Annotated in this window: 51 protein-coding genes, 1 rRNA gene, 1 other RNA gene and 1 pseudogene (1 of these 54 running past the window's edge); 15 read left to right on the top strand and 39 right to left on the bottom strand. The window is 39.3% G+C overall.

The genetic code is table 11. The features are described 5' to 3' along the window. The 8 genes from H625_RS0105595 to H625_RS0105565 all read right to left on the bottom strand — a co-directional run. Nucleotides 1-187: ribosomal RNA gene (locus tag H625_RS0105595) — 16S ribosomal RNA — on the bottom strand; the annotation flags it as partial. 394 nt (nt 188-581) lie between these two features. Then, nucleotides 582-1,178, bottom strand: coding sequence for a recombination mediator RecR (recR, locus tag H625_RS0105590; RefSeq protein WP_026859039.1), 597 nt, complete (start codon nt 1,176-1,178; stop codon nt 582-584). Next, entirely contained in the window at nt 1,179-1,502 is a 324-nt protein-coding gene (locus tag H625_RS0105585) for a YbaB/EbfC family nucleoid-associated protein (protein WP_026859038.1), read from the bottom strand. 69 nt (nt 1,503-1,571) lie between these two features. Then, nucleotides 1,572-3,206: a DNA polymerase III subunit gamma/tau gene (gene dnaX, locus H625_RS0105580; protein ID WP_026859037.1), complete on the bottom strand. Its 1,635-nt coding sequence runs from the start codon at nt 3,204-3,206 to the stop codon at nt 1,572-1,574. A 116-nt stretch (nt 3,207-3,322) separates the two neighbouring features. Continuing rightward, an RNA gene (gene ffs / locus H625_RS13430) (signal recognition particle sRNA large type) lies at nt 3,323-3,589 on the bottom strand. A 45-nt stretch (nt 3,590-3,634) separates the two neighbouring features. Next, nucleotides 3,635-4,588 carry a carboxypeptidase-like regulatory domain-containing protein gene (locus H625_RS0105575; protein WP_026859036.1) on the bottom strand — a complete coding sequence of 318 codons (954 nt, stop codon included), beginning with the start codon at nt 4,586-4,588 and terminating at the stop codon, nt 3,635-3,637. Continuing rightward, entirely contained in the window at nt 4,581-5,381 is an 801-nt protein-coding gene (locus H625_RS0105570; protein ID WP_026859035.1) for an ABC transporter ATP-binding protein, read from the bottom strand. The genes H625_RS0105575 and H625_RS0105570 overlap by 8 nt, the downstream gene beginning before the upstream one ends. A 121-nt stretch (nt 5,382-5,502) precedes the next feature. Further along, nucleotides 5,503-5,952: a YehR family lipoprotein gene (locus H625_RS0105565; protein WP_035785254.1), complete on the bottom strand. Its 450-nt coding sequence runs from the start codon at nt 5,950-5,952 to the stop codon at nt 5,503-5,505. Between the two features lie 240 nt (nt 5,953-6,192). Between H625_RS0105565 and H625_RS13220 the strand changes: the two genes are divergently transcribed. Both H625_RS13220 and H625_RS0105555 read left to right on the top strand, forming a co-directional pair. Beyond that, nucleotides 6,193-7,047: a DUF2382 domain-containing protein gene (locus H625_RS13220; protein ID WP_051238992.1), complete on the top strand. Its 855-nt coding sequence runs from the start codon at nt 6,193-6,195 to the stop codon at nt 7,045-7,047. A 101-nt stretch (nt 7,048-7,148) separates the two neighbouring features. After that, nucleotides 7,149-7,598, top strand: coding sequence for a DUF1801 domain-containing protein (locus tag H625_RS0105555; RefSeq protein WP_342664938.1), 450 nt, complete (start codon nt 7,149-7,151; stop codon nt 7,596-7,598). Between the two features lie 42 nt (nt 7,599-7,640). Here H625_RS0105555 and H625_RS0105550 read toward each other — a convergent pair whose 3' ends face one another. The 5 genes and pseudogenes from H625_RS0105550 to H625_RS13425 form a co-directional block, all read right to left on the bottom strand. Continuing rightward, entirely contained in the window at nt 7,641-8,990 is a 1,350-nt protein-coding gene (locus H625_RS0105550; protein WP_026859032.1) for an ABC transporter substrate-binding protein, read from the bottom strand. 40 nt (nt 8,991-9,030) lie between these two features. After that, entirely contained in the window at nt 9,031-9,846 is an 816-nt protein-coding gene (locus H625_RS0105545) for a carbohydrate ABC transporter permease (protein WP_026859031.1), read from the bottom strand. Further along, entirely contained in the window at nt 9,843-10,769 is a 927-nt protein-coding gene (locus H625_RS0105540) for a carbohydrate ABC transporter permease (protein WP_026859030.1), read from the bottom strand. Before H625_RS0105540 ends, H625_RS0105545 begins: the two co-directional genes overlap by 4 nt. Further along, on the bottom strand, nt 10,750-11,886 hold the full coding sequence (locus tag H625_RS0105535; protein ID WP_026859029.1) for an ABC transporter ATP-binding protein: 1,137 nt from the start codon (nt 11,884-11,886) through the stop codon (nt 10,750-10,752). Before H625_RS0105535 ends, H625_RS0105540 begins: the two co-directional genes overlap by 20 nt. A 278-nt stretch (nt 11,887-12,164) precedes the next feature. Next, nucleotides 12,165-12,359 (bottom strand): annotated as a pseudogene (locus tag H625_RS13425) (GMC oxidoreductase); the annotation flags it as partial. Between the two features lie 19 nt (nt 12,360-12,378). Between H625_RS13425 and H625_RS0105525 the strand changes: the two are divergent. From H625_RS0105525 to H625_RS0105515, 3 genes are all read left to right on the top strand, one after another. Further along, nucleotides 12,379-12,753 (top strand): hypothetical protein, encoded by a 375-nt coding sequence (locus H625_RS0105525; protein WP_169516115.1) that lies wholly within the window; start codon nt 12,379-12,381, stop codon nt 12,751-12,753. 85 nt (nt 12,754-12,838) lie between these two features. Further along, nucleotides 12,839-13,255: a general stress protein gene (locus H625_RS0105520; protein ID WP_026859027.1), complete on the top strand. Its 417-nt coding sequence runs from the start codon at nt 12,839-12,841 to the stop codon at nt 13,253-13,255. Nucleotides 13,256-13,327: 72 nt separating this feature from the next. After that, nucleotides 13,328-14,614 carry a D-serine ammonia-lyase gene (locus H625_RS0105515; RefSeq protein ID WP_026859026.1) on the top strand — a complete coding sequence of 429 codons (1,287 nt, stop codon included), beginning with the start codon at nt 13,328-13,330 and terminating at the stop codon, nt 14,612-14,614. A gap of 43 nt (nt 14,615-14,657) precedes the next feature. Here H625_RS0105515 and H625_RS0105510 read toward each other — a convergent pair whose 3' ends face one another. The 3 genes from H625_RS0105510 to H625_RS0105500 form a co-directional block, all read right to left on the bottom strand. Beyond that, complete coding sequence (locus H625_RS0105510; RefSeq protein WP_026859025.1) at nt 14,658-15,449, bottom strand: VLRF1 family aeRF1-type release factor; 792 nt, start codon at nt 15,447-15,449, stop codon at nt 14,658-14,660. Nucleotides 15,450-15,555: 106 nt separating this feature from the next. Then, nucleotides 15,556-16,752 carry an MFS transporter gene (locus H625_RS0105505; protein WP_035785251.1) on the bottom strand — a complete coding sequence of 399 codons (1,197 nt, stop codon included), beginning with the start codon at nt 16,750-16,752 and terminating at the stop codon, nt 15,556-15,558. A 100-nt stretch (nt 16,753-16,852) separates the two neighbouring features. After that, nucleotides 16,853-18,271: an FAD/NAD(P)-binding protein gene (locus tag H625_RS0105500; protein ID WP_026859023.1), complete on the bottom strand. Its 1,419-nt coding sequence runs from the start codon at nt 18,269-18,271 to the stop codon at nt 16,853-16,855. 52 nt (nt 18,272-18,323) lie between these two features. On the opposite strand from H625_RS0105500, the gene H625_RS13215 reads away from it, so the two are divergent. The 3 genes from H625_RS13215 to H625_RS0105485 all read left to right on the top strand — a co-directional run bounded on the left by H625_RS13215 (nt 18,324) and on the right by H625_RS0105485 (nt 20,769). After that, a complete protein-coding gene (locus H625_RS13215) occupies nt 18,324-18,929 on the top strand; it encodes a pyridoxamine 5'-phosphate oxidase family protein (RefSeq protein ID WP_051238990.1) in 606 nt (201 codons plus the stop codon). Between the two features lie 94 nt (nt 18,930-19,023). After that, nucleotides 19,024-19,548 carry a GNAT family N-acetyltransferase gene (locus H625_RS0105490; protein ID WP_026859022.1) on the top strand — a complete coding sequence of 175 codons (525 nt, stop codon included), beginning with the start codon at nt 19,024-19,026 and terminating at the stop codon, nt 19,546-19,548. A 15-nt stretch (nt 19,549-19,563) separates the two neighbouring features. Then, a complete protein-coding gene (locus H625_RS0105485; RefSeq protein WP_035785248.1) occupies nt 19,564-20,769 on the top strand; it encodes a CynX/NimT family MFS transporter in 1,206 nt (401 codons plus the stop codon). A 29-nt stretch (nt 20,770-20,798) separates the two neighbouring features. Here the strand turns inward: H625_RS0105485 and H625_RS0105480 are convergent, their stop codons facing one another. Together H625_RS0105480 and H625_RS12645 are read right to left on the bottom strand one after the other, a co-directional pair. Then, nucleotides 20,799-21,029 carry a DUF896 domain-containing protein gene (locus H625_RS0105480; RefSeq protein ID WP_026859020.1) on the bottom strand — a complete coding sequence of 77 codons (231 nt, stop codon included), beginning with the start codon at nt 21,027-21,029 and terminating at the stop codon, nt 20,799-20,801. Between the two features lie 18 nt (nt 21,030-21,047). Beyond that, nucleotides 21,048-21,983: an LLM class oxidoreductase gene (locus H625_RS12645; protein WP_425402153.1), complete on the bottom strand. Its 936-nt coding sequence runs from the start codon at nt 21,981-21,983 to the stop codon at nt 21,048-21,050. Between the two features lie 198 nt (nt 21,984-22,181). On the opposite strand from H625_RS12645, the gene H625_RS0105470 reads away from it, so the two are divergent. Further along, nucleotides 22,182-22,727, top strand: a complete 546-nt coding sequence (locus tag H625_RS0105470; protein ID WP_211222576.1) for a VOC family protein — start codon at nt 22,182-22,184, stop codon at nt 22,725-22,727. A gap of 16 nt (nt 22,728-22,743) precedes the next feature. Here the strand turns inward: H625_RS0105470 and H625_RS0105465 are convergent, their stop codons facing one another. The 8 genes from H625_RS0105465 to H625_RS0105430 form a co-directional block, all read right to left on the bottom strand. Then, entirely contained in the window at nt 22,744-23,343 is a 600-nt protein-coding gene (locus tag H625_RS0105465) for a response regulator transcription factor (protein WP_026859018.1), read from the bottom strand. Between the two features lies 1 nt (nt 23,344). After that, on the bottom strand, nt 23,345-24,466 hold the full coding sequence (locus H625_RS0105460) for a sensor histidine kinase (RefSeq protein ID WP_026859017.1): 1,122 nt from the start codon (nt 24,464-24,466) through the stop codon (nt 23,345-23,347). Between the two features lie 104 nt (nt 24,467-24,570). Beyond that, the gene (gene desA, locus H625_RS0105455) at nt 24,571-25,596 is read right to left on the bottom strand and encodes a Delta(5) desaturase DesA (RefSeq protein ID WP_026859016.1); all 1,026 of its coding nucleotides are present in this window, start codon (nt 25,594-25,596) and stop codon (nt 24,571-24,573) included. Nucleotides 25,597-25,697: 101 nt separating this feature from the next. Further along, on the bottom strand, nt 25,698-26,468 hold the full coding sequence (locus tag H625_RS0105450) for an aspartate dehydrogenase domain-containing protein (protein ID WP_026859015.1): 771 nt from the start codon (nt 26,466-26,468) through the stop codon (nt 25,698-25,700). A 111-nt stretch (nt 26,469-26,579) separates the two neighbouring features. Beyond that, nucleotides 26,580-27,800, bottom strand: coding sequence for an Nramp family divalent metal transporter (locus H625_RS0105445; RefSeq protein ID WP_035785242.1), 1,221 nt, complete (start codon nt 27,798-27,800; stop codon nt 26,580-26,582). 22 nt (nt 27,801-27,822) lie between these two features. Continuing rightward, nucleotides 27,823-28,764, bottom strand: a complete 942-nt coding sequence (locus H625_RS0105440) for an agmatinase family protein (RefSeq protein ID WP_026859013.1) — start codon at nt 28,762-28,764, stop codon at nt 27,823-27,825. Nucleotides 28,765-28,859: 95 nt separating this feature from the next. Next, complete coding sequence (locus tag H625_RS12640; protein ID WP_051238989.1) at nt 28,860-29,699, bottom strand: NAD(P)H-hydrate dehydratase; 840 nt, start codon at nt 29,697-29,699, stop codon at nt 28,860-28,862. 130 nt (nt 29,700-29,829) lie between these two features. Beyond that, nucleotides 29,830-31,107, bottom strand: a complete 1,278-nt coding sequence (locus H625_RS0105430) for an O-acetylhomoserine aminocarboxypropyltransferase/cysteine synthase family protein (protein WP_026859012.1) — start codon at nt 31,105-31,107, stop codon at nt 29,830-29,832. Nucleotides 31,108-31,270: 163 nt separating this feature from the next. Here H625_RS0105430 and H625_RS0105425 point away from each other — a divergent pair, with 163 nt between their 5' ends. Continuing rightward, nucleotides 31,271-32,068: a carbon-nitrogen family hydrolase gene (locus H625_RS0105425; protein WP_026859011.1), complete on the top strand. Its 798-nt coding sequence runs from the start codon at nt 31,271-31,273 to the stop codon at nt 32,066-32,068. 47 nt (nt 32,069-32,115) lie between these two features. Here the strand turns inward: H625_RS0105425 and H625_RS0105420 are convergent, their stop codons facing one another. From H625_RS0105420 to H625_RS0105385, 8 genes are all read right to left on the bottom strand, one after another. Beyond that, a complete protein-coding gene (locus H625_RS0105420; protein WP_026859010.1) occupies nt 32,116-32,442 on the bottom strand; it encodes a branched-chain amino acid transporter permease in 327 nt (108 codons plus the stop codon). Beyond that, nucleotides 32,442-33,149, bottom strand: a complete 708-nt coding sequence (locus tag H625_RS0105415; RefSeq protein ID WP_026859009.1) for an AzlC family ABC transporter permease — start codon at nt 33,147-33,149, stop codon at nt 32,442-32,444. The genes H625_RS0105420 and H625_RS0105415 overlap by 1 nt, the downstream gene beginning before the upstream one ends. A gap of 25 nt (nt 33,150-33,174) precedes the next feature. Then, nucleotides 33,175-33,729 carry a helix-turn-helix domain-containing protein gene (locus H625_RS0105410; protein ID WP_026859008.1) on the bottom strand — a complete coding sequence of 185 codons (555 nt, stop codon included), beginning with the start codon at nt 33,727-33,729 and terminating at the stop codon, nt 33,175-33,177. Between the two features lie 111 nt (nt 33,730-33,840). Then, a complete protein-coding gene (locus H625_RS12635) occupies nt 33,841-34,311 on the bottom strand; it encodes a nucleoside 2-deoxyribosyltransferase (RefSeq protein ID WP_035785239.1) in 471 nt (156 codons plus the stop codon). 45 nt (nt 34,312-34,356) lie between these two features. Continuing rightward, the gene (nhaC, locus tag H625_RS0105400) at nt 34,357-35,793 is read right to left on the bottom strand and encodes a Na+/H+ antiporter NhaC (protein ID WP_026859007.1); all 1,437 of its coding nucleotides are present in this window, start codon (nt 35,791-35,793) and stop codon (nt 34,357-34,359) included. Nucleotides 35,794-35,811: 18 nt separating this feature from the next. Then, entirely contained in the window at nt 35,812-36,558 is a 747-nt protein-coding gene (locus tag H625_RS0105395) for a hypothetical protein (protein ID WP_026859006.1), read from the bottom strand. An 11-nt stretch (nt 36,559-36,569) separates the two neighbouring features. Further along, on the bottom strand, nt 36,570-37,571 hold the full coding sequence (locus H625_RS0105390; RefSeq protein ID WP_026859005.1) for a proline racemase family protein: 1,002 nt from the start codon (nt 37,569-37,571) through the stop codon (nt 36,570-36,572). Then, nucleotides 37,568-38,746, bottom strand: coding sequence for an NAD(P)/FAD-dependent oxidoreductase (locus H625_RS0105385; RefSeq protein ID WP_026859004.1), 1,179 nt, complete (start codon nt 38,744-38,746; stop codon nt 37,568-37,570). Before H625_RS0105385 ends, H625_RS0105390 begins: the two co-directional genes overlap by 4 nt. A 150-nt stretch (nt 38,747-38,896) precedes the next feature. Here H625_RS0105385 and H625_RS0105380 point away from each other — a divergent pair, with 150 nt between their 5' ends. The 5 genes from H625_RS0105380 (at nt 38,897) to H625_RS0105360 (ending at nt 43,415) form a co-directional block, all read left to right on the top strand. Then, nucleotides 38,897-40,261, top strand: a complete 1,365-nt coding sequence (locus tag H625_RS0105380) for a sigma-54 interaction domain-containing protein (protein WP_026859003.1) — start codon at nt 38,897-38,899, stop codon at nt 40,259-40,261. A 57-nt stretch (nt 40,262-40,318) separates the two neighbouring features. Beyond that, entirely contained in the window at nt 40,319-40,597 is a 279-nt protein-coding gene (locus H625_RS0105375; protein WP_026859002.1) for a (2Fe-2S)-binding protein, read from the top strand. Next, nucleotides 40,590-40,922: a (2Fe-2S)-binding protein gene (locus tag H625_RS0105370; protein ID WP_026859001.1), complete on the top strand. Its 333-nt coding sequence runs from the start codon at nt 40,590-40,592 to the stop codon at nt 40,920-40,922. Before H625_RS0105375 ends, H625_RS0105370 begins: the two co-directional genes overlap by 8 nt. After that, nucleotides 40,915-42,081, top strand: a complete 1,167-nt coding sequence (locus H625_RS0105365; RefSeq protein ID WP_026859000.1) for an NAD(P)/FAD-dependent oxidoreductase — start codon at nt 40,915-40,917, stop codon at nt 42,079-42,081. The genes H625_RS0105370 and H625_RS0105365 overlap by 8 nt, the downstream gene beginning before the upstream one ends. Before the next feature lie 134 nt (nt 42,082-42,215). Continuing rightward, on the top strand, nt 42,216-43,415 hold the full coding sequence (locus tag H625_RS0105360) for an RNA polymerase factor sigma-54 (protein WP_026858999.1): 1,200 nt from the start codon (nt 42,216-42,218) through the stop codon (nt 43,413-43,415). Nucleotides 43,416-43,467: 52 nt separating this feature from the next. Here the strand turns inward: H625_RS0105360 and H625_RS0105355 are convergent, their stop codons facing one another. The 5 genes from H625_RS0105355 to H625_RS0105335 form a co-directional block, all read right to left on the bottom strand. Next, nucleotides 43,468-44,349, bottom strand: a complete 882-nt coding sequence (locus H625_RS0105355) for a dihydrodipicolinate synthase family protein (RefSeq protein WP_026858998.1) — start codon at nt 44,347-44,349, stop codon at nt 43,468-43,470. 92 nt (nt 44,350-44,441) lie between these two features. Beyond that, nucleotides 44,442-44,972 (bottom strand): helix-turn-helix domain-containing protein, encoded by a 531-nt coding sequence (locus H625_RS0105350; protein WP_026858997.1) that lies wholly within the window; start codon nt 44,970-44,972, stop codon nt 44,442-44,444. Between the two features lie 24 nt (nt 44,973-44,996). Continuing rightward, on the bottom strand, nt 44,997-46,484 hold the full coding sequence (locus H625_RS0105345; protein ID WP_026858996.1) for an aldehyde dehydrogenase family protein: 1,488 nt from the start codon (nt 46,482-46,484) through the stop codon (nt 44,997-44,999). A gap of 153 nt (nt 46,485-46,637) precedes the next feature. Then, nucleotides 46,638-46,907, bottom strand: a complete 270-nt coding sequence (rpsN, locus tag H625_RS0105340; protein WP_026858995.1) for a 30S ribosomal protein S14 — start codon at nt 46,905-46,907, stop codon at nt 46,638-46,640. A gap of 81 nt (nt 46,908-46,988) precedes the next feature. Next, a protein-coding gene (locus tag H625_RS0105335; RefSeq protein WP_026858994.1) for a DUF2200 domain-containing protein crosses the window boundary here: on the bottom strand, nt 46,989-47,047 show its end. 289 nt of this gene lie beyond the right edge of the window; the window shows 59 of its 348 coding nt (coding positions 290-348); its start codon lies beyond the right edge, outside the window; it ends in the stop codon at nt 46,989-46,991.

The following is a 47,047-nucleotide window of genomic DNA, read 5'->3' as shown; positions in this document are numbered from 1 at the left end:
AAGGTCGTATCCGGTATTAGCTACCGTTTCCGGTAGTTATCCCAATCTCAAGGGTAGGTTGCCTACGTGTTACTCACCCGTCCGCCGCTCAAATCACAGGAGCAAGCTCCTGATCTTTGCGCTCGACTTGCATGTATTAGGCACGCCGCCAGCGTTCATCCTGAGCCAGGATCAAACTCTCCATGATTGGAGAACTTAAACTTAAGCTCTTTGTGATACTGCTGACAGTATCTCGTTTGCGTTTGAATTGTTCGCCTCAATGTGTGCTTCTATATAATAGAAGACTTTTTCATTCGGAATTAAAACGTTGACATATTGTCATTCAGTTTTCAATGTTCTCTTGTAAAGTTTTGTTTTCTTTGTGTGTTTGTTTTGTTAAGCTCTTGTTGACTGCTTAATTAGTATAGCATGTGAGGTTTTCAATTGCAAGCACTAATTTGTTTCTTTTTGTTAATTAGTTTGTTGTGTTTTGTTGTGTACTTGTTTCGAACCTGACAAGAGATAACTATACAGGACAATGCCAGCTAGTGCAACCCTTTATTTAAAATTCTTTTAAAAAGATTATAAGAGCCTTTCGGCTCTTATATTTCCGTTCTATATTCAATTGCTTTAGAGAGTGTTACTTCGTCTGCATACTCAAGGTCGCCGCCTATAGGAAGGCCGTGCGCAAGCCTCGTCGTCTTGATTCCAATCGGTTTTATCAGACGCGTTAAATACATCGCGGTACTTTCTCCTTCTATATTAGGGTTCGTTGCCAGAATCAGTTCTTTTACTTCCTCATCTTTTAAGCGTTCCAATAATGAAGGGATATTTATATCTTCAGGGCCTATGCCGTCCATCGGACTGATCGCACCTTGCAGTACATGATAGAGTCCGTTGTATTCGCGCATTTTTTCCATAGCGATAACATCCTTCGCATCCTGCACGACACAAATTGTTGTGCGGTCTCTGTTTTTATCCTCACAGATATAACATGGATCCACATCGGTAATGTGCCCGCATATACTGCAGAATGTCAGCTCCCGCTTCACCTGCATTAAACTTTTCGAAAAGTCGACCACATCGTCTTCTTTCATATTAAGTACATAAAATGCCAGGCGCTGGGCTGTCTTCGGCCCAATACCCGGCAATTTCATGAAGCTGTCTATCAGCTTCGATATCGGTTCAGGGTAATGCATTTACATCATCCCTGGGATATTTAAGCCTTTAGTGTGCTTGCCTAAACGGTCGCTCGACAATTCGTCTGCTTTATTTAAAGCTTCATTCGTCGCAGCAACTATTAAGTCCTGCAGCATTTCAACATCTTCCGGGTCTACAACTTCTTCTTTTACGATGACATCTAATACTACTTTATGACCGGATACTACTACTGTGACCATACCGCCGCCAGCTGTACCTTCAATTTTTTCTTCTTTCAGTTTTTCCTGCTCTTTTTCCATTTCCTTTTGCATTTTCTGCATCTGTTTCATCATGCCTTGCATATTATTCATACCACCGCGCATGTTTTCATCCTCCGATACATTATTTTATCACTTATATATTATATATGATTACACTCGTTTTACAAACTATCAATCATTAACTTCGACGATATCCCCGAACATCTTCTTTGCCACATCCGAAGATTTCTCTGTCGGCTGCTTTTGCTGCATATCATTACGATGGCTGTCGATATAATTTTGACGGACTTGCTGCCAGCTTGAATCAGGTACTCCGACAACTTGCACTTTTTTACCAATAATAGTAGGAATTAGATTTTCGAGTTCTTCTTTCTTCTCGGCATTTTGATTTATCAGCTCAGAATGCACATCGTTATCAAATTTAATCAGCACATGAGTATCACTTGCTGCGACCGGCACCGAGTCTTTGATTAACGCGCGGAGAGACTGAAGACCTTTTTCTTCTATATACTGATACACTCCAGGCCAGCCGTCTTTAAGCTTAACCAAATCTTCCTTGTTAGCAGTATTCAGTACACGTTCTATTTTTTCTACAGAAAAACCTTGTCTGCTTCTTGAGGGTGCCGGTCTTTTCATTTTTTCTTTTACGGCTGCACCCGCAGCAATTTTCTGCTCGAGATGTTTAAGCTGCGCTTTCAATTCTGCAATTTCTTCCGATGATGCACCGCCCCCAGCTGCTGCAGGTACGGGTGCATCCAGCACACGGATAAGTTTAACGATAACAATTTCCAAATGAACGCTGACGTTCACAGAAAAACGCATACTGACCATCGCATCGTTCAATACGTCGACCATCTTATACAGAAGTTCATCTTCAACATGAACAAACGCAGTCTCTTCCAGAATTTCTCCTGAATGCTTCATTAGTATAATATCTCTTATAAAGTAAACCAGTTCATGTACGAGACGCGTCGGATCTTTTCCTTCATCAATCAGCTGATGAAACTTCTTAAACGCCGCTTCAGAATCTTTCTGTTCGATAAACTTCATCCACTCGTTCAATTCATCTCTTTCGATACCGCCCGTAATCATCACGGCATCCTGCATCGTAATTTCATCACCGCTGAACGCAATGACCTGATCCATTATCGATAACGCATCACGCATACCGCCTTCTGCGATACGTGCGATATACGACAATGCGTCTTTATCGTAAGCAGTGTTTTCCTTTTCTGCAACAAATTCAAGCCTCTCAGTAATTTCTTCTATATCAAGAGATTTAAAATCAAAGCGCTGAGTGCGGGAAATAATTGTTGCAGGTATTTTATGCGGCTCTGTTGTAGCCAGGATGAAAATAGCATGAGCCGGCGGCTCTTCCAATGTTTTTAACAAGGCGTTAAACGCACCCGTTGTTAACATGTGCACTTCATCTATTATATATACTTTAAACTCCGCTTCTGCCGGAGCATATTTTACTTTATCTCTTATATTACGTATTTCATCAACACCATTATTACTCGCAGCATCAATTTCAATTACATCATTGGCACTGCCATCTGTAATAGACATGCACAACTCGCATTCATTACAAGGTTCCCCGCCCGTCTCATACTGACAGTTCAATGCTTTAGCGAAGACCTTGGCAATACTCGTTTTTCCGGTGCCGCGCGGCCCGCTGAATAAATAAGCATGGGATTCCTTATTACGCATAATAGCATTTTGCAAAGTTTTTGTGACGTGATGCTGGCCAACTACATCGCTGAACTTTTGAGGCCGAAAAGCTCTGTATAACGCCTGGTACTCCATTAGTATGGCACCTCAACTCTTCATAAATTCTAGCTATAATTATAACATACAGGATTCTTATACTCCTGTTTTTAGGCATAAAAAAAGACCTCATCATTATGAAGTCAAAATAAAAACCGTGCACCACTTTGTCGAGTATGATGAACAAGCGTTACTCGGGAGTCCAGCTCAACCACGGCAACCCTACGGCACATAGAATGGGCCACTTAATGCTGCTTCCTTCCGGACCTGACATGATTCGTGACGTTCTATTGCATAGGACCGCGATCTCAACACTGGAGCTTCCGAGGCAGTCCTCACACTTCAAACCCTCAAAAGTGGAATTCAGCCTTGCTAGAGCGGATTGCAAGTACAGGGCACCGCTACCTCCCCGCTTAGCACGGTATGTTTTATAATAACAAACTAGCTCTCGTGATGCAAGAATTCTTTTATCTGGCTGATATTTTCCTGAATAAAGCAATTCCGATTGTAGCAAGGAGCAGTATTGTCCCGCCTGCAATAAGTATCAATTCAAAAGGAGACATACCATCTGATGCATCAGAGGACTGCTGATCAGTTTCCGCTTCTTCAACCGGCAGTTCTTCTTCCGGTTCGTTTGTTTCTTCTGTTTCTTCAGGAGCTTCCTCTATTTCCGTTTCAATTGGTGTCACTGCAATGTCATAACCGAGCTTATTACGGTTCTCGACTGTAACTTCCACAGGCTCTGCTGAAGCTTCATAAGTCTCGCTGTCAGCCGCACTCAATGTATAAATACCGTTCGCTACATCTTCAAAAGTAAACTCACCGTTATCATTAGATACCGTTTCTATTGAATCATTCTCTGTTGATAGTAAGAGTTTGACGTTTTCAGCCGGCTGATTATCTCCTGTCACCACACCGCTGACAGTATAGCCTTCTCCCTTAACTGTATTAATAGAAAGTTCTTCTTCAGGCTCCGGTTCAGCCACAGGTTCCGTATAAGGTTCTTCATATACTTCAGGTTCTGTGTAAACTTCTGGCTCAGTATATGGTTCTTCATAAGTTTCGGGTTCTGTGTAAACTTCAGGTTCTGTATACGGCTCTTCATACGTTTCTGTTTCGGGTTCTGTGTATGGTTCCTCATATACTTCAGGCTCTGTATACTGATCGTTATAAGTGTTGTCTTCCGCACTATTGTAACCGTCGTTCCACGCACCTTCTTCTACTGTACCGTTATTTTGATAATTCTCTCCATAGACTGGTTCTTCATACGAATTATCATACGGTGCTTCTTCCTGCCAAGGTTCTCCATAATATGTACCTGTTCCGTCATCAACAGTATTATCCTGCTCAACTGCAAATGCCCGGGCAGGGGCAAATATTAGTAAGACTGCAATTAATGTCACTATGTATTTCTTAATCATTGTCACCCTCCATATTATCAATAACAAGCCATGGTCTTTCATTTTCAAAATAAACTTTAACAGGCGTTTTATAAGTGTCACTCAGGAGTTCACTGGTCAGCACTTCTTTTTTCGGTCCTGCAGCCACAATCCCGCCGTCTTTAATTAACAGGACGTGAGTAATAGCACTTGTCAGCTCTTCTATATGATGCGTAACGTATAAAAGATGGCGCGCTTCAAGCGAAATACGATTTACTATTTTAAGAACATCTTCCCTTGCCCGGATATCGAGGCCGCTGCACGGTTCGTCGAGTATTAACAGTTCCGGTTCCCCCATCAGCGCACGTCCGATTAATATTCTGCGCCGTTCCCCCTGTGAAAAGGTGTTATACGTTCTGTCTGACAAATGCTCCAGGTTCAATTCTTTCAGTATACTTGCCGCTCTCTCCCCGGATACTCTATCGATATCCTGATAAATACCGAATGATGAGAATTTACCACTCAGTACTATATTGAGACCTGTCTCTCTGTTCAATGTTTCATGAAATTTATCGAGACTTGAACTGACAAATCCGATTCTCTTCCGCATCTCAGGCAGACTCGCTTTGCCGAACTCTGTACCGATAACTTCTGCGCTGCCGTCTGTAGGATAATTATATCCCATAATGATATCGAGTATTGAAGTTTTTCCTGCCCCGTTCAATCCAAGAACCGCCCACTGTTCACCGTCGTTTACTTCAAATGATATATCGTTCAATATCGTTTCGCCATTACGACGCCAAATAATATTATTTAATGAAAGAACTTTTTGCACAGCCGTCACTCCCAACAATATATTCTTTACTAGTATAACCGGAAACTATCGTTTACAGCACTAAAAATCCCAGGATATTTACAGGTGTATAAGAACCGATAAATTGTCCCGGGAAATCACTTTACTCTTCAACTTCAGTATAACCTTGATCAATCAGCATTTCCGCAGAACGTTCCATGCTGATACCTTCAGACGGGTCCCCTTCAAACTCTATACCTTCCACACCTTCAAGCTGTTCAGCATCGATTTCCTCATAAACGATGGAAATGTTTTCTGTAGCTTCATCATCGCCAAACTCAAAGCTGTGTTCCACTCCCGCTAAATCCTGATACTGATCTGAATAGCCGGCAAAAATTTCTTCAGCCTGCGCTTTATCAATACCAAGCTCTTCATAATTAATGATGTTCTCCGTCGACTGGCTGATAACCTCGTCATCGCTATGGGTATAAACCAGCGTACTCTGGACACCCTGGTCGCTTAACTCAAAGGTCCTTGTTTCTTCATTATTGCCGCATGCAGTTAAAACAATCATCACGGCTGCAAATAAGAATAACGCCCATGCCTTTCTCATAATAATCTTCCCCTTTTTAATTCTTTACTATTATACATACCTTATAATGCAGTCGATAAACTACTTATTTATATCTATACTTATTCGGAATTATTCTGCCGACCTTTTAAAATTTTATCGGGAAAAATATTTCATTTATGTTTTAGAACAAGTAAGCTGGGTAAATTACATACTGTGACAGAGAAAACTGATTTCAAAATTAAAATCAAAAAATAATTATCTCTATGGAGGGGAATATTTATGAGTAGAATTGAAAATTATGTTACAGAAAATGATGCCTTAACACGCGTTGAAGAATTAAGAGCAGAAGGTGTTGCAGACAATAACATTACGGTTTTATCACAGCAGCCGATTAACAAAGAAGCTTTTGGAAATACCGAAGTTAACTTCCAAGATGCAGAAGGTTCAGCATGGGATAAGTTTGTTTCATTCTTCTCACCTGATAATCCTGAAGAGAAAGTATTAAATGATTTAGGATTAAGTCAGTCAGAACAGGTCCAGTATAGAAATTCATTAAATGCGGGCGAAGTATTAGTTTACGTTGATTCACCGGATAATAGCTCAGACAGCGCTATGAATTACGGGGAAACACGTGACACTTACGATTATGATAACAAAGCTAATGCTACAGGTGCCGGCCTCGCAGGCGGTGCTGTAAACAATAACTATAATGCGGATCCTGAACTCGATGCACGTGCAGTTGACCGTGACAATGGTCTTACTGAAGAAGAAAGAATTCAGCTGCGTGAAGAACGTGTAAACGTTGATAAAGAAAACGTTCAGACTGGTGAAGTGAAAGTCGACAAACATGTCGAAACAGACCGACAGGAATTTGATATCCCTGTAGAACGCGAAGAAGTTGTTATTGAACGGAATCCAGTTGACGATGTACCGGCTAGAGGCGGCTTTAATGACGCTGATGATGTGGACGAAGTCCGTATCCCGGTTAACGAAGAACGCGTCAACGTTGAAAAAGAGAATGTAGTAAATGAAGAAGTTAGAATTAGAAAAGAAAAACACGAAGACGTTGAACATGTATCTGAAGAAGTTCGCCGTGAAGAGTTAGATGTAGACGAGAACGATTACAGAAAATAAGCACTAAATAATGATAATGCCCGGGAAATATCCCGGGTATTTTTATGTTTCATTTGAACTTTAGTGACTATAATAGAAGTAATTAATAAAAGGCGGGGATAATGATGACTTTTGATGAGTACGTTCAAAATATTGATGAGAAATGGAAAGCATCTTTTTTAAAAACATGGGCAACAATTGAAACGCATCTGCCACAGGGTTTTGAAGTCGGTATTTCACATGGCATGCCGGGTTTTGAAGTCCCTCTTGAACAATACCCGGAAGGGTATCACGTCGATAATGAGCCGCTGCCGTTTATCGGTATTGCCGTTCAGAAAAAACACCTCGCTGTATATCATATGGGAATGTACCGTGAACCCAAAATCTACAACTGGTTTACAGAGGAATATCCGAAGCACATGACAACTAAGTTAAACATGGGCAAGAGCTGTATCCGATTTACCAATCCGAAAAAGATTCCTTATGAACTGCTCGCGGAACTCGCTGAGAAAATGACTGTGGATAAGTGGATTGAACTGTATGAAAGCCGTCCTACCGGACCAAAATCATAAAAAGATGTCTGCCTCAGTAAATGAGGCAGACATCTTTTTATTTTAATTCCCTTGAGCTGCGTTAGATTGTTCGATGACCTGATTGTAATTTTCTACAATCGTTTCATGTGCTGCTTCAATATCTTCACCGTTATAGACTGATTCAAGCCCTGATTCAACGACCTGACGTCCTTCAGGAAGGAAGTTTCCTAATGCACCCTGTGTTGCATTTGATGGTGTTGTAGATTGCAACTGATCAATCGTTACTTGAAGCTGCGGTGTTTCTTCATGTGCCTGAACCGCAATTTCTTCTTCGTATGCTGCCGGGTTAATTGCAAAATATCCTGTGTTTACATGCCATTCAGCCTGCACTTCCGGCTGCTGCAGATACTTCATGAACTCCCATGCTGCCTGCTGTTCTTCTTCTGGTGCGCCGTTCATCATCCAAAGGCTCGCTCCGCCGATAACAACACCTTCACGTTTCGTGCCTTCCGGATGAGGAATAAATGCAACACCTACTTCGAAGTCCGCATTGTCCACTACTTCTCTTACACTTGCAGAAGACTGCATGTACATTGCAACATCACCAGCTAAGAATCCAGCTGCCATGTTATCGCCGTTAGTTCCGTAGTTCGCAAATGTACCGTCGTTAACCATGTTTTCAACCCACTGTAAAATTGACAGACCCTGTTCGTCAGACCAGCCAATTTCAGTCGCTGCTGATTCACGTCCATTTTCATTATTTAATAACTGTGCGCCCTGATTTGCTAAAAGCTGCTCCCATAACCAGCCGTATGCCTGTAATGAGAAACCTTTCATATCCGGATTGCTTTCAGTAATTGCTCTGCCCGCTTCTTCTACTGCTTCATAAGTTTCTGGCGGAGTTTCTGCATCCAGTCCTGCTTCTTCAAATGCATCTTTGTTATAGTACATTACCGGTGTTGAACTGTTGAATGGCATAGAGTAAAACATGTCATCCTCTGAATAGTATGTAGTAATGTTTTCTTCCAGATTGCTCATATCGTAATCTTCAGCATCGATAAACTCCTGAATTGGTGTAATCTGTCCGCCGTCAATCATCGTCTGTGTTCCAATTTCAAATACCTGCATCATTGTTGGTGCGCTGTCAGTGCCTGCAACCGAGTTAAACATTGTTAATGCTTCGTCGTAAGAGCCCTGATATTCAGCAACGACTTCAACTTTATCTTGAGATTCATTGTAACCTGCAACGATATCATCCAAAGCTGTCTGAGCCTGGCCGCCCATTGCATGCCAGAATGTTACTGTCTGTTTCCCCTCGGATGCCGCCTCACCTTCAGCTTCCGCTTCATTACCTTCTTGTGAACCTCCACATGCTGCGAGAATTAGTGTAACCGCTAAAGCCATGTACAATAATATGCTGTTTTTCTTCATTTAAGAACACTCCTAATCTATATTTTAAAATATTGAAGCTTTATTTAACTGCACCATCTGTTAAACCTTTTTGTAAATGTTTCTGTCCAAAGAACAGCAGCAGCAACGTTGGGATAACAACGATGACCGAACCTGCCATCAGTACACCCCACTGGTTTAATTGTTCCTGGCTGCTCATCTGCTTCAGTCCAATCTGCACCGTTCTCACTTTATCGTTTGTTGTTGCGAGGAGCGGCCACAGATACATATTCCATGAGGTGAGGAAGCCGTAGACTCCGAGAGTAATTAAACTCGTCTTTGCCACAGGCAGCACGACTGTCAGATAGAATTTGAAATCACCAATCCCCTCAATCAGACTCGCCTCGCGTAATTCCTTCGGAATCATTTTAAAGTTCTGTCTCAACAGGAATGTTCCGAATGCCATCGCAAAAAATGGAAACGTTAATCCCTGGTATGTATCCAGCCAGCCAAGATCTCTAATTGTCTGGAAGTTCGGAATGACAGAAGCTTCAAATGGAATCATCATCGTCGCGATAAAAATATAGAATATAATATCTCGTCCTTTAAATTCCAAAAACACAAATGCATATGCTGCCAGACTCGACAGCAAAAGCTGGCCAATCATAATTACAATTGACACAACAAAACTGTTAATCAGATATTGAAGCATCGGAAAATTTTCAAATACATACTTATAATTATCCAGTGTAAAACTCTGCGGCAGATTTCCTGCCAGAATGTCCTGATTGGTCATAAAACTCATGATAAAAGCTAATGCTGTAGGCAGAAACACCATGAGTGATGTGACGATAAGAAGAACGTATAATATAATTTTCTGAGGCAGCGGTATACTCATTGATAGTGCACCTTCCTTTCAGCAAACTTGAACTGAACTACAGTCATAATTAATATAATGACGAATAATACGACTGCCTGAGCACTGGCCGGACCGAACTGTCTGTTGACGAAAGCTTCTCTGTAAATTGAATAAACAATCAGGTTAGTCTCGTACTGCGGACCGCCTTTCGTTAAAATATCAATTTGTCCGAACGTCTGGAAGGCATTAATAATCGTTACAACAAGTACGAAAAACAGTGTTGGTGAAAGCATCGGTACAGTAATCTGAAACAGTTTCCTGAAATAGCCGGCGCCTTCAATATTCGCATTTTCGTACAGACTCTGATCGATAGACTGTAATCCGCCGAGCAGTATTAAAAATGTAAAACCAATATTCATCCAGATTGTCGTTAAGGAAATAGCAATCAATGCCCAATCCGGATCAGTCAGCCATCCGATACTGTCGATACCAATAACTCCGAGTGCTTCATTCAGAAGACCCATCGAAGGATTGAATAAATACATCCAGAATATTGAGCCTGCAGCGACTGATATTCCCATTGTTGATGAGTACATCGTTCTGAATAAGCCGACACCTTTCAGCTTTTCATTGGCAAGCACTGCTAAAAACAGCGCAATAATTATAGATGTCGGCACGATATAAAGAACGAAAAGAAATGTAGAGATAAAACTTTTCCTGAATATATCTGATGTATACAGCTGAATATAGTTATCCAGACCAACAAATACAGTTGGTGTCCCGGCCATATCAGTCAGAAAGAAGCTTAAGTACAATGTTTTTATCATTGGATAGAATAGAAAGAGTGAAAATAAAATAATCGACGGCAGCAGAAACATAATACCTTTAATGAAATTTTTACGCCGTGTCTTTCTTTTCTGTTTCATAAACACATCTTGTAATTCACTTCTGCTGGACTGCATCAATTTCATCTCCTTCTTTCAAAGCACTTCTCGAAGAGCGGATTAATTGAGTAGTATCTGAATCAAAATATGCAAAATCTTCATGCGAAATATTAACCGGGAGAGCTTCTCCTACTTTGATATCCCACTGCCCCGGCCATTTTGCCGTCCAGATTTCTTTGCCAACATCGAACGCTATGGAAGTTTCATTGCCCAAGTTTTCGACATTCATGACTTCCAGTGTATGTATTTCTTTGCCCTCTTCAGGCGGGGTAATATGTTCGGCACGAATTCCGACCGTGATATTCGGTATATCTTTCAAACTTTCAATTACTCTGTCCGGAACGTCTACAGCGAGTTCACCTTCAATAATAAATTTTTTACTGCCAATATCTTTTTGTACCGTTCCAATATTCATTTTTGGCGATCCGATAAATGATGCTACAAATAGGTTTGCCGGTTCGTTGTATAAATCAATCGGGCGTCCGACCTGCTGAATCTTACCGCTGTCCAGTACCATAATACGGTCACCCATCGTCATCGCTTCGACTTGATCATGTGTAACATAGACCATCGTCAGACCAAACTGTCTTTGCAGACGTCGGATTTCAATTCTCATATTGGCACGGAGCTTCGCATCGAGGTTCGACAGCGGTTCATCCATTAAACAAATCGGTGCCTGGCTGACAATTGCTCTGGCAAGCGCAACACGCTGTCTCTGCCCTCCGGAAAGCTGTCTTGGTTTACGGTCAAGATAATCACTTAAACCGATCATCTCCGCCGTTTCATGCAGCCTTTTCTGCTGCTCTTCTTTATTTACTTTACGCGCTTTCAAACCGAATAATATATTATCCCTCACAGTCATGTGGGGATATAAAGCGTAGCTTTGAAACACCATAGAAAGATTCCGTTTTTTCGGAGGCAGATGATTAATGACATTGTCATCTATCTTCATCACACCGTCAGTAATATCCTCCAGTCCCGCAATCATCCTTAAGAGAGTACTTTTACCAGAACCCGACGGGCCGACCATTACAAAGAATTCACCTTCATTTATTGTTAAATCTATATCGTCCAGTACAGTAACTTCTTTATCGTATCGTTTGACGATGTTGTTCATTGTTATTTTTTCAGTCATGTGAAAATCCCTCCACGTAGTGTTATACCAAATTAAACGGCGGTCTCACAGACGATTTACACTTTGATTACATTAATTAACATAAGAAACATTAATCCACATATTTTTAACAATTAGAATTTATTACAGCAAAATTAAGATTAGTCTGTTAATTTAATGTAAATTCTTGAATAAGTTAACGAAATCACATGATATGAAAACGGTTACTTAATCTGCTATTGTAAATATGTAATCTCGACAAAAAAAGACTGCCTCAAAAGAGACAGTCTTTGTTTATATTAGTTAGCGCCGGCTACTTCTCCTGCTTCAGCTAATTGTCTATTATCTTCTAAATACATTTCAATACCTTCTGCCGCGCGATAAGCAAAAGCACCAACTGTACCAGTCGGATTATAACCTCCATTATGCGGGAAGTTTGAACCTCCGATAACAAATACATTATCTTCATCCCACATCTGCAGATAGTTATTTAGGCACAATCCAAATGTTGATGTGAAGTACAGAGAAGAACGTTACAGCGGAGATATTAAAGTGACAGATTTCCTCTCTAGAGATATTACCGGCACTTTAGCAGCTCGGAACGATACTGCTTACAATAACTTTATGGATGACATTAATACCCAGGTTCGCGATCAGCTGCGCCAATCCAATCTTTACCGTTTCGTTGCAATTATCGGACTGTTGTTTGCAGTACTTGGTTTAAGTATGATTTTATATTTTTCTTCAGGTAACACATGGGTAATTTTAGGCGGCGCTTATTATTCATTCTTCGCTTATCTGCTGGTAGAAGCTTACATCCAGGCAAATCGTAATTATTTTGAAGATCAGCTGTATAAACGCCTAATGAAAAATTATTTTAAAAATTAAATTTAAAGTGGACAAAGTTTTGTTTCATTCCAAACAGACAGGGTAAATATTTTATATATATGAATCTCTGCAGGAGGGGATAATTTTGGCCAGATTAGAAACATATCTTAACGAAGATGATTTATTGAACCGCATTCATTTTTTACGTAGAGAAAAGAACGTAAGGAACAATCAGCTGACTATTTTTTCAAATGCATCTTTTGAAAGTGTAGAGCTGAATGAAGATATTGAAACGAAGACAATTGACGGCACTGCCGGTGATAAGATTGTCACATATTTCTCTGCAGGCGATCCTGAAGACCGCCGTATTGATAATCTCAATCTCACACATGAGCAGGAGGAGGCTTATCATTACGCACTTGAACATCATCAGTTTATTTTGTATATCAATCATCCGGATGCAGATGGTGTTTACAAAGCTGAGCTGAAAGATATGCCATATGATAATGATACTGAAGTCGTCGATATGAACAAAGTGAATGATGACGGTACAAGATTATAATATTCACCAGCAGGTTCCAATCTGGACCTGCTTATTTTTTATAATAAAATTTATATGTAAGGAGATGGTGCTGTGATACTTAATAAAACAATTGAACAATGGCAGAATGAATTTCCACAGCTCGGGGATATGATGGAATATCGTGAAATCCTTTGGCTGAATGACAATCAGGCTGCTGCAGACAGTGTCCTGCCGGAGTTGATACTTAGTGAAGATGATATTTTAAGTGCAGAAGCACGCCTGAAACGTTTTGCACCTTACATTGCACATGTTTTTCCTGAAACTGCTGATAGCGCAGGAATTATAGAATCTCCTTTGACTGAACTGACACGCATTCAGGAAAGTTTTAAAGAGATAGTCGGCAAAAAAATCAACGGTTCTTTTTATTTAAAAGAAGATAACAAACTGCCGATTTCCGGTTCTGTTAAAGCGCGCGGCGGCATTTATGAAGTCCTTGCTTTTGCAGAGTCGCTTGCACTCGCAGCCGGGCTTATTACTGAAGATGATGATTATAAAAAATTCGCCGGTCCGGATTTAAAAAATCACTTCTCGCAATACTCGCTGGTCTGCGGTTCCACTGGTAACCTTGGACTCAGTATCGGTATTATTGGAGCCGAGCTTGGCTTTAAAGTTATTATTCATATGTCTGACGATGCGAGGCAGTGGAAGAAAGATATGCTCCGTTCTAAAGGCGTTACAGTCGTTGAGCACAGCGATGATTACTCGAAAGCAGTCGAACAAGGGCGCGCAGACAGCCTTAAGGATGCTAAGAGTTATTTTATCGATGATGAAAACTCGAAAACACTGTTTTTAGGATATGCGGTCGCTGCTATCCGGTTAAAAGCACAGCTGCAGGAGCAGAATATAGATGTGGATAAAAATCATCCGCTGAATGTCTACCTGCCGTGCGGTGTCGGCGGCGGTCCCGGCGGCATTGCATTCGGGCTTAAAGTTGTTTTCGGTGATAACGTAAACTGTTACTTTGCAGAACCCACGCACTCACCGTGTATGACTCTCGGCATGATGACTGATTATCACGATAAAATTTCCGTACAGGATTTCGGTATCGATAACGTCACTGCTGCGGATGGACTCGCTGTCGGCAGAGCTTCCGGCTTTGTCGGTCAGTTGCTGGCTAAGCTCATCAGCGGTTCATATACTGTCAGTGATGAAAACTTATTTAAAATGCTCGCTATAATGCAAGACGAAGAAAATATTAAACTGGAACCCTCGGCACTTGCAGGTGTCATGGGTCCTGCTGCAGCAAACTCTAAAGGTACGCATATTGCATGGAGTACGGGCGGTGATATGGTTCCTGAGGATGTTTATAAAGATTATTATCTCAAAGGAAAAATTTAATTTAACAAAAAAAAGAGAAGCCTCAGCTTCTCTTTTTTCATAACTATATTAATGTGTCGAACACTTCATTTAAAATTTCATGATCCGGTTTTGAACCGAGATTTTTTGTAACGATGCCTTTAACGTTTTTCGGGCTCATGTTCGCTTCGATTTCAGCTACCGATTCTTTACTGCCGACAAGGTATGCGCCTTCCAGACCGCGTTCTTTAATTTCTTTTTCAAGCTGGACAGCTAAACTCTTATACCAGCGATGCTGATTTTCTTCAAAGCGGTGCTGGAATTCATCTTTCCCGCCCCCTCTTGCTAACGGCTGAGCCGCCTCTTCATAGTCGACCCAGTTTTCACTGTCGACATCCCAGCTGTATTTCTTCGTGTCTCTAATAATCCCAAGTGATGTTTCGATAAATGTTACATCAGCCTGCTGCACTACTACCAATGCTGTTTCAGGGAAACGCTGTTCTAGTTCTTCAATCTGCCGGGTTTCAGCAGTCTCACCCCAATGGAATGATGTTGTTACCGGAACCTGCAGTACTCTTGCTCTCCAGAGCTCACCATCAGCCGATGCGACTAATATAAATCCTTTACGCATTTCACGCTGATGCACCGCAATTTCTTTCTCGACTTTATCCTGCAGTTTTTTCAAGGCTTTCAGCTCTGCTTGATTATCTTTTGCTTTCACTTCTTCTTTAAGTTCTTTCAAACCGTTTTTTAAGTGTATCTTCCATTCTCCGTTTGAAAGATTCCCTGCGCTGGCATCTGTGTTTAAGTGAATTGTCAGTACACCGGTATTATCATGTTTCCCTTTGATTTCCTCAATAATCTTTGCTAATGACATTCTTATCTTACTCCCCTTTCAGAATTACATAATTCCAATACATTACCCTTATAAATTTCCCTCAAAACAAAAATATCACCTGCCAAAATAATGACAGGTGATATTTCTATACTCCGCTGTTATTCATTAGTTCTTTATCCCGTCTGCCATGCAGGAAATAATACACTGCGATTCCCGACAGTACTACGAAAGCGAGCGTTAAATACATTCCGCCATAGCCGAATGATGCTGCAATTGGCCCTAAAAGAAACGGCCCAAAGCCAAGTCCTAAATCCAGCGCAATAAAGTATGTGGTATTCGCAAGACCTAGACGTTCTCTCGGTGTCACTTTAATGGACAGTGCCTGTGTAATCGACTGCACATTGCCGTAGCCGAAACCGATCAGCACTGCTGCAATCAGAAATGCCATCGTCGCTGTCGCCTGGCTGATTAGCGCCAGACCCAGTGCAAACATAATAATTGCGGGATACATTACAATGTTCGCGCCTTTACGGTCAAGGAGCGGCCCTGTAATCGGACGCGACAGCAGCACTGTCACACCGTACACCGTAAAGTACAGACTGCCCGCCTGTATCAGACTGATGCTTTCTGCATAAGCCGTAACGTACGATAAAATTCCCGAATACGCGAATGCCATTACAAACATCACGGCTGAAATCGGTATTGCCCGTTTTTCGAAGAAATCCATAATCTTAAATTTCCCGCCGGCTGTTGCTTTAATCGGTCTCATAGGCGACGCTTTAACTGTCAGTCCGATAATCAGACTGATTACTGCCATCGTAAATGAAAAGATAAAAATACTGGTAAATCCGTATGCTGCGATTAAAGCAACACCTATCAATGGACCGACAGCCGTCGCCAATACTACTGACATACTGAAGTAGCCGATGCCTTCGCCGTTTCTGCTCGGCGGTATAATCTGTGCAATGATTGTACCTGTTGCCGTCATTGCGTAACCCATGGCTATACCGTGTAAAATACGCAGTATAATAAGAGGGTATATACTCATTGGGATTAAATAAGATGCCGTCAGCACCACGATGAGTGCCGAACCGATCATCAGCATCTTTTTACCACCCATCGCAGTAATATGCTTGCCGCCGAACACCCTTCCAATCAGCGAGCCGATAATAAATGAACTGGATACAAGTCCTGCCATACCGACCGAAGCGCCGTATTCCTCTGTCGCGTACAACGCCATTGTCACTAGGAGGAGATATTGCGACATCATCAGCGCAAAGTTCACAATTGATGTATTGATAAAATCTTTCGTCCACAATCTGTCTTTATATACTTCCGACAATATAATTGCACTTCCTTAGTAATTTATTGAATCTCTCTATTTTCCATTAAATAACAGACCTTGTCTATAGACGAAGTGTATAAAAAAGGTAAAACTGTTTTTAACATTCATTTGTCTCAAAGAAATGATTCACCAGATCTTCAGTTTCCGTCGACAGCATACCGACACCTCTTATTAAATAATCCGAACCTGCTGACAGTGCTCCAATCGTGTAGAAATTATTCATAGTACCGAATCTTGGGCTGATAATCTCATGATTTTTACTCAGCAGCACACCGCCGAATTCGTCCGCTTCAAGTAACAATGCATCAAACATATTCTGCAGTAATTCCGTATTATCTTTTTCAATATTTTTAACCGGCCCTGTAGCATTGATCAATATATCAAAATGTTCTGTCTCACCGTCTTCAAAAGTTACAGTAAATCCCTTGTCTACTACTGCGGATTCCATGCCGTGCATAAAGACAAGCTTGCCTTCATCAATCCATTTAAGAATCTGTTCTGCCCCATAAGGCGGCATCGGTGAATGATTACCGTCGACATAAGGATGATATTTTTCTAAAAACGTCCGTTTATCACTTCGCGATAAATATTTAAATAATATTTTAAAAGTAGCCTCCAAATGCACTATTAAATACTGCAGCCGGCCGACATTGTCCTTATGCTCAAGATCGTATTTCAAATCAATTTCAGGACGATCTGTCTTACGCTTAAACAGTGAACCATCCACCTGCTGTGCTTCCATTTCCTTTTTAAACAGCTCGAGTAATTTATCGAGTGGAATCAGACCGTTTTTTTCGTATTGAAGTGCTGCATCCAAAGTGAAATGCTCTGGTTTGAAATGAAAATTTGTCCCTCTGACAGCAGGCATCTCTCCGCTTCTCGATAGAACATACACTTTTTCATGGCCGTTCAGGAGTAAATATCTGAAACTGTCGATGGCAGACAAGCCGCTCCCGATAATTCCAATTTTGCCTTCCAGCTTATTTAACTTCTCCTCTATCGGGTACGGATTATAAAAATAATTGCTGACGCCCTTTAGCTCATAAGGGTCACTGTATGACAATTCACCTGTCGTTAAATATACCGCATCGTAATCTTGTTCATTTCCGCCTGCACACAGAGTATATGTGTTTTTATCTTCATTAAATATAATATTGTCTGCATATTTTTTTATAATATTAATATTGGAATGTGCATCTGCAAACGACATTAATGAGCTGTGCATATACTCCCCATAAACTCTGCGGCTCGGAAAACTCAAAGCCTCATGTTCTGAGTTTTCCAGCCACTTCATAAAATCTTCAGAGTCAGCAGTCAGAGACATCTCTTCTGCCGGCAGATTAATAATTAAATTTTCATTGTCACCCTGGTAAGCATAACCTCGTCCCAGGGTTTCAGGTGCATCATATATATCGATATTTAAATTTTCATTGAATCTTTCATCGTTTACAAAAAACTTAACGATTGAAATACCGGCCACTCCGGCACCTGCAATTGCTATTCTTTTAGCTTTCATCGCTTCATCACTGTCCTCTAAGAAAATTTGCTGATTTAAGTATATTAATAAAATGACTATACTGCCAATGCTTAAGCTGCCGTTCTCTGATATGTATGATAAAATTCATTTAATCATTAAATACCGGGGTGTACATATGGATATTAACGAAGTTTTAAAAGCTACAGAAATTATGACAGGACCGTTTCCTGAACTGGATAAAAAAGAGCACAACAATCCTTTCAGCCACTTCTCCCAGTGGTACGTACATGCACTGAAGAATGGAACAGCCGAGCCCAACAGTATGGTGCTCAGCACTATCACTCAGAACAATACACCGGACTCGCGTGTTGTCCTGTTAAAAGCGATGGATGATGAGGCCCTTTATTTTGAGACGGGAAGATTTCGTGAAAAAGTTATCCAGCTTACACATAACAGCAGCGTTGCTTTAAACTTTTACTGGCGTGAACAAGGCAGACAGGTCCGCCTCAAAGGTACTGCTGAGCTGACAACGGACATTTCACATATTGCAGATAATTTAGATGCAGCAGTGCGTGATTTAAATGCATATAAAACTGTGCCTTTGGAAGTTGAATTTTATCAGGCGTTAAATGAAGGCGGATATGCCCGTCTCCTTTATAAGTTAACTGATGGAAAATGGGAGTGTAACTGGCTGTAGCCGGATGCACTCTTTTTCTAATTAATATTCTATCTGTGATTAAATCTTAAATTTCATGTATAGTAGGTAAATAAATTAATACAGAGGTGATTTCATGACTTCATACATCACACGGTGCACTATAAATGATACTGAGGCGCTGTTAAAATTGAGCTATGATACTTTTTATGAAGCTTTCGAGGCTCAAAACACTAAAGAGAACATGAAAGCTTATTCTAATGATGCTTTCACAGCTGAAAAAATCAGGGATGAACTTAATAATCCTGATTCACAGTTTTATTTTATATACAGCAATGATGAACCTGCAGGATACTTAAAAGTGAATGTCGATTCAGCTCAATCCGAACCGATGGGACATAGTTCTCTTGAAGTGCAAAGAATTTATATTCTCCATAAATATCACAAACAGGGATTCGGTAAAGAACTGCTGAATCTTTCCTATGATATTGCACGCAAACTCAATAAAAATAAAATCTGGCTTGGTGTCTGGGAGAAAAATGAGAATGCGATTGGCTTTTATAAAAAGCAGGGCTTTAAAAAAACCGGTTCTCATTCCTTTTTTATGGGAGATGATGAACAGACAGATATTATAGCGGAGAGGATTTTATCGTTAGAATAATGGAGGAGAAAGTTATTGAGCAACCAAATAGATCAACCTTTTTTCAGCAATAAAAATTTAAGCTGGCTGCTGATTATCGGCGTTATTTTAGTCGGTGCAAACTTAAGGGTGCCACTGACTTCTGCAGGTGCTCTCGTATCATTTATCAGAGATGATTTTGGCATCAGCAACGCGCTTGCAGGTGTTATTACTACGCTTCCGCTCATTGCATTCGCACTGTTGTCACCGTTTGCACCGAAAATTGCAAACAAAATCGGCATGGAACGGACGATTGCTATTTCACTTATTCTGCTGATTGCAGGTATTTTAATCAGATCTGCAAGCGGCATCGGTCTGTTATTTACCGGAACATTGCTGGTTGGTTTAGCAATTGCCGTCGGCAACGTGCTCATACCCGGCATTATTAAAATGAATTTCCCCTATAAAATCGGCTTAATGACCGGCCTCTATGCGATTGTTATGAACGTATTCGGCGCACTCGGTTCAGGTTTAAGTATACCGATTGCAACGTCCGGAAATTTAGGCTGGCGCGGCTCACTCGTTATCTGGGGCGGACTTGCGTTTATCACACTGATAATCTGGCTGCCGCAGCTAGCGAAAAAGTATGGTGCTAAAAAGAAAATTAACAATCAGCAGATTGGCGGATTATTGCGTTCTCCGCTCGCATGGAAAATCACCGTATTTATGGGTGCTCAGTCTTTAATCTTCTATACGCTGATTACTTGGCTGCCGACTATATTAATGGCTAACGGCTACGATATTCATCTCGCCGGCTGGGGTGTATTTATATTCCAGTTCGCAAGTATTCCATTTACATTTATCATTCCGGTTATCGCAGACAAGATGAAAAATCAGGTGATGATTGCATTGATCAGCAGTGGATTGATACTCACAGGAATTGCCGGTCTTCTCGCAGGATTTTCAGAACTCTCAATCCTCTGGATAATAATGCTCGGTATCGGCAACGGCAGCGCATTTTCACTGTCCATGATGTTTTTTACACTGAGAACAAAAGATGGCTACGAAGCCGCTGAACTCTCGGGTATGGCTCAATCGTTCGGTTACCTGCTGGCAGCACTCGGACCGGTGATGGTCGGAGGTCTTCAGGATATGACGGGAAGCTGGACACTCCCGCTGATACTGCTTGCCTGCGTCTCAGTACTGATGCTTATTATGGGTATCGCATCCGGTAAAAATAAACAGATTTCCGGGAATGTATAACAAAAAAAGCAGCGGAGATCCGCTGCTTTTTATTTATCTTGTCTTTTTTTAGCTTGTTCTTCTTTTAATTTTTCTGGTGTAACATCATTTCCAAGCGGATCCACAACTGTCAGTCCTGAAAAGGAATCCAGTACCTGTCCTCTGATTTGACGAAGGTAATCTTCTCTTAAGACTTTCTGCTCCCGCTTTTCTTCTTCAGTCAGACCCACCGTTTTTTGTATTTTTGCTAATTCATTTATTCTATCTAATCCTGCAATCATATTTGATCCTGCTTTCTTTTATTGATTAAAAAATGTAAATTTCTGTTCTCTGTTAACAGGAAACTTCGGTACAACAAATTCTCCAAGTTCCTGAATTACTTCTGCCGCCGGACGACTGCTGTCTTTAAGCGCGACAGTCATATGATTAACGCCCGCTTCCTGATATGCGTTTAAATAATCTATTAAAAAATTTCGTCCCGCTCTGAATCCTGTTTCCAACGTTTTCGGCGCTTCATTTGCACGCTCAGACAAATCAATCATCAGAGGCTGGGTAAATGGTTTAAATTCTTCAGTTAAACCGCGCCATTTATTTATTAGTGCTTTTTGTTTTTTTAACTCCTGCGGATAAAACATCCAGCCGTCTGTATGTTCCGCAAGCCACTCTATCGTCTGGCTGCTGTAACCTGTACCGAATACAGGAATACTCCCCATTTCAGGTTTAGGAACAACATCGCCTTCAGTTAAGTTTGTACGTTCTGTTTGTATGCTCGGGAATTCTTCCTGCCACAGCTGTTTCATTACAGTAATGGACTCTCTGAACAGCTCACCTTTATTTTCACGGTCTACTTTGAATACCGGAAATTCTATCTGCCGGTCACCTGTTGCTACGCCCATTACAAAGCGCTGCCCTGAAATACTGTCAAGCGTTGCAGCAGATTTTGCCGTATGAAAAGGATGCCTCAATGTAGTTACTATGCTGCCGGTCGTCAGCGCGATACTTTTAGTATGTGCTGCTGCATATGTTAAAAACATAAACGGGTCATAAAGCCCGCCGACATCACCGAAGTTCGGATCATACAGCGGTGCATCCCGAACCGTTAAAGCAGCAAAACCGTAATCTTCAGCCTGCTTTGCAAGCATCATCTGCTCCTCGAGATTCATCTTCGGAAAACTGCCTTTGTAAGCTTCCAGAGGAAAACCTAAACCCAGTGTCAGCTTGTCTTCTTTAAACATTCGTTTGAAACCTTTATGTTCTTGAAATTGTGCCACGTATAATCACCTCCCTTAAGTTTTTCTGTCTGCAGCATACAGACAAATGTAGATGTATTATATTATCATAACCGGTGACTGGCAAGATATGTGCCTCATACAGGTTTAAAAGCTTGTCAAAGAAGGGAATACATAAGTAAGACATTTTTCGATGAAGGAGTGATGAGCGTGGGTTTAATACGAGGTATGAATCATATTGGAATGACTGTTCCCGATATTGAAACAGCAACTGAGTTTTTTAAAAAAGGACTTGGTGCAAAAATTGCTTATGATTCACAAACACTTAAAGACCGCCCGAGAGGCGGACCTTTAGTTGAAAAGCTGCTCGGTATTCCCGAAGAGTCATATATAGTCAAAAAGAGAATGCTGACTATCGGCAAGGGTCCGAACATAGAAATGTTCCAGTTCTTTAATGTGAGCTCAAGAACACCGTTAAGCTTGGAAGATTACGGCTATACACATCTTTCCTTTTACACAGATGATATTAAAAAATCATATGAGCAAATGAAGGAAGCTGGCGGCCAGCCGCTGTCGAATATTCACGCAAATACCCGCTATGAGGATACAGAGGGTAACGGCACAGTTTACTTTAAGACTCCATGGGGCAGTTTAATCGAACTGCAGACATTGCCGGAAGGCTATTATTACCCCGAATACAGTGAGGCAGAAGTATTTATACCAGATGAAAAGCAGTCTCCTGAAATTTAATCAGAGAGACTGCTTTTCATTTTAACCAGCCTTTATCCAGCGCTTTCCTGATGGCTTCAATTCTGTTCGTTACATGCAGCTTATCCAGTACAATTGATACGTAATTCCTGATCGTACCATTCGATAAATGCAGTTCTTCTGCAATGGATTTCGTCGTTTTTCCATCCGCAAGCAGCTGGACAATTTCAATCTCTCTCGATGATAAAGGATTTTCGGTTTCAAAAGCGATGTCGATGAGTTCAGGAGAGTAAATACGTTTCCCGGTCATAATCTGTCTGATGGACTCTGCCAATGTCTCACTCGGCGTATCTTTCAGCAGATAGCCGCTGACCTGTGCTTTTTTGGCACGCTCAAAATATCCCGGTCTCGCATAGGTTGTCAGTATAATCACTTTGCAGTCTGTCTCTGTCAGCTCTTCTGCCGCGTCCAGTCCTGTCATTACCGGCATTTCAATATCCATTAAACAAATATCAGGCTGCTCTTCTTCAACAAGTTTAAGTGCATCTCTGCCATTCCCTGCCATACCTACCACTGAAATATCTTCTTCCAGATTAAGCAGCGAGCTGAGCGCACTTAATAATAAATTTTGATCTTCAGCCAGCACAATTCTAATCATCCTATCCCTCCTCTATTTGTCTTAGCACTTTCGGCACTGTCATATTTACTTCAAACCCGCTATCCGAGTTGTGGATATGAGACTCGCCGTTAACAAACTCCAGACGTTCTTTCATGCCCTGCAGACCGTTGCCGTAATTAAAACCGGCTGTGCCGGTTCCATTATCGGATATTTTTAAAAATATATCTTTTTCAGATTCTGTCAGAATAATCATGCATTCTGTTGCATTACTGTGTTTTAAAATATTTGTCACCGATTCTTTTAAACACATGCTGAGGACGTTTTCTATTAATACAGGTATATTTTTAAAGTCTGCTTCTATCGTTTCTGCATGCTTAATTTCAACTGTGTCCAAAATCAGCTGCGTATGTTTCAGCTCTTCCGTAAAACTGACCCGTTTCATATCACTGATCATTTCACGAACTTCTTTCAACGCATGACGTGCAGTATCCTGAATATCCTGCAGTTCTTTTTTCGCCTGCTCAGGATTTTTATCGATAAGCTTGCGTGACAGGTCACTTTTAAGACCAATCATCGACAGCCTCTGACCTAGAGTATCATGCAGATCCCTTGCAATACGGTGACGTTCCTCTTTAATTGCAAGTTCTGCTATTTGCTGATTAGCATCTTCCAGCTGATTTTCCAGTTCATCCTGCTTTATCCGGCTGCGCTTATTCAGAGGAATCAGTATAATTCCAAGTATAGTCATAATCAGAAAAGGAAGATGGGTTAATAAAATCATATAGTTAAAGAACGATGCGTATACTATCGCCAAAACTGTTGTGACCAGTAACAGTACATACATCGTAATGAAGCCCGCTTTATTTCTAATATTGCCGATATAAATTGCAATGAACAATGCAAAATACACGTAGCTGAATAATATCGTCATTATTATATTAATAATAATTTGGATACTGACACCGATATATACTAGTGCACCTTTTGAATTAAATGTCAGCCAATATACCGCAAAGAATATTAATGTCGTTACAATACCGGTTATTATTTCACTGAGCGAGGTCGCACGAAAGATAAAATAAAATGGCAGCACACAAAAAATAATCCATATATAAAGACTTAACCCCGTATTTGACGGGAAAATATGATACCAATCTTTCATCTTCATTCGCCCCTTCACTCTGCTGTTCAGCCCATTATATCAAATACGGTCTCTAGAGATGAAACATCCCCCTATTATACATAGGAGGATGCTGATATTTCTTATTATGCAGTAGTGTTCTCTGCAGTCTTAACTGCCAGACGTTCCTTCATCTTTTTAAACGTAATGAACGTATTGCTCTCTTCGTCGTAAAGACGGAACTTTATCGATTCTAAACTTGTTTTTAATGTAATTGTCGTCGCTTGGTGAAGAGGCGGCGTGTTTTCATGTGCTTCTTCTAAATGATAGTTCGGTACACGCGGCGCTAAGTGATGCACGTGATGGTAACCGATACTGCCTGTCATCCATTCAAGCCATGCTGGAAGTTTGTAATAAGAACTGCCGTCTACCGCAGCTTTTACGAAATCCCATTCTGATTCATTTTCAAAATATGAATCTTCAAACTGATGCTGAACGTAGAATAACCAGATCCCTGCCATACCTGCGATGTAAATAATCGGCAGCTGCACCATAAGCAATACGTGCCAGCCTAAAGTAAATCCGATAAGTAAGTAAATCGAAACAATAATTAATGTAAGAACGTGTGTGTTAATACGTTCCTGGCGTTTCGCTGCTTTACGGTTAACACGATTTGCAATTAAGAATAAGTAAAGCGGGCCGAAACCGAATAAAACAACCGGATTACGGTATAAACGGTATTGGAATCTTTCCCATTTGCTTGCTTCTTCATATTCTTTTACTGTCATAACCCAAATATCACCAACACCGCGTTTATCTAAGTTACCGCTTGTTGCGTGGTGAATCGCATGTTCTTTTTTCCATTTTTCATAAGCGAAATGTGTAATAACTCCGGTTACATTTCCGAAGAAATTATTTAATTTTTTGTTTTTAAAGAATGATCCGTGCGTGCAGTCGTGGAAAATAATAAATGAACGAATCATAAATCCTGCTGCCAGGATTGAAAATGGTAAGCTCAGCCAGAATGAAACACTTAGTGACTGATAAGCTAAAAACCATAGTATAAAGAATGGCAATATCGTGTTCAGCAGCTGTATGACACTCGTCTTAGTTTGTGATTTTGCATAGGGCATTACACTTTTTCTCAGTGCCGCCTGTTTTTCTTTAGTCATATGCATTCCTCTTTTCCCTATCTATTCACTTAATATTATGAGCGATAAAGACTTTTGGATATAGACTAAACTGTCAGTAAATTAACATGACATTTGTCATGTTAATTGCCGATTTTAACGTTTCCAGACATTCTTTCAAGTGTGGCGTAGACACTCAACGCTGCCAGAGCACTTGTTTTCGGATTTTCCGGCAGCGGATTGTTGCTGATTGTCAGCTCTGCATCACCAAATCCGCCTGATATATTAATAGTATGCGTATTTTTATCAGCTGCTGGGTCTGCAATCAGCACGACGTTTGTCTTATCAATACCTAATCCTGCCAGTGATAAAATAATCGAGATATTCATGTTCTTCGGAAATTTATCGATTGCATCTCCAGCTTTTCCTTCAAAGACTACTGTTTCAACAGCAACCGCTTCATCAATAAGTGAAGCTGCCGGCTTACGCGTCGTTAAAGTGACTTTGTCCAGATTGCCGAGCGCTCTCGCATTTTGAACTAGATCAAGGCCGCCAATCCCGCCTGAGGGCAGATGCAGTGTTTTGCTGTCTTTTGCTGATACTGTTTTAAGTAAAGCTTCATCAGCAAGTGCACCGATACTAATGAGCATCGTGTCTTTTATTTTGATAATGTCAGGCAGCAGTTCTTTACTTGTCTCAACGTTAGCCGCTTCAACAACAATATCCATGTCTGCTGCAAGAAATTCACTTAAATCTGTGAATAGTTCTACATTATATTGTTCCTCAAGGTGTTTATATTTATCGTAATTTCTTACGAATACGCTCGTTATATTTAAATCACCATTGCTGTTTTTATTAATGTTTTTTAACAAATATTGTCCTATTGTACCTGAACCTACTAACCCAATATTCATATCTGTCTCTCTCCTTATTTATATGTATAATTCTATCCATTTTAAACAGGATACTTAATGAAAGCAATTTTATAAAAAATGACCCCGTCACCGGAGTCATTGATAATTTATTTATCCGAAAAAGGCTGTGACTGCGTCAACCATACTGTAAATTCCTAAGAATGAGACGACTGCGACAACAAGAAATCCGATAACGTTAAAAATAGGACCGTTTTTATGTTTGCCCATAAGTCCTTTTTTATTAACGATAATATAAATCAGAATCGCAATCAGCGGCAGAATAACACCGTTTAATGCCTGAGCGAGCAGAATGACTTCAAGCGGCTCAAAACCGATTGCTGATGTAACTACACCAATCAAAATAACCAGACCGAAGATCATTTTAAATTTCTTATTCTTCATGCCGCCTTCCCATTTAAAGAAAGAGCTGACTGTTGCTGCCGCACCCATCGGTGAGGCCAGTGCAGATGAGAAACCTGCAGCAAACAAACCAATACTAATAAATATTGGCGCCCATACATCGCCAAGTATTGGGACAAGCGGTCCTGCAAGTGCAACGACATTATCAACTTCCTGGCCGTAAATTAACGTTCCTGCAGAAATTAGAATCGCACCTGAAATAATACCTCCGATAGTAATCGAGATAATTGTATCCCAGCGTGCCAGAGTTAAATCTTTTAATCCGTCAAAACGTTCGTGCACAGCCGTTGCATGCAGGAAGAAGTTATACGGAACAACCGTCGTACCGATTAACGCAATTACCATAATAATCGAACCGTCCGGAATAGACGGAATGAATGCACCGCCGAACACTTCACTCCAGTCCGGTTTAACGAGGAACATAGTCGTAATAAATGTCGCTCCCATAATTATCATTAAACCGAGCATAATTTTTTCAATAACTTTGTAACTTCCGAGTAAACCAATTGTTAATATTATTACACCGACAATCGGTGCAAGTATATTTGTAGGGATACCGAGCAGATAACCAAGACCAAGTGATGTCCCAAGTAAATCCCCGCTCATGTATGCCGCACAGCCGATTGCAACTGCAATCATAGAAATCCACACGACAAGAAATTTCCCTAGTGTATTATTAAATAAATCGTAAATTGCTTCCCCTAGACCGCGTCTTGTAACGAGAGCCAGTCGGATAATCATTTCCTGCAGCACGATTGTGGCAATCACTGAAAATATAACCGCCCATAATATACTGTAGCCAAATCCGGCTCCGGCACGCGTCATTGTTGTCACTGTTCCCGGACCGATAAAAGAAGCTGTAATAACCATTCCGGGCCCTAAAGCTTTTAATATTTCTTTAAATCTGTTCATCAAGATCCCATCCCTTGTTTAGTCAGATTTTTCCTATGTGCTTTAAATGCCCTGCCAGAACGTAAAGTACTGCATAGCTGACAAAATGAGCCGAGTGCTGGTTAGCATCCATCATCGGGTATACTTCAACGTAATCCATACCGACGAGCCCCTGCTTGCCAAATTCGTGTATTAATGTGAGTAACTCATAAGATGTTAAACCGTTGCCATCTACAGGACCGCCTGGATTATATGCGAAATCCAGCACGTCACTGCAAATTGATAAGTAAACTACATCGACATCTTTCGCAGCCATATCATAGATCTCTTTTGCGTACGCACGTAAATCTTTTGCTTCTCTTATATCATTAATTGTCAGTGTGACCGCACGGTTCTCCTGTGCATAACGCCCTGTTTCAGGTTTGTTGCGCGGCCCGTGAATTCCCGTGTGAATAATCGACTCGTTGCGGACGCCTTCTGTTTCATACAAACGCATAAACGGTGTGTTGCGGGCGTAAATCTCACCTTCATAATCCGGCATATTATCGTAATGTGCATCTAAATGAATAATCCCAACTTTTTTGCCGCTGTCAGCAAGTGATTTCAATATCGGATAAGTCACACCGTGTTCTCCGCCGAAACCAACGAGAAATTTACCTGTTTTCCATAGTTCAGCAGAAAAATCTTCGATGTTCTGGTAAGACTGTTCGTTATCATGTGCTACAAACGGGATATCCCCGGCATCCCCGAAAGTCAGATGTTCATTTACATCAACATGATCGAGTTCCGGTAAGTAACCGCTGTAACGGGCTGAAGAAGAACGAATCTGTTTCGGTCCAAGTTCAACACCGGTATAGTCCCCCCACGTACTTTCACCTTCAAAAGGCGCGCCGTAGAAAATTACATCTGTATCATAAGTTCCTTTTTTAACGAGATTTTCTGCACCTAAAAAGCATGGTACGTTGCCATAAATATTTTCCTTCATATATAAATCCCCTTTGTATTTATTCTGGATACAACTGTATTATAAATGTAATTAATGCCTTATTTCAATTCAATTTTTATAATAGTTAGATTATTCTAACTTATTATCGATTGAAATGATGTACTTAAAGCGTTAGTTACTTTTGAAGCTGTTACTGCTTCAATCGCTTCACCGTGTTCAATTAAATAATCAGCAGCATAACCATGCATGTACACCGCATTTGAAACTGCGGGTTGAATGTCTATACTCTGGCCGATAAAAGCAAGAATCATGCCGGTTAAAACATCACCTGTTCCGCCTTTGGCAAGCCCTGAATTACCCGTCTGATTTACCCATAATATACCGTCCGGTTCTGCAACTATCGTCTTTGGACCTTTCAGCACAACATATATACCGTAATCCATCGCCAGATTCTTCGCCGCTTCATAGCGATTATCATTAACATAATCAATATCTTTATTAATAATCCGTGCCATCTCTCCCACATGGGGTGTAATGATTAACGGGCTGTCACGTTTTCTGATCAGCATCTCGTGGCTGTTCAGCTCATATAACCCATCCGCATCAATAACTAACGGCCCGTTAAAGTTAGTAATTAAATCTTCGATAATATCATCCGATAAACGTCCAAGACCAGGCCCCGCTGCGACTGCATCTTTACCCTCAAGAAAACCATTCAGCTCATCATGCCGGTGGTAAAATGTCGCTTCAGGAACATGTGATGCAACAATCGGAATCACAGACCTGACAGTATTAACAGTCGTTAAACCCGCACCGCTTTCCACAGCCGCACCCGCAGAAAGCGCTGCAGCTCCCGGCATTAAATCACTGCCTGCAATAATCCCGACTTTGCCGTGACTGCTTTTGTGAGAATTAGAATCGCGTTTTGGCCAATGTTCCATCACAAGGTTTTTCGACCAGCTGTTTATACTCATTCACCATACCTCCAAAATTTATACTCACAGCCTCTATACCCTGTTTTTGAAATCAGACCGGGAATTCCCGCATTTTCCTTATTATTTAAATAAAAATACCGCGAGATATCCTTCTCGCGGCTTCATCTTATTATACTTCTTTCAGTCCCTGTTCCAGATCACTGATAATATCATCAATGTTTTCTGTTCCAATAGACAGACGTACTAATTCCGGCAATACTCCTGAAGCGATTTGTTCCTCTTCAGATAACTGCTGGTGAGTTGTTGATGCCGGGTGAATGACTAATGATTTTGAATCCCCAACGTTTGCGACTAACGAGAACAGCCCAAGTCCGTCGACGAATTTCGCAATTTCATCTACTGAGCCGTCGATACCGAATGTCAGTATTGCTCCCTGTCCTTTAGGCAGATATTTTTTACCGAGGTCATGATATTTATTACTTTCAAGTCCCGGATAATTTACCCATTTCACTTTAGGGTGCTGTTCTAAAAACTCCGCTACTTTTTGTGCGTTTTCTGAATGACGCTCCATGCGGAGGTGCAATGTTTCAAGTCCTAAAAGGAACTGCTGCACATTAAATGGTGATACTGCAGATCCCAAGTCACGTAATAATTGAACACGGGCTTTAGTAATATATGCCGCCGGTCCAATATCCTTCGCATAAGATACACCGTGGTAGCTTTCATCCGGTTCAACTAACCCTGGGAATTTACCGTTATCCCAATTGAACTTGCCGCTATCTACGATAATACCGCCGATTGAAGTTCCGTGTCCGCCGATAAACTTCGTCGCTGAATGAACGATAATATCTGCACCATGTTCAAACGGACGCAGTAAGTACGGCGTTGCGAACGTACTGTCGACAATTAATGGAAGATCGTTACTGTGAGCAACTTCAGCCACTGCTTCAATATCTAAAACATCAATACGCGGGTTACCAATGGTTTCAGCAAATACAGCGCGTGTTTTATCGTTAATTGCTGCTCTAAAGTTTGCAGGGTCTGATGGATCAACGAAATGAGTTTTAATTCCCATTTTCTTAAACGTTACATTTAAAAGGTTGTATGTACCGCCGTAAAGATTCGCAGATGCGACAATCTCATCACCAGTTTCTACAATATTAAGTAATGACAGATGAATCGCTGCCTGCCCTGAAGATGTCGCGAGTGCGCCGACTCCACCTTCAAGTGCAGTAATTCGCTCTTCAAAAACATTCTGTGTCGGGTTCATAATACGCGTATAAATGTTACCGGGCTTCGCTAAAGAGAATAAATCCTGTGCGTGCTGCGTGTCGTCGAACACATAACTAGTCGTCTGTGTAATAGGCACCGCACGTGATTTTGAATCATCGATTGTCTGGCCTGCATGTATCGTTAAAGTTTCTAAATTCCAATTTTCATTAGTCATAGTAATCCTCCATCATATTGGTTGAATTTTCTGATTTATAAATATATTTAAAATCATACTATCTTAGTATGTTATTTGCAAGGAATGAATTGCTTTTCTTTACATAAGTTTTTTCTACGTATACTGTAGAGGTAAATGACGACTCAGCTAAAGGAGCGCCTATATGAAAATTAAAATTTTTCAATTTCAAGTCATAGACAGCGATACAGAAGCAAATTTGAATAAGGTGGACAGCCTGTTTGCCGAAACTGATTTAAGTAATACTGATGTCGTTGTCCTGCCAGAAATGTGGACTTCGGGCTACGATCTTGAAAACATTGATGACCATGCAGCAAATAATCTGGAACCTGTAAAATCCATTATTACTAAGCTGGCCCAGGATAATAAGGTCACAGTTGTTGCCGGTTCAATTCCAAATAAATATGAAAACAGCGGCGTTTACAACACAGCTTTCACAGTGGATCGCCATGGTGAACTGATTCGGGAGTATTCAAAAATGCATTTAGTCCCGATGTTAAATGAACCTGAATACCTTGAAAGTGGAGATAAGTCTGCTGAAGTTTTTGAGATTAACGGTGAAACATGCGGTCTGGTAATATGCTATGACCTTCGATTCCCTGAGCTGTTCAGAGACTTATCACTGTCAGGCGCTAAAATTATATTCGTCGTTGCAGAATGGCCGATTGAACGGACAGAGCACTGGATTACCCTCTTAAAAGCAAGAGCAATAGAAAATCAGTGTTACATCGTTGCCAGCAACACTATCGGCACACAAACGAACGGCACTGAATTCGCAGGCCGTTCAATGATTATTAATCCATTCGGTGAAATTCTTGCACAAGCAGATAAAGATACTGAAGAAACAGTCACTGCAGAGCTCGATTTAGATTATATCGATCAGGTCCGTTCAGATATTCCTATTTTTGAAAGCAGACGTAAAGATTTGTATAAGAATTTATAAAAATATCCGGCATTCTATTTTTAGAATGCCGGATATTTTTCAATTTGCTAAAACACCATCTGCACTAATATCATATAAAAAATAGTGCCGCCTGCTATCGACAGCAGCATGCTCTTTTTCCAGTAGTGCAGAATAATTATCAGCCCGACCGCGAGTATTTCAGGTAAAAATCCGCTGACTGACGTAATCTCGACTTCGCGTAATGCATAGACGACCAGCAGGCCGAATACGGCAGGCGGCAACATATAGCCGAGATATTTTATGTATAAAGGCGTTTCTTTATCGCTGCTGAATATTATAAAAGGCAAAAATCTCGTCGTCAGTGTTCCAAGTACGACACACGCAATAATGATGATTTGCTGTGTTAATGTCATTACGAAATCACCTCTCTTTTAGCCATTGCTTTTCTAATCAGTGTCAGCGCAATTAAAATCAATACCATCGCCGGGATGATAAAGTTCTCAGGTCCAAATATCACCAGGCAGAAGACAGAAGCTCCGATACCGATAATCGAACTGATATGGTAGCGTTCCTTCATCCACTGATCTAAAAATATAACGACAAACAGTGCCGTCATAACAAATTCCAGTCCTTCTGTATTAAAGGTCACTGCTGAACCGAACAGACTGCCGATGGTCGTGCCGCCGACCCAGTAAATCTGATTCAGCACCGTTACATAAAACATGAACCAGCCTGAGTTAATATGCGCCGGCGCCTTTTCAGTGCTGTTAATGACAAATGTTTCATCACACATGCCATATATTAAGTAATATTTTTTCTTCCCGGTCCCCTTGAATTTATCCAGCATGGAAATACCGTAAAACAAATGCCTCGCATTAATCATCAACGTTAAAAGAAAAGCACTTAACGGATTAAAAGCACCGAGCAGCATACTGCCGGCAACAAATTCCATCGAGCCTGCAAAAATAAATACACTCATCAAAATTGCATACCATGGCCCAAAGCCAAGCGAGTTCATATAAATACCATAGGCAATTCCTAAAAATGAAAATCCGGCCAGTATCGGTATGGTTTTCGGAAAAGCGTATTTCAATGTTGAGACATGGTTATCAAAAGACATTTCTGCCACCTGCTTTATTTATATTTTATTTACTGTAGTACATCACCATCGTCATTTTCACCATGACGTCTCCATCATTTTTATAAATGTGCGGCTGACTGCCGTCAAAAATCATCGCCTCATCTTCACATAGATGTGTCTGTGTTCCGTTAATATCCATAGTCAGTCTGCCCTTATTAATAAATATATGTTCTTCCACACCAGCAGTATGAGGTTCCGAATGATGCGCACTATCCGGATCGATTTCAAGGTTGTAAACTTCAAATAATTTTTCCGGTGAAAACGGCACAACATTGTAGACGCGATACTGTTCGTTATTTTCTGTAACCAGCTGTGTATCTTTTTTTCTAATCACTTGGATTGCTTTCTGCGGGCGGGTAATCAGTGAAGAAAAAGACACTTTGAAACCATCTGCTATTTTCCACAATGTGGTCACTGTCGGCGTTGAGTCCCCTCTCTCAATTTGAGCCAGCATTGCTTTGCTGACACCTGTAAGCACGGAAGTTTTGTCCAGGCTCAACCCTCGTTCTTTACGGATACTTTGCAGATTACTGCCGATAAAAGCTACATTTTCTGTCATATAAAGCACTCCTGATTATTTAATTTAAATCACTATAGCATATATTTGTATGCTATAACATACAAATATAATAAAAAAACAGCATATTCTGAAAATATGCTGTAAAAATTTTTATTTTTCTTTTGCAACCGGTGCATGATGATAATTTTTGAATCTGATTTTCTTCTTTTCATTGAAGTCGTATTTAGCAAGTTCATCAATGTCCTGCAGATATACATCAAGTGAATCCGTCAGCATTAAGTTTACCGGCGCTTCTGTTACAGGATCTTTTTCCTGATATAAAAGAATAAATTTATTCAATGCCTTACCGTAGCCGATTTCAAACGCTGTACCTGGGTCTACATGTTCACCTTCATAATCATGAACAGCGACAACAGCATCGCACCACTCAACGTGTTTAATGTCATTCGCGTAAACAAAATCACGCCACTCATCAGAACCATGTTCGAGATGCTCATCCTGCTGCAGACGCGGTGAAAATACTTCCGTCACTGTCGGATTAGCTGCTAAAGCTTTTTCTACTCTCTTTACTCTTTCAACCTGTTCGTCATTAAAAAATGGACTGCCTAAATAAATTTTCACATGATTACCTCTATTCTTTTACTAAAAGAATATCATAATTTACATTTAATATGACGTTTTAACTTTATCTTCTGTACTTTCAGCATCTTGTTCTTTTTCATAGTCATCTTTATCCAGAATGAACAATCCAAAGTAACTATATATTAATGTAATTATAATAACTAGGAATCCATACCAGAAAAAGGGGATGTATGCTAGTGTTGCGACACCGAGAGTCGCCGCCATAAACACTCCACCATCTGACCACGGTACCATCGGAGTAGTTACTGTACCTCCGGCTTCAACGTTTCTCGAGAGCAGTGTTCTCGACACATTTTTTCTGTTATAGTTTTCTTCAGTAATCTTAGTTCCTGTTAATAGGGATACGTACGCCGCACCGCCAAAAAATACCCCGAAAAAGGAAGCTATCATTGTTGTTAATGTTAAATTTCCTGTATTAGTTGCCCATTTGGCAAAAATATCCCCTATAACTTTAAAAGCACCAATTGTTTGTAGCAATCCGCCGACACCCAATGCGAGAATGATTAATAGTATTACTTCCAACATGAAGGTAATGCCTCCACGATTAAGTAAGCTGTCTATAAATACAATTCCCGTCGACTGTGTACTTCCGGAATACAATGTTTGTATTGCTTCTATGAAACCATACCCTTGGAATATCGCTGCCCAGAAACTTCCAATCAATGCTCCAAAAAGTATTACTGGCACAGAAGGCAGTTTGAAAAGAAGCATAATTACAACAACTAAAGCTGGTATTAACATGATCCATGAAATTTCAAATGATTCCTGCAGTCCAGCCATTGTATCTTTAGCAATAGTTAAATCACCGTTCCCTTCAGATATTACTGCACCGGTAATCCAGTATGCTATCGCTGCAATTATAAAAGCAGGAACCGATACATAAGCCATGGAACGAATATGTCTGAATAAATCTACTTTAGATAGTGTAGCTGTCATGACAGTTGTATCTGATAAAGGAGACATTTTATCACCCACATAACAACCAGAGATTACTGCACCGGCAACTAGGTAAATTGGCAGTCCAAAACTTTCTCCGATCCCCATCATTGCGATGCCTGCTGTTCCTGCAGATCCGAATGACGTCCCAGTAGCAATAGCGGTAATTGCACAAATAATCATTGCCGCCATCAGGAAAATACTTGGACTGATAATACTTAATCCATAGTAAATCATCGTTGGGACAACCCCGCCAGCTATCCATGAACCGATTAACGCACCTACTGCTATCAGTATTAATATTGCGCCCATACCTTCGTATATCCCTTTAAGCAATCCTTTCTCCATCTTTAAGTATCCGTGTCCGAGGTAAAGACCAAACCCCATAATCATAAACCAGACGACGAGCAATGCCAATTGAATAGGTAATTCCAGTATTACGATAAACCCGAACATAATTACTACAAATAACCCCAGTATTGTAAGTAGTATCGCCAGGCTCGGTAATCTTGGTTCTTTTGCCATAAATATTTCCCCCTAGTTTTATTTAATAATAAATCCTTCTTTATAAATATCTGTATCATCGATGTAAAATTGTGAATTGGACACCAAATAATATTTATAATTAACTTTATTATTTTTAATTTCAACATTGTCTCCCGTTAATGCTGTTAATTGCGCTCCTTGGTATTTTCCAGTCAACAATGAAATCACTTCTATAACCGGATATGGAATAATTCTTCCATTTTTGTTTACTGATATAAATTTGCCTTTATTATATAAAACTAAAAAATCAAAATCATGTTCAATTTCTGCAATTAAAGCTTTGATGTCAGTGAGATTATTCACTTCTATTTGCAGTTCAGTTTCTACAATTTTCAACGTTTTACCATTTATTGAATAGCTATCATTGTTTTTATTTACCTCATATATAATTGAAGAACACAGTTCCTCATTACTATATGCCAGTCCGTCGCCATCCAGCAGTAGTGAATATTTCTCTCTTTCTTTAATTCTCTTTCGATCTACTAATGATTTAACAAATGATTTAAGTAATAGCTCTCTATTATCAATTATGTCCGAGCTATCCAGTGTTATTTCTAAAATATCATTCTCAGGATTTTCTCTGTAAGTAATTAAATTGATGTATTTGTTTCCTCTTGGTTCATTTATCAACAATGTTTTACTGTTAAATGGGGCTGCGCTGCCTGTAAACTCTCCAGCTTCTACTACTCTCAGCAACTGCCCGTTAATCTGAATATCATAACTGTTAATTATTTTTGTAATCATCTGCCTGCCCCCTATATTTCAGGAATCAATAAGTAGCCTTCATTCATTGAATCAGATTCATGCATGTAAAAATCATGTCTCGCCATCAGCCACGCCGATCCCGTAATTGAAACTTGATTATAAATAATACCGTCCTTTTCTTTTGCATCAAGAAGCTGCGCTTTAAATTGCGATCCTGTGATACTTTCATGTATAAAAGTATCATTTATGCCCATCCTGTCTTTTTTAAATAATGTAGCTACTTTGGCACATGTACCTGTTCCGCAAGGTGAACGATCTATACCTCCTGGTGGAACAATTACTGTATTTTTAGTCACTTCGCCTTCTTCATACAGTTCCATATGTGTCAGTTTATTGATAAATTCATATTCTGGATGTTCAATTTCATGTTCGCAATTTATAATGTCCCTCACTTCCATCGCTTTCGCTACAATTTCTTCCGAACGTGAAACGTCCAATGTCACTTCTAAATCAGAAGCTTTTATAATGCCGTAAAAGTTGCCGCCATATGCAATATCGCAATGAACTATTTTATTAAGATAATTCACCTCTACAGTTTTTAGATGAAATGAAGCAGTACTGTTAAATGTTACTTCTGTTACTTTTCCATCAGCCACCTTACATTTTGCTTCTACTATTCCGGCAGGTGTATCCAGTACTACTGATGTAATTGGTTCTTTCCTTTCAACATAACCAAGCTCTACAAGTGCTGTACACGTGCCGATTGTGTCATGACCGCACATTGGCAAATATCCACCAGTTTCTACAAAAATTACACTGAAATCTGCTTGTTTATCTATTGGAGGCAACAGTATTGTTCCACTCATGACATCATGCCCTCTTGGTGGATTAACAAGAAACTTCCGGATATAGTCATAGTTTTCTTTCATATCCAGCATCTGCTTCTGTATGGTATCTCCCTTCAGACGAGGCATGCCCGCTAAAACTGTCCTTGTAGGGTTTCCGCCTGTATGTGTATCGACTGTTATAAATTGCTTACTATTTAAATTCATACCTTAACCTCCTTAAATCGATTAATACTTAATGGACTAATATCATCCTTCAAAGTGTTTGTCATCATTTGTGACATCCATAACCCTGTAATTGCTGATAAACCGATACCATCTCCCTCGTGACCCGCCGCAATATAAAATCCCGGAACAACAGTATCAGAAATAATCGGCAAGTTGTCAGGGGTCCATGGTCTCAATCCGGCGTAGCTTCGAATAAAGCTCATATCCTTCATTGGTGGAAAATATTCAATGGCGCGCTCCGCGATAAGTCTGATGACCTTATGATTAACATTAGTGTTGTAACCAACAAATTCTCTACTGCTTCCAATTAAAAAATTCTGACTCTGTGTTGCTTCATGAACAAGCGCAACACCATAATCATTCATCTCTTTAGAAGCTTGTCTTTCTTTACCAAATTTAGTCATTAAATAACCAAATTCCTGAATTTTTCTTGAACCCAATAATTCAGCTCTGGATGATACTAAAATATGACCTTTTCTAGGTACAACTGGAACTTCGATATCCAATAATTTTCCTACATGCGGTGAATAAATCCCTGCTGCATTAATCACCTTATTAGCTTTGAATACTTTTTCATGAGACATTACTTTAAATTCACCATCCTGAATATGCTGAATATCAGTTACTGGTGTCATTTCAAATAATGAGAAATCATATTTTTTTGCCTGGTTAATTAATGAGAATGCAAGCATATAAGGATTTATAGTAGAATCATTTGTGCATTCTATTCCGCCAATAAGATGATCTGAGAAATACTTGGAATCATTTTTCAAATCCTCTTTAGTCAATTTCTTAAAAAACTTATCTTTCCCGTTTTCTTTATTGTGATAATCCACCCAGTTATAACCCTGCTCGATTTCATCTTCATTTGCACATAAGAAAATACTTCCCGGATGCCTGAATTCGAATTCCATTTCAAGTTCTGTCGACAATTGTTTAATCAAAGCCTGACTTTTAATTGCCATTCTGCTGTCAAATCCAGGCTCTTTATCGATAAGCAATACATTACCATCACATTTAGAACTCGTACCCGAAGCAACCGTATTACTTTCAAGTAGAGCAACTGATAATCCGGTTTTAGCGGTATAGTAAGCGATACTCGCACCGATAATACCGCCGCCAATAATTAATACATCATAAATTTTGTTATCCATTATTCCACTCCTGCCTAATTAATAAGCTTGTTAATAATACATAAGAAAATAACGTGCCAGCTATTTAAAATAGAATGTCGTTAATTTTGCTTGAATTAGTAAAGAATTATATAATTATTATGAATAATTTAACTATTAGGGGTTGGAAGTATGTTGGACAAAGAAATTATAAATATATTAATTAATTTTCATAATTACTCTTTCACAATTATTGATAAAGAAGAAAACGTAATTTACTGGAGTGACAGAGCTGCAAAAATTTTTAATATGGATAACGATTACGTAATAGGTAAAAAAATCACAGATATTTTTGCAGAAGATAAATTAATTATGGTTAAGTCTTTGCGCGAAAATAAAATAATTGAAAAACAGCAGCACAGAGCAACTGAAGATGTGTATGTAGATATTAAATCTGTACCTATTTGCATCGATGGAAAAGTAGAAGGTGCGATTGTCTCAGAAGTGAATGTAACGGAGAAGATACAGCGTGAAGAACAAATTGAAATACTGAAAAATAAAGTAAGTTCTCTCTCAGATAGCATGCAGCAGCTCAATAATTCGAATTTTAAAAATATCATTTACAGAAGTTCTGTAATGGAGCGTGTCAAAAGCCAGATAGAACGTGCAGCAGAAACAAATGCGAACATCCTGATTACTGGTGAAACAGGCGTAGGTAAAGAATTATTTGCGCAGGCGATTCACAGTACAAGTAAAGTAAAGGGTGATATGGTACCTATTAATTGCGGAGCAATACCCAGCCATTTATTTGAATCAGAACTATTCGGTTATGAAAAAGGAGCCTTCACAGGTGCTAACAGAGCAGGAAACAAAGGTAAAGTCGAACTCGCAGAAAATGGCACACTGTTCCTTGATGAAATCGGTGAAATGCCTATTGATATGCAGGTTAAGTTCTTACGAGTACTCCAAGAAAAACAGTATTTTAAACTGGGTGGCAACAAAGAAATGAATACAAATTTCAGATTGGTTTCAGCAACGAATAAAAAGATTTCAGACTTACTATCCTCAGAAGAATTCAGATCAGATTTACTTTACAGAGTCAACGTTGTGAACATTCACATTCCACCGCTTCGTGAGCGCCCAGAGGACATAGAGGCATTATTTTATTATTATTTATACAGTATGAGTGAGAAATATGATATGTCCATAAAATATGCCAATAAGAAACTAATCAGTGAACTTAAAAAGTACCCTTGGCCGGGCAACGTCAGAGAACTGATGAACGTCATAGAACGTCTGGTGATTTTCTCTAATGAAGAAACGTTAAATAATGAAATTTTCCATCAGTATTTAACCGAAGTTGGGGAAGACAATTCTATTTCAAAAAATATAATTACCGATGAAACAATTGAATTAAAAGATTACGTTGAAAAAATTGAAGCAGATTATATTAAATATATTCTCGTTGAAAATAATAATAATATTGAGAAATCCAGTGAAATCCTTGGAATCAGCAGACCTACACTTTATGCAAAAGTTAAAAAGTTTGGCTTATAAAGTAATAGTGGCATGGTTTTTTCTTATAACCTTTAATAGTTAAAAGAGGTGCTTAATATGAGAAAAGAAGAAGACTTCGTAGTATGCAGATGCGAAAATGTATATTACTCAGAACTTATTGAAATTATGGAGGATGGTGCCAGTAATTCGAGAGAATTAAAATTAAAATCACGGGCTGGCATGGGCTTTTGTAACTCCAGAACATGCGGACCCCTTCTCGAGTCAATGACTGATGATAAAAATAATGACTCTCCTCACTATGTTCATTTAAAATCACAGCCGCCAATCCGAACAATTTCTCTGCTCAATCTGGCAAGGGGGAATAATAATGACTGAAAGAATTACAAAGCATAAAATTTTAGATGATCTGGAATTAAATATTGTGCCTTTTACTTGGAATAATCATACGCTCTATGGCAATGAAGGGGAAAGCGTCACTGCTGCTCTTCTCGCTAACAATATTAGAAAAATACGAGAGCATGAAAAAGACGGCCAACCTCGCGGTATGTATTGTAATATCGGACATTGTTCAGAATGCCGGGTTACCGTAAATGGTAAAAGAAATAAGAGGGCATGCCTCACACCTTTAGTACAAGATATGGTAATAGAACAACAATTTGAAATCCCTTATGTCGTTAAGGAGGGAAGCCCTTATGTTTGATACGATTATTATTGGCGCCGGCCCAGCTGGATTATCTGCTGCTAAAGTGCTCCAGGACAATCAAAGAGTACTGGTAATTGATGAATATTACCATGCCGGCGGCCGGCTGCTTGGACAGCTCTACGAAGAGAAAAAAGAGAAATGGTGGAACGGATTAAAAATTGCAAAAGAATTAATTTTGGAAACTGAAAAGAAAAGTGAGATTCTAATCAATACTTCTGTATACGATGTAGAATACAATGATAACTATACTGTACATACTACTGCAGGGGTGTTTGAAGCCTCTCACTTAATTATTGCAACTGGTGCCAGAGAAAAATCTACACCTTTACCAGGCTGGGATCTTCCCGGAGTTATGACAGTAGGCGCTGCTCAGATACTAACGAACTTTAATCGGGTAAAACCCGGAAATAAAGGAGTTATAATCGGCATTAATCCATTATCTATGGTCATTGCAATGGAACTTGGATATGCGTATATTGAGGTTGCTAAAATCTGTATGCCGCAAAGAAATATTATAAATACAAAATCACCAAAAGATGCATTTGAAACACTGCTTTCATTAGGCAGCTCTGCCCCATCGAAATTTATTTCTGCAGGAGTAGCAGTCGCTGATAAAGTGAAACCTTTACACCAAACTGCATTAAAATTATTTCCTTCTTCAGGAATCAAAGCATTAGGTTTACCTATTTCAATTAAAGAACAGGTTGTTAGTATTAATGGAACTGAGAAAGTTGAATCTGTTACAGTTCAAAAAACTGATTCAGAAGGTACTCCTATTCCAAAGACTAAATATGATATAGATTGTGATTTCGTCTGTATTTCAGATGGACTCGCACCACTCAGTGAAATTGCTTCTCTGTTGAATTTAAAACATGTCTATATGGAGTCGTTAGGCGGCTATGTGCCGCTCCATAGTAAAAACATGCAGACAGAATTACCAAACTTATATGTGGCAGGTAACGTTACAGGTATTGAAAATGCAAAAATCGCGATGCTTCAAGGAAGAGCTGCTGCTTTTAACATATTAGGATATAAAGGAAGATTGTCTGATACATTACGACACATTAATGATGAAAGAAAAAACGCAAAAGTAAAATTCCATGCGGATTTGATAGCCGGACGTGAAATACTTGAGAATATGTGGCAATCACAATAATAGAGAAGTTCATTCCATCTGGAGTGAACTTCTTTATTTTGAATTTTACTTTTTGTAAAGAATTATATAATTTATTAATATATATAATCCGTATGGTAGTATAGCTGTAAGTAAAATATTAGAGGATTGATATAATGATTAAGCTGGAAAACATTATTACCAACGACCTAAATATCACTTTAAATAGTTTTTTATATAATTCTATCAGTTTATTTAAATATAGTTCAGACGAATTAAATGACTATATTATAAATAAATGCCGTGACAATCCATTAATCTATATCGATGAGGATAAAATTCCTCTTACTGTTTTATCATACAGAAACGAAATTAAATCCGATGATATTCTATCAGAAATACTGCAACATTTTAATTGCTTTCTTTTAGAGAAAGATCAATTAACGATGAAATATATAATATATTCGTTAAACTCCAAGGGATTTCTGGAAGCGGATACAAAAGAAATTTGTTCAATAATGCATACTACCGAAAATAACGTCGAACATTTGATTAATCTTCTCCAAAATTATGAGAATAGAGGTATAGGATGCAGAAATATCATTAACTTCTTATTTTTCCAGTTAAAACATAAAAAAATTTATAACGATTATTTATTTTCAATTTTTATATCTCATATGGATGACATTCAAAAACAGAATTATTCATTTTTGAAATCTATTGATGTAAACGAAACAGATTTTTTATCATATGTGGATTTAATTAAAAATTACTGCGAATTATTTCCAGTTAATGGTGAAGATACGTCATATCTAACTCCAGAAGCATCGATTTTATTAGATGATAATAATCACTTTGTTATTCAGGTTCATGATTATTTATTAGAATCCGTGACGTTTGAGCCCATTAACCTAACTACAGCTGAGAATTCATTCACTCGTAAAATGGAAAGCTATAAAAACGACTATGAAGAACTAGTATCGATATTAAATGCTCGAAAAGTCTATCTGGCAGATATACTAACAATTATCGCAAATATACAAACTGATTATCTGATGGGGAATACATCGTTCTTAAATACTTTAGATCAAAATATGCTGGCAGAGTATACATCACTCAGTCCTGCTACAATAAGCCGATTGCTGCATAACAAATTTATCGCGACCCCAAGAGGCATTTATCCAATTAAATCTTTATTGTCAAAAAAATGTTATAAAAACACTTCAGTCAGTTATGTAATGTACCTCATTAAAAATTTAGATGACTTCGAAAATATACCCGACAACAAGATTTCAGCAATGTTGAATGAACAAGGAATTTCAATCTCCAGACGTACCGTCAATAAATATAAAAATCAATTGCTTGGAAAAATTTAATATAAATAAAAAAGAAGCATAAAATCTTAAAGATTTTATGCTTCTTTATAAATTAATCTAGTTTTTCCATTAATTTTTTCAAATTATTCACTTCGTCATCCGTTAAACCTAATCTCGGTTTACGTGATGGCCCTCCATTTAATCCTTTTAAATCCATAGCCTTCTTAACGATTTGTACGTATTTACCTGAGTCCTCAAGGAATTCACAAAGAGGCAGTAAGTCTTTATTTAATTTTCTGGCCGCTTCATATTCTCCCGCTTTAACATATTCATATAGTTTCTGTGCACTCTTTGGTGCAATATTCGCTGCAACCGAAACCCATCCAGTTGCTCCCTGCACAAATGATTCATATGCTAGATCATCAGAACCACAGAAGAATACAAAATCAGTATTATTAATAATTGCTCTTACTTTACGAATATCACCGCTCGATTCTTTAATGTATTGGACTTTATCCAGTTCTTTATCGATTTTATAAATAGTTTCATTCTCTAAATTCACATTGGCTGTAAATGGGTTGTTGTACATCATAATTGGTAATGAAACGCTGTCATTGACATCTTTAAACTGTTCAAATGCTTCTTCTTCAGTCGGTGTCTGGTAGTAAGAATTAATCAACAGCAAACCATCCGCATTATTATCTTCTGCAATTTTTGCGTACTCTAGTACTTTACTCGTTCTTTCATCTGCAATACCTACCAGTAGTTGAGTCTCTGAGTCTTTCACCATTTCACCCACAAGCTCAACGATTTTCTGTTTTTCATCATCGTCTAATGAAGCAAATTCTCCTGTACTACCAACAATAATAATGCCTGGTACTTTCAGATCCAAATAGTACTGCACATTTTCTTTCATGCCATCATAATTTACTGAATAATCCTCGTTCATTGGTGTGATTAATACTGGAAATGCGCCTTCAAATGTTTTAGTCATAATAATTTTCCCCTTTTGTTTTTACTGTGTGTGAAATTTTAATTTATAGAATAAGCATTCTTATAATATTGATTAAAAGAATGCTTATAAAGTTATTTTTTTGATGATGATACTAATAATATTTTTGTCACTTCATTGGTGCCGTTGTACCAGTGATGTGCAATTGATGAGTCGATATGAATAGATTCATTTTCATAGAGTGTGTCTTTTCTGCCATCCAGTTCAACTTCCAGCTGACCAGTCAGTACATACACAAATTCCTGTCCGGCGTGCTGGTATGGCACTTGCTGAGATTCATTAGATTTTAATTCAATGATTGCCGGTATGAAATCAGGATGTGATATTTGTCCAGCAAGACTTGTATATGAAAATACTTCACTGTTGATTCCTTCCTGAATTAACTGTTTCTTAACATTCGAATTACTGTTTCCGAAGAAAAAATTGACATCGACTTCTAAAGCATCAGCTATTTTATTTAAAGATGTGAATGTTAATGTGCGTAGGCCTCTCTCGATTTGTGATAGAAAACTAATCGACAAATCACTCCGGTCACTGAGTTCTTGAAGCGTCATCTTTTTACTTTTTCTAACTTTTCTCAGTTCAATGCCAAATGAATCGTTCATATCTTAACTCTATCCTCTCGTTTTCTAATCTACTTTGTGGTTAACAAATACACTTTTCACTTCAACGTAATTGGAAATGCCATATTCGCCGCCCATTTCTCTGCCTATACCTGATTTTTTATAACCGCCGAATGGCATTGTTTCCAGTTCAAGACCAAAGTCATTTACCCAGACAGTCCCAGCTTGTAATTTACTCGCTATATGATGGCCTTTCCTGATACTTTCTGTCCATACACTTGCAGCTAGTCCATACTCACTGTCGTTTGCACGTTTGATAACTTCTTCTACTTCGTCAAAAACAAATACTGACATTACAGGTCCGAAAATCTCTTCTCTCGCTATCGTCATGTCGTCTTTTACATCAGCAAAAATTGTTGGTTCTACAAAATAACCTTTGTCCCCTTTACGTGAACCACCCACAAGTAATCTTGCGCCTTCTTCTTTACCTTTCTCAATATAACCAAGGACCGTATTTAACTGTTTTTCAGAAACTAACGGACCATATTCAGTGTTATTATCGAGTCCTGGTCCAACAACCGCCTTACCAGCTTTTACTTTTAAAGCTTCAAGAACATCGTCGTAAATTTTGCGCTGCACGTAAATACGTGTTGTAGCACTGCAGTTTTGACCTGAGTTATACATAGTTCCATCAAAAATACCATCGAGTGCTGTATCAAGATCCGCATCTTCTAAAACTACTGCCGGTGACTTTCCACCAAGTTCTAAAGTAATACTTTTAATATCATCTGCAGCATTTTTCATAATTGAACTGCCGGTTTTAGTTGATCCAGTAAAGGCAACTTTGTCGACATCCTTATGAGTAACCAACGCATTTCCCGCAACACTTCCTGATCCTGGAACGACATTGACAACACCATCCGGAAACCCTGCTTCTTTAAATAATTTTGCTGCATATAGTAATGAAAGTGGTGTTTCTGAAGCCGGTTTAATTACTATCGTACAGCCCGCAGCAAGTGCTGCTCCCATTTTCCAACCTGCCATTGCCAGCGGGTAGTTCCACGGTATAATCTGACCGACAACACCTACGGGTTCATGCACTGTATATGTTAAATAACCATTCAATACATTTGTAGTCTGTCCCGAAATTTTAGTCGCCCAACCTGAGTAATACCTGAAATGCTGAATTGTTCCATCAATATCATCTTCCAATGCCTGCATATAAGGTTTGCCGTTATCCAATGCTTCGAGCTGTGCCAGTTCTTCACGATGCTCCTCCAGTAAGTCTGCAAATTTGTAAATAATATGTGAACGTTCTGCCGCTTCCATCTTTGTCCACTCACCATTATCAAATGCTTCCCTTGCAGCTTGTACAGCCTTATCGATATCAGATTCATCAGCTTCTGAAACTTTAGCTATAAGTTCTTCTGTTGCCGGATTTAATACATCGAATGTTTTCCCGTTTTTTGCCGGTATATAACTGCCGTTAATATACAATCCTTTGTCTCCGTCTAAGAATTCCTGAACGCGCGACTTCAATGTTTCAATTGCCATATGAAAATTATCCCCCTTTAAATAGTTTGATTCTTACGACAATTCTAATATTATATCTAATAAAAATCAAATATTTTTTCACTCTGTGTGAAAAAAATGGATAAAAAAACTGCACAAACCAAATATAATTCGGTTCATGCAGTATTTAAAATTTTACCAGCTGGCCTTTTTCACTCCTGGGATCTGGCCTTTGTGTGCGAGTTCTCTGAACTTAATACGTGACAGCCCAAAGTCTCTGATGACACCTCTCGGGCGTCCGGTAATCTGGCATCTATTTGTTAATCTGGCCGGTGATGAGTCTCTCGGTAATTTCTGCAATCCTTCGTAATCACCGTTCGCTTTCATTTCCGCTCTCAGATCTTTGTATCGTTCTACCATTTCCTGACGCTTTAATTCTTTTGCTACTTTTGATTTTTTAGCCATATCAGCTCTCCTTCTATATAAATCGAAATTATTACGCTTTACAATATAACATATGCCTCCCAAAGCCTCAATAAAATCGTTCTAGCGTAATATTTTCTCCATCTTTTTGCCCTTTGCCAGCTCATCAATCATTTTATCCA

Source organism: Jeotgalicoccus psychrophilus DSM 19085 (assembly GCF_000425845.1).
Classification (GTDB): domain Bacteria; phylum Bacillota; class Bacilli; order Staphylococcales; family Salinicoccaceae; genus Jeotgalicoccus; species Jeotgalicoccus psychrophilus.
The sequence above is the reverse complement of the archived record's forward strand: the minus strand, read 5'-3'. Positions and strand labels throughout refer to the sequence as shown.

Coding starts and splice junctions, on each gene's coding strand:
- recR (WP_026859039.1), bottom strand. CDS start 1,178: ATGCATTACCCTGAACCGATATCGAAGCTGATAGACAGCTTCATGAAA.
- H625_RS0105585 (WP_026859038.1), bottom strand. CDS start 1,502: ATGCGCGGTGGTATGAATAATATGCAAGGCATGATGAAACAGATGCAG.
- dnaX (WP_026859037.1), bottom strand. CDS start 3,206: ATGGAGTACCAGGCGTTATACAGAGCTTTTCGGCCTCAAAAGTTCAGC.
- H625_RS0105575 (WP_026859036.1), bottom strand. CDS start 4,588: ATGATTAAGAAATACATAGTGACATTAATTGCAGTCTTACTAATATTT.
- H625_RS0105565 (WP_035785254.1), bottom strand. CDS start 5,952: ATGAGAAAGGCATGGGCGTTATTCTTATTTGCAGCCGTGATGATTGTT.
- H625_RS13220 (WP_051238992.1), top strand. CDS start 6,193: ATGAGTAGAATTGAAAATTATGTTACAGAAAATGATGCCTTAACACGC.
- H625_RS0105555 (WP_342664938.1), top strand. CDS start 7,149: ATGATGACTTTTGATGAGTACGTTCAAAATATTGATGAGAAATGGAAA.
- H625_RS0105550 (WP_026859032.1), bottom strand. CDS start 8,990: ATGAAGAAAAACAGCATATTATTGTACATGGCTTTAGCGGTTACACTA.
- H625_RS0105545 (WP_026859031.1), bottom strand. CDS start 9,846: ATGAGTATACCGCTGCCTCAGAAAATTATATTATACGTTCTTCTTATC.
- H625_RS0105540 (WP_026859030.1), bottom strand. CDS start 10,769: ATGCAGTCCAGCAGAAGTGAATTACAAGATGTGTTTATGAAACAGAAA.
- H625_RS0105535 (WP_026859029.1), bottom strand. CDS start 11,886: ATGACTGAAAAAATAACAATGAACAACATCGTCAAACGATACGATAAA.
- H625_RS0105510 (WP_026859025.1), bottom strand. CDS start 15,449: ATGTCATTAGCAAAGATTATTGAGGAAATCAAAGGGAAACATGATAAT.
- H625_RS0105500 (WP_026859023.1), bottom strand. CDS start 18,271: ATGAAAGCTAAAAGAATAGCAATTGCAGGTGCCGGAGTGGCCGGTATT.
- H625_RS13215 (WP_051238990.1), top strand. CDS start 18,324: ATGACTATACTGCCAATGCTTAAGCTGCCGTTCTCTGATATGTATGAT.
- H625_RS0105490 (WP_026859022.1), top strand. CDS start 19,024: ATGACTTCATACATCACACGGTGCACTATAAATGATACTGAGGCGCTG.
- H625_RS0105480 (WP_026859020.1), bottom strand. CDS start 21,029: ATGATTGCAGGATTAGATAGAATAAATGAATTAGCAAAAATACAAAAA.
- H625_RS12645 (WP_425402153.1), bottom strand. CDS start 21,983: ATGTTTAAAGAAGACAAGCTGACACTGGGTTTAGGTTTTCCTCTGGAA.
- H625_RS0105470 (WP_211222576.1), top strand. CDS start 22,182: ATGAGCGTGGGTTTAATACGAGGTATGAATCATATTGGAATGACTGTT.
- H625_RS0105465 (WP_026859018.1), bottom strand. CDS start 23,343: ATGATTAGAATTGTGCTGGCTGAAGATCAAAATTTATTATTAAGTGCG.
- H625_RS0105460 (WP_026859017.1), bottom strand. CDS start 24,466: ATGAAAGATTGGTATCATATTTTCCCGTCAAATACGGGGTTAAGTCTT.
- desA (WP_026859016.1), bottom strand. CDS start 25,596: ATGACTAAAGAAAAACAGGCGGCACTGAGAAAAAGTGTAATGCCCTAT.
- H625_RS0105450 (WP_026859015.1), bottom strand. CDS start 26,468: ATGAATATTGGGTTAGTAGGTTCAGGTACAATAGGACAATATTTGTTA.
- H625_RS0105445 (WP_035785242.1), bottom strand. CDS start 27,800: ATGAACAGATTTAAAGAAATATTAAAAGCTTTAGGGCCCGGAATGGTT.
- H625_RS0105440 (WP_026859013.1), bottom strand. CDS start 28,764: ATGAAGGAAAATATTTATGGCAACGTACCATGCTTTTTAGGTGCAGAA.
- H625_RS12640 (WP_051238989.1), bottom strand. CDS start 29,699: ATGAGTATAAACAGCTGGTCGAAAAACCTTGTGATGGAACATTGGCCA.
- H625_RS0105430 (WP_026859012.1), bottom strand. CDS start 31,107: ATGACTAATGAAAATTGGAATTTAGAAACTTTAACGATACATGCAGGC.
- H625_RS0105425 (WP_026859011.1), top strand. CDS start 31,271: ATGAAAATTAAAATTTTTCAATTTCAAGTCATAGACAGCGATACAGAA.
- H625_RS0105420 (WP_026859010.1), bottom strand. CDS start 32,442: ATGACATTAACACAGCAAATCATCATTATTGCGTGTGTCGTACTTGGA.
- H625_RS0105415 (WP_026859009.1), bottom strand. CDS start 33,149: ATGTCTTTTGATAACCATGTCTCAACATTGAAATACGCTTTTCCGAAA.
- H625_RS0105410 (WP_026859008.1), bottom strand. CDS start 33,729: ATGACAGAAAATGTAGCTTTTATCGGCAGTAATCTGCAAAGTATCCGT.
- nhaC (WP_026859007.1), bottom strand. CDS start 35,793: ATGGCAAAAGAACCAAGATTACCGAGCCTGGCGATACTACTTACAATA.
- H625_RS0105395 (WP_026859006.1), bottom strand. CDS start 36,558: ATGATTACAAAAATAATTAACAGTTATGATATTCAGATTAACGGGCAG.
- H625_RS0105390 (WP_026859005.1), bottom strand. CDS start 37,571: ATGAATTTAAATAGTAAGCAATTTATAACAGTCGATACACATACAGGC.
- H625_RS0105385 (WP_026859004.1), bottom strand. CDS start 38,746: ATGGATAACAAAATTTATGATGTATTAATTATTGGCGGCGGTATTATC.
- H625_RS0105380 (WP_026859003.1), top strand. CDS start 38,897: ATGTTGGACAAAGAAATTATAAATATATTAATTAATTTTCATAATTAC.
- H625_RS0105375 (WP_026859002.1), top strand. CDS start 40,319: ATGAGAAAAGAAGAAGACTTCGTAGTATGCAGATGCGAAAATGTATAT.
- H625_RS0105370 (WP_026859001.1), top strand. CDS start 40,590: ATGACTGAAAGAATTACAAAGCATAAAATTTTAGATGATCTGGAATTA.
- H625_RS0105365 (WP_026859000.1), top strand. CDS start 40,915: ATGTTTGATACGATTATTATTGGCGCCGGCCCAGCTGGATTATCTGCT.
- H625_RS0105360 (WP_026858999.1), top strand. CDS start 42,216: ATGATTAAGCTGGAAAACATTATTACCAACGACCTAAATATCACTTTA.
- H625_RS0105355 (WP_026858998.1), bottom strand. CDS start 44,349: ATGACTAAAACATTTGAAGGCGCATTTCCAGTATTAATCACACCAATG.
- H625_RS0105350 (WP_026858997.1), bottom strand. CDS start 44,972: ATGAACGATTCATTTGGCATTGAACTGAGAAAAGTTAGAAAAAGTAAA.
- H625_RS0105345 (WP_026858996.1), bottom strand. CDS start 46,484: ATGGCAATTGAAACATTGAAGTCGCGCGTTCAGGAATTCTTAGACGGA.
- rpsN (WP_026858995.1), bottom strand. CDS start 46,907: ATGGCTAAAAAATCAAAAGTAGCAAAAGAATTAAAGCGTCAGGAAATG.